This is a genomic window from Microthrixaceae bacterium, from assembly GCA_016702505.1.
GTDB lineage: Bacteria > Actinomycetota > Acidimicrobiia > Acidimicrobiales > Iamiaceae > Aquihabitans.
In genome coordinates this window covers 519045-575021 of record JADJDU010000001.1, presented here as the reverse complement: position 1 = coordinate 575021, position 55977 = coordinate 519045, and the positions used below count along the sequence as shown (strand labels likewise).

The window sequence follows — 55977 nt, the reverse complement described above, 5'->3', positions numbered from 1 at the left end:
GCCCCCTGCTGGTCTCGCCCGGGCGGTGTTACCTTCCGCCCGACCTGCGCGTCTGGGGTGTCACCGCCCAGCTGTATGCGGCTCGCCGATCGACGAGTTGGGGGATCGGTGATCTGGGCGACCTGGCCGTGTTGGTGGAGTGGGCCCAAAGTCGAGGTGCGGGACTGGTGGGACTGAATCCGCTGCACGCTCCCACCCCGTCGCCATCCCCACCCAACAGCCCGTACTCCCCGAGCACGCGCCGCTGGCTGGACCCGATGCTGATCGATCTGGACACGGTCCCCGGGTTCGCAGATCTGGCAGACGCCGGGCGATGGCGGTCCGAGGGAGTGGCCCTGAACCACCAGACCGATAGCCGGGGCTGGTTGACCATCGACCGATCAGCGGTGTGGGCGGTGAAGCGTGGCGCTCTCGAGGCAGTTTGGGCCGCGACCAAGGACCGGCCCAGCATCGAGTTCCACCAGTTCTGCCGCCGGGGCGGCGCGCCGTTGGAGAGGTGGGGAGCCTTCTGCACCATTGCTGACGGACTGGGCCAACCGGACTGGTCACGGTGGCCGGCCGAGCTGCAACGACCTCAGACCGATGCGGTTCGGCGAGTGGTCGATGCCGAGTCGGACCGGGTCAGGTTCTGGTGCTGGCTGCAATGGCTGGCCGATCAGCAACTGTCGTTAGCTGGCACGTGCCTAGACCAGAAGCTGACCATGACCGACCTGGCCGTGGGTTTCGCGCCTGACGGTTTCGACGCCTGGGAATGGCAGGACCTGATCGCGCCTGGGGTCCGCATCGGCGCCCCGCCTGACCCGTTGGGCCGAGACGGCCAGGACTGGGGGCTGCCGCCGTTCATTCCGCGGCGCCTCGACGGAGTCGGGTACCAGCCTTTCGCCGAAACCCTGCGCACCGTGCTGCGCCACGCCCGAGGTCTGCGCGTCGATCACGTGATGGGCTTGTTCCGCCTGTACTGGATCCCGCCAGGTATGGAGCCTTCCCGCGGTGCATACGTCCACTTCGTCGACCAGGACCTGTTGCACGTGCTGGCCATCGAGAGCACCCGGGCCGCGGCCATTGTGGTGGGTGAGGATCTCGGAACGGTGGAGCCCGGTGTCCGAGACGTGTTGGGGCAGGCGGGGGTGCTGTCGACCCGTCTGCTGTGGTTCGAGGACCAGCCGCCGTCCACTTGGCCAGCTCAGTCCATGGCCGCTGTCACCACCCACGACCTGCCGACCATCGCCGGGGTGTGGAGCGGAGCGGACCTCCGAGACCTCGACGCCGCCGCAGTCACGATTCCCCCCGATGGTGACCACGAACTGCGACACCGACTAAGGGTGGCCGCTTCGTCGCCTGACGACGCCGCCACCGACCAGATCGTGGTGGCTGCCCAAGCCGCGGTGGCGGCATCTCCGGCCATGGTGGCAACCGTGGCCCTGGACGACCTCGCTGGTGCCGTCCATCGTCCGAACGTGCCCGGCACCATCGACCAGCACCCGAACTGGCGGATCCCGCTGCCGGTACCGCTGGATTCGCTCGGCGAGTCCACCCTGGCGAACTCGGTCGGAGACGCCATGTCGGCCACCCGGGCCCGCCCGGTCTCCTAGGGTGAGGCCATGGCTGATGCTCCCTCGGCTGGCGATCGTGCGCCAGCGTTCCACCTGGCTGACCACACCGACACCAAGGTGCGCCTGTCCGCTTTCAAGGGCCAAAAGGTGCTCGTGTACTTCTACCCGAAGGCCGACACCCCGGGATGCACCACCCAGTCATGTGCGCTCCGAGACATCAGCGGAGACATCGGAGACACGGTGATCTTGGGCATCAGCCCCGATGCCCCGGCCAAACTGGCCAAATTCCGCGACAAGTACGACCTGGGCTTCACCCTGCTGTCCGATCCCGACCATGTCACCGCCGAGTCCTACGGGGTTTGGGGTGAGAAGTCGATGTACGGCAAGAAGTACTTCGGCATCATCCGCTCGGCGTTCCTGATCGACGAGACCGGCAAGATCAGCCATGCCTGGCCCAAGATCAGCCCCAAGGACACCCCCAAGAACCTGTTGAAGGCCCTGGCCGGAGACTGATCGGTCCCCGGACTGGCCTGAAGGTCCTAGCGAATAGGACCAATCATCGTCGCTGCGAGGTCGATCAGACCGAGGCTTCGCCTCGGTTGACCATGGTCGAGATGTGACCTCTCGGCCGGGGGCTCTAGACTGGCTCCTCGCACCACCCGCCCGGGTGGCGGAATGGCAGACGCGGTGGACTCAAAATCCACTGTCCGAAAGGGCGTGCGGGTTCAAGTCCCGCCCCGGGCACTTACAGATCAAGGCCGGCCAGTGGCAACTCCACCCCACCATCCCCACCGACCTGACCGATCCTCACCCCGCCCACCGGCGATGGGAGAGGACGCGAAGTGAGCGGATCGGCCGGTACCGGCTACGTGGTGGCTCCTGATTCCGGCCACGGCCCCGGCATCTTGGTGTTGCACTCGTGGTGGGGCCTCACCCCCTACTTCCGCACCGTGTGTGACCGCCTAGCCGATGCCGGTTTCGTAGCCCTGGCTCCCGACCTCCACGGCGGCGATCAGACCGCTGCCACCCCAGATGAGGCCGAGGCGCTGCTGGCCGCCACCGACCCCAACCAGACCGCGGGCCTGGTGGTGTCGTCGCTGACCGCTCTGGCCCGCATGCCCGCCACCTCAGATGGGCCCGTCGGCGTGCTCGGCTTTTCGATGGGGGCGTCGTGGGCGCTGTGGGCGGCGACGCGCTTCGCCGACCAGGTCGGTGCTGTGAGCATCTACTACGGCAGCCAGGACATCGACTTCGAGCCGATGCGCGCCCCGGTGCAGGGACATTTCGCCGAACACGACGAGTTCACCTCCGAGGACGATGTCAACTACCTAGAGGCGCAGCTACGCCTGGTCGGGCGCAGTGTCGACTTCCACCGCTACGCCGGTACCGGCCACTGGTTCGCCGAGGCCGACCGACCGCCAGCCCACGATCCCGTGGCCGCCGAGCTGGCCTGGGCCAGAACCGTCGACTTCTTCCAGACCCACCTGCATTGAGCTCCGGCGTCGGCTAGGTCCACGCGGTCGCGAGGTCTGACGTTTCGAGGTTGGTCGCCGGCCACTACCGTCGACACGTCATGAACATCCACGTGAATCGCCATCTGTTCGGCCGGATCGGGTCGGGTCGGGTCGCCCGACACCTTGTGGGCCGCGTCCCCATGGTCCTGATGGTCGGCGGCCTGACGTTGACGGCCTTCACTGGCTGCACCGCTGATGACGCCACGAACGACGCCGACGCCGGTCCCGAGGTGACGGCCCAGATCGGCGATGCCGCCACGGCGGTGCCGACCACCGGTGGCCCAACCACCACCGCGTCGACCCCGACCACCCCACCTACCGGTGACACGGTCCCCGGCCCGGCTGGCACGCCCGAACCACAACAGGCCGCCGACGCTCTGTATGCGGCATGGAAGGCCGGAGATCGGGTGGCGGCCGGAACCGTGGCCGAGCCGATCGCCGTTGATGGCGTCTTCGCCGCTGCCCCTGGCGACTACCAGCTCTACAACAAGTGCAACACCGGCGAGTTCGGCCAGTCGTCGTGTCTGTTCCGAGGCGACCCCGGCACCATCCAGTTCAACATGAAGCAGATCGACGGCTCCTGGGTGGTCACCGGAGCCATCTTCAGCCCCACCTGATCTAAGGGTCCTAGCGGATAGGTCCGATCGTCGTCGCTACCAGGTTGACCAGACCGAGGCTTCGCCTCGGTTTAGCCATGCCGTGCTTATGGGTCGGCTCGCCTATCGGCTCACCTCCTAGGCCTGGATCCGCCGAAAGGCAGAGCCTTCCGGCGGAGTTGGGTTGCCGGCCTGACAGGCCGACGTCTTCGCTGCTACGACCGGCAAAGCCGATCTCCGCAGGTCGGGGGCTCCGCCACAAAGGGCTCTGCCCCCCGAACCCCCGCTCTTGTCCCCCCGCTCCAGATCATCAGACAACCGAACAGATGGTGGCCGCTGAGAAAGCCGAATTCGCCTGGGTGACCAGGGAGAATCGAGCACAAGCCAAGTCTGATCGGTCAGGTGTCGTCGAGGGCCCGACGGAGGTCTGAGATGAAGCGGTGCGCTTCATCGGCACCACCGCCGTCGAGCAGGCGCCTCACCAGGGCCGTTCCCACGATCACACCGTCGCTGACCTCGGCCACCTCCACGGCCTGCTCGGGGGTGGACACCCCGAAACCCATCAGGACCGGCTTGTCGGTGGCCGCCTTCAGGCGTCCGGCCAGCCGAGCGGCCTGTTCCCCCAGAGAAGCCCGTTCACCGGTCACACCCATGAGGTTCACCCCGTAGACGTAACCGCGGGAACGGTCACATACGGCCTGCAACCGGTCGTCTGGGGTGATCGGACCGGCCAACAACACGGTCTCGATCCCGGCCTCGTCGGCCGCGGCCCGCCACGGACCCTGCTCCTCCATGGGAACGTCGGGAAGGATCATCCCGCTGAACCCGGCTTCGGCCATCTCTCCGGCGAAGCGTTCGTCTCCCATGTGGAACACGAGGTTGTAGTAGGTCATGGCCAGGACCGGTACCCCTGCATCGATGCCTCTGAGACCGCTGAACACGGTCTCGGGGGTGGTCCCCTCGGCCAGCGCCCGTTCCGATGCAGCCTGGATGGTCGGGCCGTCCATCACCGGGTCGGAGAACGGGATACCGATCTCCACGGTGTCGGCCCCGGCGTCAGCCACGGCCCGTACCACCTCTGTCCAGTTGCCCAGGCCGCCGGTGAGGTAGGGAACCAACAACTTGGCACCAGCTTCTCGTCGGGCTCGCAGGTGCACTTCGAGGGGGCCGGGGTCCAGCTCGGCCACAGGGGGAAGGTCGAGGGTCACAGCTTGTCCTCCAAGATGTCCATCATCTGGGCCACGTCCTTGTCGCCCCGGCCCGACAGGTTCACCAGCACCGTGCGTCCGGCCAGTGCCGGGGCTTCTCGGATCACCCAGGCCAGGGCGTGGGCCGGTTCCAGAGCGGGGATGATCCCCTCGGTACGGCTCAACACCTGGAAGGCGTTGATCACTTCGTCGTCGGTCACCGGGTGGTAGGTGGCCCGACCGGTGTCGGCCAGGTGGGCGTGTTCGGGGCCCACTCCCGGATAGTCGAGGCCGGCGGAGATCGAGTGTGCTTCTTCGACCTGACCCCACTCGTCTTGCATCAGGAACGACGCCATCCCGTGTACCACGCCGGGCACGCCCGCCCCGACCGCGGCACCTCCGGCCGGTTCGACCCCGACCAGCTCGGCGGTGGTGTCGGCGAATCCCGAGAAGATCCCCGCGGCGTTGGATCCCCCGCCGACACAGGCCACCACCACGTCGGGGTCAGATCCTCCCAGCAGGGTCCGGGACTGTTCGCGGGCCTCAGCACCCAACACGCGGTGAAGCTCACGCACCATCCACGGGTACGGATGCGGGCCCATGACCGAGCCGAGGCAGTAGTGGCTGGTCTCCACCGTGGCCACCCAGTCACGCATGGCTTCGTTGACCGCGTCCTTGAGGGTGCGGCTACCCGAGGAAGCTGGTTTCACCTCGGCGCCGAGCAGGCGCATCCTGAACACGTTGAGCTTCTGGCGTTCCATGTCCACCTCGCCCATGTAGACGGTGCACTCGAACCCCATCAGGGCGGCGGCGGTGGCGGTGGCAACGCCGTGTTGGCCGGCGCCGGTCTCAGCTACCAGGCGCTTCTTGCCCATCCGTTTGGTGAGCAGCGCCTGGCCCAGCACGTTGTTGATCTTGTGGGACCCGGTGTGGTTCAGGTCTTCCCGCTTGAGCAGGACCCGTACACCGAGCTCGGCCGACAGGCGATGGCACTCGGTGAGCGGTGACGGTCGACCGGCGTAGTCGGTCAGCAGCCCGTCGAGCTCGGATCGAAACTCGGGGTCGGCCCACGCGTCACGAAAGGCCGCGTCCAGCTCGATGCATGCTGGCATGAGCGTCTCGGGCACGAAACGCCCGCCGAAACGACCGAACCGGCCGCCGGCATCGGGTTCTCCCATGATCGAGTCCGGGAACGGGCTGGTCACGTTTTGGGGTTCCGGGAACGAATGTCCCGGCTCGGGTTGGTTCGGTTCGGACATGAGGACCTTCCTCGACGACGTTGGGCTGGATCAGGGGATGGCCCACAGCGAGCCGACCAGACGGGCACGCCCCGGTCAAGCCGAGGTGTGAGACGAACCGGTCCGCCGCTAACGGTGACGGTCCGACGTCGGGTCGGGTCCTGTGGACGCGACACGAAGCGACCCGGCCGGGGCCGGGTCAGGCCGTGCGCCGCCCGTGGCCAGCCACCTGTGCGAACCAGCGGAGCCGGGGGTGACGCGACGTGTCACGTCGGCTGGGGCTCACATCGCCTCCCAGCCCAGGTCTTCGGCGTCGATGAACTCGCCTTGGACCCCGCCGGGCATCCCCCCGGCATTGGTTCCGTGGCCATCGCGAACGACTCGGGCGCCGTGGTCGCCATGGTCGTCGTTCATCCAGTCGTAAGGCATGGGGGGAAGGTCGGCGTCCAGATCTTCGGGCAGGTCGGCCCCCGCCGCTTTGGCCCGCTCCACGAAGGCCATGACCCTGCGGGCATCTTTGACCCCGGGCCCACCGTGTTCGGCCTCTACGCCGGTGGACACATCTACCCCCCACGGCCGGACGGTGGCGATGGCCTCGGCCACGTTGTCGGGGGTAAGACCACCGGCCAACAACAGCCGCTGGCTCGGGTGTTCCCGACGGTGCCGGGCGGCCAGGTTCCAGTCGAAGGTCTGACCCGATCCGGGTTCGACGGCATCGAGCAGAACCGCGGTGGCCCCGAAGCGATCGGCGCGGGCACGGGCTGAATCGTTGGCCCCGAACGCCTTGATCACCCACGGGACCCGCTCGGCCACGAAGGCCACGTCTTCGGTGGATTCGTGGCCGTGAAGCTGAGCGGCCTTGAGACCCGAGGAGTTGACGATGTCGACCACCCGGGCCGGTGCCTCGTCTCGGAAGACGCCGACGGTGAGCACCTCGGGCGGTAGGCGCCGGGCGATGTCACGGGCCAGGGCGGGTGCGACCTGGCGGCGGGACGGCGCGAACACGAAGCCCACCGCGTCGGCCCCCATGGCCAGGGCCAGCAGAGCGTCATCCTCTCGGGTGATGCCGCAGATCTTCACGAACACGCGAGCAACGATAGGTCGCGTCGGTGGTCAGACCCGTGCCCATTCCCGACTCAACCGCCAAAGGACCCGAGCGGATAGGTCCACTCGTTCGGCTGTGTGACGAGCTGAAGCAGCACTACCGGGCGAGGGTAGGGGGGCAGAGCCATTTGTGGCGGAGCCCCCGACCGGCGGATCCAGGATTAGGAGGTGCGCCTATAGGCGGACCGACCCATAAGCACGGCATGGTTAAACCGAGGCGAAGCCTCGGTCTGGTCAACCTGGTAGCGACGACGACCGGACCTATCCGCTAGGACACTTAGCGGAGTCCTGATCCCGACAGGGATCGTGAACCTCGCTGGTCGTTGGCCATCTGGGCGTGGCCCCAGGTGAGGAAGCGGTAGCCGATCTGCAACCACAGCAACACCATGCCCCCCACCTGGAGCACGGCGGCGGCGGTCTGCTGGTCGGTGATGGCGTCGAAGCCTTCGATCACCCGGGGGGCCAACTCGTAGGTGGCGTAGATCGGGTAGTCGGCCCAGGTCATGAAGAACCCGGGCAGCACCGGCACGATGGACTGGGCGATCAGGTAGCCGAGCGCCGCCGGCCCGGTGAGTCGCTTCACGCCTGGGTGTGGGCACTGCACCGGCATCCACAGCGCGAATCCGGCCAGCGTCCACACCAGGTCCATCAGAAACGAGCTGAACGGGCTGGCCAACAGCGGGTCGACCACCGCGGGGGTGTTGACCACGATGAGGGTGAGGGCCGCGAACGGGACGGCGAAGCGTGGTCGGGCCGTCCAGCGCAGCACGGTCAGGGCCTTCCCCCAGCCGACGGCGGCGATGGCCAGCGCCGGGGGTATGGCGAACAGGAGCAAGGGCGCCACCACCATGACCATGAGTATCTGGCGGGCCATCTGGGCGGTGGCCAGGTACCCCGCACCCAGGCTGGCCAACGGCCAGTCGATGACCAGCCACATCCCGATGCTCCCGAGCACCAGTGACACCGACCGGCCCCTCGGGGTGCCGGCCACCAGCGTGTGGACCTCTCGGTCGTGGGCGGCCGCAGCCGACTTCCACTGCTCGGGGGTGGTGTGCGCCCACGGTTGGTGACGACCCCGGGTCGACCACCACCCGGCCACACCGACGACACCGGCCAGGATGACTAGGGCGCCGAGGTAGGGCGTCTGCCACGACCAGGTCCACGCCTCGCCAGATGAGGCGCACCACCAGTTCACGAGAGGGCGCCTTTCGTAGGACGGGTTCCTTCGCTCACTTCCACGTCCCCTCGTCTAGGCGGGGCAGGTCGTTGGCCCACACCTCCATACGGGTTCCCTGTTCGGCGCTGACCCCGGTCGGGTAGATGCGGTGGGCCAGGTTGTCGCGGGAGAACACGGTGGCGGTGGCGGGATGGCCCACCATGTAGGACCCGTCGGGCCCGGGTTCTTCCAGCACCACCGGCGGCATGTGCAGTTCGGTGATCAGCCTGTCGATCTCGACGGGATCTCCGGTGAGACCGACGAAGGTGGGATCGATGCGGTCGAGGTATTTGCGCATCGCTTCGGGTGTGTCACGGGCGACGTCGACGCCCACGAAGAGGACCTGGGGGCGACTACCCGGCCCCGCACCGATGGCTTCACGGGCTCGGGCGATGGTCTGGAGGAACACCGGGCAGATGTCGGGGCAGTTCGTGTATCCGAAGAACAACACCGTGAGCTGACCGTCGGTTGCCTCGATGAAGGGAAAGGGCTTTCCGTCGAGGTCGGCCAGGGTCACGTCGGGTTTGGTGAAAGGGGGTTCCAGCAGGGTGCCGCCGAACCCACGGTTGGGATCTTTTCGATCCGGTGTGCTCTGGCGGCCCAGATCCGAGCAGCCGACCAGGGCCAGGCCCGTCAGCCCCACCCCCATCTCGAGCAGGTGACGTCTGGTCATGTCGGTGCCCATCAGCGATCCTCGGTGTGGTTGTGGCCGTCTCCGGTTCCTGGCGTGGTCCCCGGCTCCACCACCTCGGCAGCCACGGTGACCTTCGCCGCCGTCTCGAAGGTGAGGACCAGGGTCACGGAGTCTCCGGCCTCCAAGTCCCGGCGCAAGCCGGTGATCATCACGTGCAGCCCGGTGCCGGAGAAGTCCAGGGTCGAGTCTGCTGGGATCTCCAGGCTCGCCACGTCATCCATGGTCGCTCGCCCGTGCTCGTCGGTCTTGGAGCGGTGCACACCGGCGCTGGCGGCATCGGGACTGGACACGGCGATCAGATGGTCGGGGTGGGCCTGGTGGTTGTCGATGACCAGGCGCGCCGCCGCGGTGGTCGGGTTGGCAGGCACCTCGATCCAGGCCTCGACGCTGACCGGTGAAGACGCCGTCCGATCCGCAGTGGTGTTCACATCGTCGCCACAACCCGACAACGACACCCCGGCCACGACCAGGACTATGGCCACCAGGGCCGGGCGGAACAGGGCGAGGGAGACAGGCATGGGACGGCACGGATGCTCCGTCCAGTGTGGCCCGCCGGACCCGTGCCGGAGTAGTCGGCGCGGGCCGCTCAGCCCGCTGGTCACCGAGATGGTCCGGGTCGGTCAGCCCGCGGCCCGGAGGGCCGCCACCCCACCTCGTGGGTCACCAGAGGTGACCAGCGACTCACCGACCAGCACGGCGTGGTAGCCGGCCTCGGCCAGGCGAGCGGCGTCGTCGGGGCCGCGGACACCGGACTCGGCCACCCGGACCACACCAGCAGGCATGAGCGGAGCCATCCTCACGGCCCTGTCGGTGTCGACCTGGAAGGTCACCAGGTCGCGCTGGTTGACGCCGATGACCGTGGCCCCTACCTCTAGGGCCCTTTCCAGTTCGGGCTCGTCGTGGACCTCGACCAAGACGTCCAAGCCCAGCTCAACTGCCAGAGCGTGGAACGCGGCCAGTTCGGTCTGGCTGAGCGCCGCCACTATCAACAGAACGCAGTCAGCCCCCATCAGTCGGGCGTCGGCCACGTCGTTCTCACACACGGTGAAGTCCTTGCGCAACACCGGCAACGGCACCGCAGCTCGGGCCGCGGCCAGGTCTTCTGGTGATCCGCCGAACCAGTCGACGTCGGTCAGCACCGACAGCGCCGACGCCCCGCCGGCGAGGTACTGACCGGCCAGGATGGCCGGGTCCAGGTCTGGGGCCAACGGTCCCTTCGAGGGGGAACGGCGTTTGACCTCGGCGATGACGCCAAGCCCGTCGGTGTCGGCCAGAGCCCGGCCGAACCCCCGGGTGGGGGCTAGGTCACTGACCCTGGAGGTCAGGCTGTCGAGCGTTCGGGCATCTGCGGCGGCGGCAGCTCGGTGGGCGTCGATGATGCGATCGAGGTAGGTGGTCATGGCCCGCCGAACCTACCCGTCGGGTCACGTTCCGGTGAAGGGGGTGCGCCGAGCCGTGGCGCTGGGGGCGTCGGCGGCTCCACGGTTCCGGCCGTTTCGGGTCATGGTCACCAACGGCATGACCATGAACAGCACCGAGGAGACCACGACCCCGACGACAGCAACGGCCAGCATCGGTCGTGACTGCACCGCAAGCCCCACGAACCCACACACCATCGCCGCCCCGAACAGCGCCACCGGCACCAACCGGGCGGGGTGGGGGGTCGGGTCGACGGCGTCGGTGTCGGGAACGATCCGGTCTCGCTCGGCAGCCCAGCCGGCGTGATCATCCATCCACCCATCGTCACCGGTCCGTGGGGTCCACCCCTTGCCCGCGGGCACGGTCACCTCAGGACGGACCCGTTGGCGTTCAGATGCCGGCCCTGCGCTGGTGACCCTGGAACCGCCAGCGAGGGTCTCGTCGTAGTGCCGACGACGATCGACGTGGCTCAAGACGTCCCACGCTTCGGTCACTGCCTTCATTCGCCGGACGTGGAGGTCACGTTCGACGGGAGGGTCATCGGCGTGGAAATCGGGGTGGTGTTCGCGTGCCAACGCCAGATATGCAGCCCGGATCTCCGATGGCCGGGCATCGGGGGTCACCCCGAGGGCCTCGTAGTGGTTCACCGTGGCCGATGGTAGGTCGCAAACGACCGCCTTGCGCTCACGTCAAGGCGGCGAGCGAACCGGCTGTGATCGGGGGCGGGCCTGGTCAGTTTGTGGACGTGGTCGGCGGCGGCAAAAGCCGGGCCGGGTGGCCACCGACCTCGGCCGGTTCACCTGCGTCACCGGCGATGTGGGCCCTTGCCACCCAGGCCAACGCCACCGAGCCTTGAGCGCCTTCCAGGTCTGTTTCGATTCCGTCGAAGGCGTCGGCACTGGAGGTCACCGCTCCGACCTCGGCGCCTTCGACCATGACGGGGGTCCCCGGGGCCGGGGCCGGGCCCTGAACCACCAGGCGGTGCAGGAGGCGGGGCACGTTGCCTCCTCGGCTGTCGACTCGGGCCACCAGCTCCTGGCCGGTGTAGCAACCCTTGGTGAAGCTGACCGAGCTGTCGATCACCCACTGGCCAGCCGCGGCCGGGATGGTGTCGGGGTCCAGTTCGGCACCCCAACGAGGCACACCCGCCGAGATCCGCAAGGCGTCGAGCTGGTCTGGGTTCGCCTCTACGAAGCCTTCGGCGCGCAGGCGGGCGACCACGTCGTCGAGGTCGGTGTCGGCTCCCACCACGTCGGCCCCGTCCATGCCGGGCCAGCCCGCATCACGGCCACAGTGTGCACCCACCGCGGCGTTGGAACCAGAGCCTCTCACCGCCACCACATCCACGCCGGGTCGAACCTCTATCTCGGCCTTGGTCCGCAGGAGGAATCGACGCAGCCGTGCCTCCCAGGCCGGGCCGGCTCCGGCGTCGACCAGGACCTCGAAGTGGTCGGGCGCCCGCCGTGTGACCCTCCCCCACCCTTCGACCTTGCCCTGCGGGGCCAGCACGAAGGTGGAAGCCGACTGGCCCACGGCCAGCGCAGCCACATCCTGGCTGAGCTGACCTTGGAGGTAGGCGGCGGCATCGGGACCTTCGACCACCACCACGTCTCGCTGGACGCGGGCGAACACGGAGACGGCTAGGACGAGGTCTGGTTCTGACATGGTTCCAGTGTGGCGGTCGGGATCAGCGATCGGCCGTGGCCCGGCGTGCCGCTGTCATCCTGCGTGCGGCAGGCACCGCGGCCAGCAACGCCCTGGCCTTGTTGCGGGTCTCGAGCTCTTCGTGGGCGGGGATCGAGTCGACCACCACCCCAGCACCGGCCTGAACGCTGGCCCTACCGTCGGGCAGGCAGACCATGGTGCGGATGGCGATTGCGGTGTCGATGTTCCCCGAGAAGTCGAGGTAGCCCAGCACCCCGGCGTAGGGGCCTCGTTTGGTCGGCTCGAAGTCGTCGATGATCTCCATGGCCCGTACCTTCGGCGCACCCGAGACCGTGCCCGCCGGCAGTGTGGCCCGCAACACGTCGATCGGGGTACGGCCCTCGGCCAAGGCGCCGCGCACCTCCGAGGTGAGGTGCATGACGTGGCTGTAACGCTCCAGGGTCATCATCTCGGTGACCCGCTCGGTGCCGAAGGTGACCACGCGGCCGACGTCGTTGCGGGCCAGGTCCACCAGCATCACGTGCTCGGCCACCTCCTTGGGGTGTTCGCGAAGCTCGGCTCCGAGACGACGGTCCTCTTCTTCGGTGCTGCCCCGGTAGCGGGTTCCCGCGATCGGCCGGGAGATGACCTCGCCGTCGAGGAGCTGAACCATCGGTTCGGGCGACGAACCCACCAGCGTCACCTCTGCGGCCCGGAACAAGTACATGTAGGGGCTCGGGTTGATCTGGCGCAGCACCCGGTAGACGTCGAAGGGGTCAGCGTCGAGCTTGAAGTCGAACCGCTGGGACAGCACGACCTGGAAGATGTCTCCGGCCAGGATGTGCTCCTTGGAGGCGGCGACAGCGGCCTCATAGGCCCCGCTGGCCAGGTTGGAGGTGACCTCGGGCAGCGGATCGGACGGGTCCGGCGGGGCGACCAGCGGCTCATCGAGCGGGGATGCACCGTCGGTGGCCAGCCGGGCCAACCGTGCGACGGCGGCGTCGTAGCGGGCGTCGAGTTCGGCATCAGATAGCCCGGGGGTGACGAAGGAGTTGGCCAGAAGCGTGACCTGTTGGCGCCAGTGGTCGAAAGCGGCGAGCTCGCCGATCACGTACTGGACGGCGTCGGGGAGGTCCTGGTCGTCGGTGGGTACGTCGGGGAGGTTCTCGACCTCCCGCACCACGTCGTAGCCGAGGTAGCCGACCAGACCGCCGTGGAGCGGGGGCAGGCGGTCGTGTTCGGGGGACCGGAACTGTTCGAGGAGCGCCTCGACGGTGGCGAGGATCCCGTGGTCCAGCGGAACTGCGCCGAGGGCGGCTCCCACCGTCTGGGCGGTGTCGGCATCCACGTCGCCCAACGTGGCCGTGACCTCGAGACCGCGCGACACCAGGGTGGCGGCAGGGCGGCGGCCCACGAAGGACCAGCGGCTCCAGCGCTCACCATGTTCGACCGACTCCAGGACGAAACCGGGCTCTCCGCTGCGGGTGAGGCGGGCGAAGGCCGCGACCGGGGTGATGAAGTCGGCGAGCAGCTCGGTCCAAACCGGCACGACGGTGTGGGTGCGGGCCAGCGTACGGAACTCCTCACGGCTGGGGTGAACCATGGCCTCGGGCAGAGACGGTGCCACCTCCATCGGGTTCAACCGCCGAAGGCCCGGTAGAAGCAGGACTTCTCACCGGTGTGGCAGGCGCCCTTACCTTCTTGTTCGACCACGAACAGCAACGTGTCGCCGTCGCAGTCATAGAAGGCGGAGCGGATGAACTGCCGGTCTCCCGACGTGTCGCCCTTGCGCCATTCCTCCTGGCGAGACCGGCTCCAAAACACCGTGCGCCCCTCTTCGAGCGATCGACGCAGCGTGGTCTCGTTCATCCACGCCATCATGAGCACGTCACCGGTGCCCTGCTCTTGGACGATGGCCGGCACCAGCCCGTCACGGTCGTACTTGACGGTGGCGAGATCTTCGTCTCGGATGGCGATCGGGGTCACGTCGGGCATGGCTTTGATCGTAGGTGCGGGCCCCAGCGGAGCCGAACCCGGTTCGGTCGCCGAAGCGAGCGGCCGCCTCAGAGGTAGAGGCCGGTAGAGCCCTCTTCGAGGCGCTTGGCGGCCACCGCGTGGATGTCTCGCTCGCGCAAGATGATGTAGTCGCTGCCCCGCACCTCGACCTCGTAGCGGTCCTCGGGGTTGAACAGGACCTGGTCCCCGACCTCCATGGACCGGACGTTGGGCCCGATGGCCACGACCTCACCCCACGCCAGTCGCCGACCGAGTTGTGCGGTGGCGGGGATCAGGATGCCTCCGGTCGACCGGCGTTCGCCGTCGGTCTCGAGGTTGACCAGGATCCGGTCGCTCATCATCTTCACCGGCAGCTTGTCGGCACGCGAAGACGCGAACGTCCGGGGGGTCGTGGTGTTCGAACCCTCCTCTGGGCCCGAGGTCGAGCCCGCCTCTGGGCCGGCAGTCATATCGGTTTGGTGTTCGGTGGACGCGTCGTTGGAGTCAGTCATCTCGATCAGCCCGGTTGGGCGAAGTTCTTGGTGGGACCTCGACGGTAACGGGACCGGCGCTCGATGTGCGGATCGGTCGGTGCCGCCGCGAGATACCCCGCCGCGTCGAAAGGGGTGTTGATCGGTCAGGCGTGCGCGGGACGGACGGCGATGCCGGCCGCGGCCATGACCGCTTTGGCTTCGGCCACGGTGTGCTCACCGAAGTGGAAGATCGATGCAGCCAGCACGGCATCGGCGCCGCCCTCCACCACCCCGTGGACCAGGTGGTCCAGGGTGCCGACGCCGCCGCTGGCGATCACCGGGATGCCAACTGCGTCGGCCACCGTTCGGGTCAGTTCCAGGTCGAAGCCGTCCCGGGTGCCGTCACGGTCCATCGAGGTGAGCAGGATCTCTCCCGCTCCGAGGCGCTCGGCTTCCACCGCCCACTCGATGGCGTCGAGGGGGGTCGGGTTTCGTCCGCCGTGGGTGAACACGCCCCAACCCGACTGGGAATCCGACGGCTGGCGACGCCGGGCGTCTATGGCCACGACCGCGCACTGGCTGCCGAACTCGTCGGCCACGTCGCTGATGGTCTCGGGCCGGTTTATGGCGGCGGTGTTGAGCGAAACCTTGTCGGCTCCGGCCCGCAACATCCGTCGGGCATCGTCGACGGTACGGATCCCGCCACCAACGGTCAGAGGAATGAACACCTCCTCGGCGGTGCGAGCCACCACGTCGACCATGGTGTCCCGGTCGTCGGAACTGGCGGTGATGTCGAGGAACACGACCTCATCGGCACCCTCGGCGTCGTAGCGGGCCGCCAACTCCACCGGATCGCCAGCGTCACGGAGGTCGACGAAGTTCACGCCCTTGACCACTCGGCCGGCGGTGACATCGAGACAAGGGATCACTCGGGCCGAACGCATCGTCCCGACCGTACCGTCAGGTCCTGTCGCCACCCAACCGCGATCCCCGAGGCCGAACGGCGTCAGCCGCACTTCCAGGTGCCACCCTCAATGCCCCGGCTCGACCTCACCGACCTCTGGATCGGCACCTTCGCCCTCGACGGCCGGGACATCGGCTGGATTGATCAACCCCAGGCGGATCAACTCGCTGGCCGGGCCCTCCTCGACCGGAGCGTCCTTGGGGACCGCCTTGTTGGTGGTGGCCCGGACCACAGGCGCGGGCCCTTCGTCGGGTGAACGAACTCGACCGTCGGGGTCGACCAGGCCGAGACGAACCAGCTCGCTGGCGCTGGCATCGTCGTCGCCGTCTCCCCCACTCCCACCTCCGCTCCCACCCGGGGCCGTGTCTCGGCCCGATCCGTCGGGTCCGTCGACCAGTCGGCCAGAAGGCCAGGTGGACACGGTGGCTGCCGCCACCACGACCAGGGCGGCGATCACCAGAGCGGTGTTGCGCCGGGTCGACTTGGCCTCGTCACAGCCCTCGTCGTAGTTCCGGCGGATCTCCTCTCCCTCGGGGCCGGGGATCGCGTCGAGGATTGCGCCACATGTGATGGGGGTGGGTCCTCCGCTGGTGTAGGGGACGAAGATCACCCACCAGGCCAGGGCACCGATCACCAAGATCCCACCGAAGGTGACGCCCACGATCCGGCGCGCCAGGCGGGTGGAGAGCATCGCCTCGAGCTGCTCACCCAACCGCTGCTCCCGGTCCAGCTCCTCAGCACCATCTGTGTCGGAGCCGGGGTCTGGCTTCGAGCTCTTGTTTCGATCGGTGGCCATGTCCTCAGTCTGGCCGCGTTGGGCGAAGTCGGGGCGGCTTCAGCATCGGTCGTCGCCCGAGTCGAGCCTGGATCCGCCGACCGAACTTGGGCCGTGTTCGATCGTCCATGGTCATCCCGGCGAGTTCGGCTCTCTGTGCGGCCACCAGAGGTGTCCGCCCTCGAGAAGCGCTGGATCACGCCGACGCAGCGGGATTCGAGGGCAGAGCCCTTTGTGGCGGAGCCCACGAGCGCAGGTTCCGGTTGGTATGTCCGACCGGACGACCGGGCCCTCGACAACTACTCTCAAGGGGCACGCAATCACCGTCCGCGTTCAGACGTTGGATCGCGCAGGAGCGTCGAGCTCAGAGGAAGACGAGCACAAATGCGATCTGATCAGGAGCGGGCGATGTCGAAGAACGGGGTCAGAACCACCGACACGGCCGTCGCCGACACCCATGGGTACCGCTCGTCGCGACTACCGAGCACCATGGCTGTGATCCGACGCCGGACACGTCGGCTCGGCCTCGTCGCCACCGCAGCGATAGTCCTCTGGTTTGCCACCGCCTGTGAGCCTGCCCCTCCGACGGCGACCTTCACCGTGAACGTGGCAGCCGGGATCGCCGGTGACGACGTCAACCCTGGCGACGGGGTCTGTGAGACCGCTCCCGGCAACGCCCAATGCACCCTCGACGCCGCCGTGCAAGAAGGAAACGCCCTCGGCCAAGCCGACATCAACGTTCCCTCGACCGCAGTCCAGGGTCAGGGCCACGTCCTGACCGAAACCATCACCGGCAACCTACGGTTCCTGAGCGTCTGGGAGTACCAGGTCCGCGACTTCGAGGTCCGAGCCGCAGATCTTCGTATCGCCCCCGGAGGCAGCCTCCACGTGGAACAAGCCGACCTCCACGTCACTCGAACTGCCACCATCGAAGGCCAGCTCTCCATGAACCGCGGTTGGCTGGTCGGTTGGGTCGATGTTCGCCCCGGTGGCGTGCTGAACCTCCTGAGCAGCATCGGCGGAGCTTGGGCCTCCGATATCCCGCCGCCGCCCACCAACGCATGGATCACCAACCGCGGCACGGTGATCATGCGCTTCAGCGAGATCAACCGTTCCTCCAGCTACAACCGACCCCACGAGGCGGCGGGGCTTCACACCCTTGACGGTGGGACTTCGATCCTCGGTGCCACCGATCTCCACCAGTACTCGCTCGTCTCACCGAACTGCCTCGGGGATCCGATCGTCAGCCAGGGCTACAACAACCTGGCCGGCTGCGGGTTGAGCGGGGTCGGCGACGACACCGGCACGACGATCGCCGACATACCCGTCGGCACCCTCGGTTGTGGGACCGAGGTGACCACCGACTACTTCGGGAACCCGAGGCCGATGGACACGGTGCGAAACGGTCAACCGGTGCGAGGCTGCACCCGAGGGATCATCGAGTATTCGGGTTGACTCGACCAGTCGCTCTTGGGCCGCTACGCGTATGCAGCCGGGCTGCTTCGGTGGTCGATCACCGAAGCGACATACGCGCCTGACGGGCGCGGCCCGCCCCGAGGGTCGCTACTCGCTCTGGGCGGCGGCTAGGGCGTCATCGATGGTCAGGGAACCGTCGTAGAGGGCCTTGCCCACGATGGCTCCCAGCAGAGGCTTGGAGTCGGCACCCATGGCGGCCAGCATCCGAAGGTGTTGCGCCGACCCCACTCCACCTGACGCGATGACGTCGGTCTCGATGGTGTCGAGCAGCTCTGAGTAGAGATCGATGTCGGGTCCGGTTCCGGCGCCGTCTACGTTGATCTGGGTGACGATGAAGGCAGCAAAACCGCCAGCATCGAACTGGGCCGTTACCTCCGAGAGTTGACGCCCGGAGCCTTCCATCCACCCGCGCACCGCCACCTCTCGTCCTCGTACGTCGAGTCCGAGCGCGACCTTGCCCGGATGGCGTTCAGCCAAGCCCATGGCCCAGTCCGGTTCATCGAGGGCCGCGGTGCCCACCACCACCCGGGCCACGCCGGCTGCGAAGAGCTCCTCGGCCGAGGCGTCGTCTCGCACTCCCCCGCCGGTCTGCACCGGTACCCCCACCGACGCCGCCACCGAGGCGATCACCGGGCGGTTCACCGGTTCACCGGTCCGGGCCGCGTCGAGGTCGACCACATGGATCCAGGCCGCCCCGGCATCGGCGAAGAGGCGGGCCTGAGCCACCGGGTCATCGCCGTACACCGTCTCTTGGTCGAAGTCACCTTGGTACAGACGGACGCACTGGCCGCCACGCAGATCGATCGCCGGGTACAGGTCCATCCCTGGATCATCGCACCCGGGCCGATCGCCCTCCCACCCGAGCACTAGCCGCCACGCCCATTTGGGCGACACGATGCAACGCAAATCGCCCTGACCGGTTCGAGACAAAGAACTTGTACCGTCAACGAAATGACGGCTGCCACCTTTCTCGGACACGGATCTCCGATGAACGCCATCGAGACCAACCGCTACACCGATGCCTGGCAGACCTTCGGGCTGGGCGGCCCTCGGCCATCGGCCATCGTTTGCGTGTCCGCCCACTGGTACATCGGCGCCACCGCCGTAACGGCCATGGCCGAGCCCCGCACCATCCACGACTTCTACGGATTCCCCGACGATCTGTTTGCGGTCAGATATCCCGCCCCCGGCGACCCGACCTTGGCCGCCGATCTGGTAGGCGAGCTCTCCGAAGTCGTCAAACCCGATGGGGTCGTGTCCGACACCGAAGACTGGGGTCTCGACCACGGCACCTGGTCTGTGCTGGTCCACGCCTTCCCCGAGGCCGACATCCCGGTGGTCCAGGTTTCGATCGATGCCCGGCGATCCTTCGACCAGCACCTGGCCCTGGGGGCGGCGCTGGCCCCCTTCCGTCGACGAGGGGTGATGGTGGTCGGCAGCGGCAACGTGGTGCACAACCTGCGCCGGATCGACTGGGGCCAGCCCGAATCCGCCTACGACTGGACCCGACGGTTCGACGACGCCACCCGAGAGGTGATGGCCACCGACCCGGCGCGGGCTCCGTCGCTGCGAGAACACCCAGATTTCGCGCTGGCCCACCCCAGCCCCGATCACTTCATCCCGCTGCTGTACGTGGCCGGTTTGGCTACGGCCGCCAACCAGACGGCACACGTCCTGGTAGACGGTTTCGCCTACGGCTCGCTATCGATGACCAGCTACACGCTCGGCCCGACCGGCCCCGCCCCTGCCCTCTGACCCGAACCCCGACCTTCGGGTCAGTCAGCGTGCTCGGCGCACGAGGTCACGAAGTTCTCCAGTAGGCGCAGCCCGTTGGCGGCTGACTTCTCGGGGTGGAACTGGGTGGCCCACAACCGGCCTCGTTGGATGGCGGCGGTCACTTCGGTGCCGTAGGTGCAGGTGGCGGCGATGTCGGCGGGGTCGTCGGGCCGGGCCCAGAACGAGTGCACGAAGTAGACCCACGGGTCATCGGGCAGGCCGTCGGCCATGGGGCTGGGATGGGCCCAGCGCAACACGTTCCACTGCATCTGGGGTCGCTTGACCCCTTCGGGCAAGAGCTCCACCCGACCGGGCACCACACCAAGACCGGGCACCTCGGGCGTCTCGTCTGAGCCGTCGAACAGCATCTGGAGCCCCACGCACACCCCAAGGAAGGGCCGGCCCGAACCGGCGGCGGCATCGGTGGCCCCGTCGTGGGCCAGCGCGTCGAGGCCGGCTTGACCCAAGGCCTCGACGCAGCGGCCGAAGGCACCCACACCTGGCAGCACCACGCCAGCGGCATCGGCGATCAGGCCCGGGTCTGCGGTCAGGCGGGCATCGGCTCCGACGTGTTCGAGCGCCTTCTGGGCCGAGCGGAGGTTGCCGATCCCGTAGTCGAGCACCGCGATCAGCGGTCGACCGTCGGCCGTTCCCTCGCGGTCAGTCACCGCCGGCCCCCGACAGGGTGCCCTTGGTCGAGGGGATGGCGGTGCCCTCCACGCGCACCGCGTCACGGAGGCAGCGCGCCACTCCCTTGAAGGTCGCCTCCACCACGTGGTGGGTGTTGGTCCCGGCCTTGCGGGTGACGTGAAGGGTGATGCCCGCCGAGGTGGCGAAGCTCTGCCAGAAGTGCTCGGCCATCTCCGGGTTGAACGGCGGATCACCGAGCGGCAGCACCTCGCCGAAGGGAACGTCATAGGAGACCCACGGCCGACCGGACAGATCCACGGCCACCTCGATCAGGGCCTCATCAAGGGGGAACAGGCCCGACGCGAAACGCCGGACGCCGGCCTTGTCGCCCAACGCCTCCCGGAACGTCTCACCGAGCAGGATGCCGACGTCTTCGACCGTGTGATGACCATCCACCTCGATGTCACCGGTTGCATCGATGGCCAGATCGAAGCCGCCGTGGCGTCCGATCTGGTCGAGCATGTGATCGAAGAACGGAAGGCCGGTCGAGGCGGAGACCGACCCGGTCGGACCGTCGATGTCCAGGCTGATACTGATCGACGTCTCCCGGGTGGTGCGCTGCCGGGAAGCGGCCCGACCCGGGCTTTTCGATTCGGTCATGTGAGGATCTCCCCTAGGGCATCGAGGAAGCGGTCATCCTCGTCGGTGGTGCCGATGGTGACTCGCAGGCAGCCCTCCAGGCGGGGCCACGACGAACAGTTGCGGACCAGGATCGAACGTTCCACCAGTTGAGCCCAGACGTCTGCTCCGTCCAGGGTCCGCGGTCGGAACAACACGAAGTTGGCGCCCGACGGCCACACGTCGCACGGCAGCTCGCGAAGTGCCGCCTCCAGTCGGCCCCGTTCCTCGGTCAGCTGAGCCACCCGCTCCTCCATCTCGGAGCGGAAACGAACCGCGATGATGCCGGCCGCCTGCTTCAACGCGTCGAGGTGGTAGGGCAGGACCACCTTCTCCAGCTCGGAGACCACCCAGCTCGGACCGACCAGATAGCCGAGACGGGCTCCCGCCATGGACCATGTCTTGGAGAAGGTCTGGGTGACCACCAGCGGGGTGGCCTCGTCGACCAGTTCCAACGCCGACCAAGGGGCGAACTGACCGTAAGCCTCGTCGACCACCAACAGACCCTGTACCAGGCCGAGGACCTCGGTGACGGTGTCTCGGGTCTCGACCATCCCGGTCGGGTTGTTGGGCGAGCAGAGGTAGGTGATGGCGGGCTCGGCTGCACTCACGACCCGCCGAACCTCGGCCATGTCAAGCGAGAAGTCTGCAGCCCGCTCCCCTTCGGCGACGGTGGTGCCGGTCATGTGAGCGATGTGGGAGTGCAACGCGTAGGTGGGTTCGAACACGGCCACGGTCCGGCCCGGACCCCCATAGGTCAGCGACAGGGTCTGGAGCACCTCGTTGGAGCCGTTGGCCACGAACACCTGCTCGGGACCGACCCCATGGAGTTCACCGATGCGGGTCCGCAGTTCGGTGGCGGCCCGGTCGGGGTAGCGGTGCCATTGGACCCGGCCAACCTCGGCAGCCAGGGCGTCGACGAAAGCCGCGGGCGGAGCGACCGGTGACTCGTTGGTGTTGAGGCGGACGTCGACGTCGAGTTGCGGCGAGTGGTAGCCCTCCATGAGGGCGACGCTGTCTCGGGGGCGGATCGGTGCCATCGGTTCAGGCCTCTCGGGGGAACGCGACCCGACGCGTGACGCTGTCGGCGTGGGCAGCCAGCCCCTCGGCTCGGGCAATGGCGGCCACCGTCGGTGCAGCGCGATCCAGTGCCTCGCGGTCGAGTGTGATCACGTGCACGTCCTTCACGAAGTCCGACACGGTCAGGGCCGACCCGAAGCGTGCGGTTCCGTCGGTGGGTAGGACGTGGCTGGGACCGGCTAGGTAGTCACCAACCGATGCCGGAGACCACGGCCCGCAGAACACGGCTCCAGCGTGGCGGACCAGCGGCACCAACGCCTCCGGATCAGCGGTGATGAGCTCCAAGTGTTCGGGGGCGATGGTGTTGGACACGGCCACCGCTTGTTCTGGCGAGTCGCACAGCACCGCGTATCCACCTTCGGCGAAGGTCGAGGTGATGTCTTCCCGGCGAGGTGCCACCGCTACCTGGGCCTCTATCTCGGCAGAGATGGCATCGAGCGCGGCTTCGTCCCAGCTGATCAGCCAGGCCAGACCACCGGGGCCGTGTTCGGCTTGGAGGATCACATCTACCGCAGCCAACTCTGCGGGAGCAGTGCCATCGGCGATGACGACCACCTCGGACGGGCCCGGGAAGGACGACGGCACGCCGACCAGCCCGGCCACTTCCCGTTTGGCGATGGCCACGTACACGTTGCCGGGACCGACGATCACGTCGACCGGGCGTACTGTCTCGGTTCCATACGCCATGGCCCCGATGGCTTGAGCCCCTCCCACCGCGTACACCTCGTCCACTCCGGCGATGGCGGCGGCGGCCAGGGTCACCTGGGGGACGTGGCCGGTGCGGTCCGGGGGGACGCACAGCACAACCTCGGGCACTCCGGCCACCTTGGCCGGGATGGCGGTCATCAGCACGGTGCTGGGATAGATGGCTCGCCCGCCAGGCACGTAGCAACCGGCGCGGTCCACGGGAACCTTGCGGCCTTGCACCACGATCCCGTTCCGTTCGTAGGTGTGGTCGGGAACCACCTGGGTGCGGTGGAAGTCGGCGATACCGGCCGCGGCCTCCTCGAGGGCTCGGCGCAGGTCGGGTTCGATGGCGTCGAGCGCCGCCTTGATCGAATCGGGCGGCACGACAAGCGCAGGTCGCACGCCATCGAAACGTTCGGTCAGATCGGCCACGGCGGCGTCACCGCCGGATTGGACCTGAGCCAGGATCTCCTTGACCGCGCCGACCGGCCCTTCGGTGGCCTGGGCCGGGCGCGGCAGGCGACCTCGCAGGTCGGTCCCGGCACCACGGAGGTCGAGTCGGTTCAGCACGAACGCTGAGGCTACCGGCCCTTCCCGAGCACCCCGAAGCCGGTTCGGACTGAACCCGACTGAAACCACAAGGAGGAGGGCCTCAGGTGCCGCGCTGGGCCACGACTAGTCCAATCCAGGCTCGGACCGAGTGCCCCGCCCGGGTCAGGTTCCGACAGGGCTCTGTCTCGTGCCGGGGCCTAGGGTCGTCCGGTATCGTCGACGATTCGGCGGGCACGGTCGACGGCCCTACTCGCCATGGCCAGCGACCTCTCCGCCTCGTATAGGGCCACGGCGGCCTCGGCGTTGAGGCCGCCGTCCAATTCGCTGGCCAACTCTCCCGCCCGACGGGACAGCTCGTCTACGCCTGCGGCCAACGATGACAGGCGGGCGGACTCGAGCGGCATAACGATCTGTCTACCCGACCGAACACCCCGCGCCGGAGTTACATCGCCGGAAAAACAGCGCCGGCGCCCCGAAGGGCGCCGAGCGCAGCGACACCAGGCGGCGGATCCCGATGTCGCGTCCAACCAGGTGGCGGGTACCTGGCTTCGGCCCCACTATACGCACACGCCGTGCAAAAACGCACGTCGGCATGGCCAGATTCTCGTCGGTTCAAACATGACTTGTGTCACGTCGGGTTACGAGCCGCTCCGACGGAGCTACAGAAGGCGGAACGCGGTGAGCAGGGCACCGACAAGTGTGAGGGTCGCCGCCAGGTTGAGTCTCAGCTCACGCTGCAGATCGGTCCGCAGATCGCCAATGTCGATCTTCATTTCGGTCCGAAGGTCACCAATGTCGTTCTTCAATTCCGTGCGCACACCACCAATCTCCGCCTTCAACTCAGCACGCACGTTGCTGAGATTGGCGGTCAGATCGGCTCGAACACCCTCGATCTCCGCCTTCAGATCGGTTCGAACACCCTCGATCTCCGCCTTCAGATCGGTTCGAACACCCTCGATCTCCGCCTTCAGATCGGTTCGAACACCCTCGATCTCCGACGTCAGATCGGTTCGGAGTTGATCGATCTGGTGGACGACATCGCTCTTGAGGGCGATGCACTCGGCGCGGACGAAGTCGCGGGTTGCGGGGGTTTCCAAGTCGTTGGCGGGAAACTGGGACAACAAGGCTTCGGTCACCTCCTCCCCGAGGATCGGAGCGAAGTTCTGGTAGATGATGTTCCGCTGGCTGGCGGTGAGGGCCATAGATGCTCCTTCATCGATGTCTGGGGCCTGTGCCAGGCCCGCATTCACCGGGGAAGGTGTGCTTGATAACCCTATATCCCTCCACTGACGAGGTGGAGGGTGCTGGCCTTCAGGACAGCCATTCCTTGACGGTGGCTACCACCGAGGTCTGGGTCTGGCCGGCTCCGGGGATGGGGATCACGTTGAGGTGTGTGACCCCGGCTTCGTCGAAGGCCGCGACCCGTTCCTTGACGTAGCTCTCGGGGCCTACCAGTGAGATCGCTTCGAGGAACTCGTGGGGCACCTTGGCGGCGGCTTCGGCCTTCTTGCCTTCGAGGTAGAGGTCTTGGATCTCGGCGGCTTCGGCTTCGTAGCCGTAACGGCACATGAGGTCGTTGTAGAAGTTGCGACCCTTGGCTCCCATTCCCCCGACGTAGAGGGCGACCATGGGGCGGGCGAACTCGAGCACTCCCTTCACGTCGTCGCCGATGGCGAGCATGCCGCCGGCGGTGATCATGAGCGGGTCGAGGCCGGGGTTTCGGTTGGCGGCTCCGGCGTCGAGGTCAGCGCCCCATACGTCTCGGGCCTTGGCCGGGTCGAAGAAGATGGGCATCCAACCGTCGGCCACCTCGGCGGTCATCTGGACGTTCTTGGGGCCGAGCGAGGCCACCCAGATCGGGATGCGGGGCCGGACGGGGTGGGCGATGATCTTGAGCGGCTTGCCCAGACCGGTGCCTTCCCCTTCGGGCAGGGGCATGTTGTAGTAGCGGCCGGAGTGAACGAGGCGGTCCTCACGGGCCCACACCTGGCGGCACACGTCGATGATCTCTCGGGTGCGGCCAAGGGGGGCGTCGTATTTGACGCCGTGCCATCCCTCGATCACCTGGGGGCCTGACGCCCCGAGGCCGAGGTGGCAGCGTCCGTCCGACAGGGCGTCGACACCTGCCGCGGTCATGGCCAATAGCGTTGGGGTGCGGGTGTAGATGGGCAAGATGCCCGACGCGATCTGCACGGTGGAGGTCTTCGCCGCCACGTAACCCATGAGGCTGGGCCCGTCGAACCCGTAGGCCTCGGCCACCCACACCAGGTCGAGCCCGGCCTGTTCCAGTTCAGCGACGGTGTCGGCCGCCTCCTTGAATCCGCCGCTGTAGCTGAGCTGCATGCTGATCTGCACGGATGCGCCTCGACTTTCACCCCTGAAATCCCGACCAACTTGACCGGCTGGTCAAGACCCTAGCCAGCGTGGCGCCCGGGTACCACCAACCCGACGCGCGCCGATTTCGAGCGTTGTGCTCATCTAATGCGATCAGCCAGCCTCGACCCCGCCACAGATACGGCCATGCACGCGTCTGCCCGGAGTCCCGGTTGCCCGTGATGGCGACGAACGGATCTGGCGGGTCGCTCGGGTTCAGGCGGCGAGACGGATGCGGGCGGCGGAGGATCGGTCGAGCAACTTCTGGGGGACGAGGGTGCCACTCGGGGTGGTCTTGCCCCCCGCAGAACCGCTGTCTCCCCCACCGTCGTCGCTGGCGCCGTCAGACGATCCGGCACCGACGCCGGCCCCGGCGCTGAACACGTCCTCGCCGGCGAGGTGGCGTTGCCATTCATCGGCGGTGGCCAGCTCTGATCGGTCGATGGAACCGAGGTACACGCCGTTGTCGAACTTGACCCAGTAGCGCACCCAGGCGAACCCGTTGACCAGGATCACCTTGCCCGGCGTTCCCTCGGGGATGTCTCGCAAGTCGTTGCGGGCCACCACCTTGTCTCGCTTGCGGAGCTGACCGGGAGGGAGTTCGGGCTTGGCCATGGCCCACCATGGTGTCTCACATCACGCCAAGGGTGCCAACTGAGGCCATCAAGCCCATCGTGTTGACGTGGCGGCCGGAATTGCCTCGTGGATGACACCAAGTTCCTCGACCATGCCCGCTACCTAAGCGTCATCGCCAGCCCTAGACCTGTCCTCGACCTACCCGACGGTGGCAGGTAGGCCGATCAGCAATCAACCAGCGCGGCCAGGGCATCGCAGAGGTCGTGGCGTCTGGTGGGCCCGAGCGATCCGAGGCGCATAACAGGGAAGCGGCCATGACCGCTGCCGCGATCTCGCACTCAGAGGCTGGTTGCGACCGTGCCGAGGAGACTCACCATGGCCACGATCAGCACGAACAGAAGCTGGCGTTGGGCGGCCTGACGATCCCGACGGATCTCGTCGCGGAACTCGGCGAAGGACCGGTTCATCTCGTCTCCGAACTCACCGAAGGCGATGTGGAACTCGGCACGCAGGTTGCCCTCCAGAGCCTGAAGCTGAAGGGCCACGTCGGTACGCGTCGACACGTCAGCCCAACCAACAGGAGGAAGATGCTCCATCAACGTCGTCGCCTCCTGCGCACCCAGCGCCGCTTCCAAACGGACATACAGATCATGACGACCCTGCTCGGTGATAGCCACAACAAGAACCTCGAATCAACAAAAGCGAACCCGACCGGGCCCGACCAAGACCGAGGCACCACAACACAAGTGGCTGACGTCAACCGCCACCCTACCCAGCCACCCCGACAGTCCCGGCGGGCACCCCTGGCAGACGAGATGAAGTCATACCGGTTATACTCAGGTCATGAAGACCGCCATCTCCATCCCCGATGCGATTTTCGAGGACGGTGAACGCCTCGCTGGACGCCTGGGTTGGAGCCGCTCCCAGCTCTACGCCGAGGCCATGAAGGCCTTCTTGATCGACCACGCAGACGAGCACGATGCCGTGACCGTGGCGCTCGACACCCTCTATGGCGACGCGGCCGCCAGCTTGGCGTCCAATCCGGGTAAGGACCTGATCGACAGCGGCCAGTGGGACTGGTGAAGCGCTCCCAGGTGTGGTGGGTCGACTTCGGTGAACCGATCGGCTCAGAGCCGGGCTATCGCCGTCCGGCGTTGGTCGTGTCGTCGGACCGTTTCAACCGGTCACGGATCTCTACGGTCATCGTGGCCCCGATCACCAGCAACCTTCGCCTGGCTGACGCGCCCGGCAACGTCACGGTCCAAGCCGATGAGGCCGGCCTGGACAAGATGTCGGTGGTCAACGTGAGCCAGATACTGGTCATCGACCGATACCGCCTGCAAAGCACAGTCGGCTCCCTCACACCACAGACGATGCGGGAAGTGGACGCAGGCCTACGCCTAGTCCTGTCCCTCTGAACCACCCCAGCTCCTGCGGAGCCTCAACGCTGCCAGTTCACTGGATCTGATCGTCTCGTTCCAACGCTTCACCCAGGCGTTCGATCGCCGCGACCAGTGGTGGTAGGTCATGTTCGATGGTTGCGGCCACGATCACGTGATCGGTGTCGAAGTAGCGGTGGGCAAGGTGGTCTCGCATACCTGCGATGTCTTGCCACGCCACAGCGGGCTCACCGCTGAGCACCTCTGGAGATATCGCTTTGACCGCTTCGCCGATCTCGATCAGGCGGATCCTCACCGCGTCAAACACGAGACCGTCGCTCAATGAGCCTCGATCCAGGTGTTCGCCGATAGCTCGGGCCGCGGCGGCAATATCGGCGAGCCGCTGAGCATCGTCTCTCATAGCGCAATGGCCTCGGATAGCACTCTGGCGGCGAGCGCAGGTTTGAGCGATCTGGCGGGAACCACATCCACCTCGCGGTTGAGCAGTTCTTCGAGTTCTCGTTCGAGACCGATCAGACCCACCAGACCTACGTTGTCGGCAAGGTCGACGAGGAGGTCGACGTCGCTGTGGTCGTGGTCCTCCCCGCGAGCCACGCTGCCAAAGACCCGAACGTTGCTAGCGCCGCGGCCTGCGGCGAGGGACAGAATCTGGTCTCGTTTGGATCCGAGCTGACGGCCCGTCGGCGTATCGGGCAGGCTGCGCACTTCGACCAGCTCGATTGAGAGCTCGAGCCCGGCCGCGTGAACCAGTCTGGTCAAGGTGGCAAGTCCAGGTTCGCGGCGCCCGGTCTCGTACGCGCTGATGACGGGCTGCACTACCCCGGCCCTACGGGCAAGGTCCGATTGAGTCAGGCCCGCTGCGTGTCGGGCCTGACGCAGGACTTGGGCAGCGGTGGCCTGCATGACCGCCAATATAGCGGATCGTCTATTTCCTGCCCCTTCTTACCGATCTCCCCGGACCGTCGACGAGTGGCATCGCCTTCCAGCGGTCTCTTTGGCGTCGCTGCCCGACCGAGAGCGAAACCTGTCCGGTCGTAGCGATATCGGGCTCGTCCAATATGTCGAGGAGATCACCTCGGGTGGATTCCCGGGAATGCGCCACATGGAGCCCAGGGCTCCCCTCCGGCTACTCGACGGCTACCTGGAACGCATCGTCGACCACGATCTTGTCGCCGCTGGTTTCGCAGTGCGCCGACCCGCAACGCTGCTGGCGTGGCTTCGCCTACCGCCGCTCCGACGGGATCGGCGTGGTCCCCTTGGCATTGTTCGGCACGTAAGTGCCGAGGATCGGTCAGTTGCCAGGCCGGTAGACGGTGAGCCCGGCTGCGTGGGCGGCGTTGGCTCGCTCCATGCCCCGGTTTCGAGCCCGTGGTCTCAAAGGCTGGTGGCCACCGTGCCCAACAAGCTGAGGAAGGCAACCACCAGCACGAACAGCAACTGGCGCTGCGCGACCTGACGATCCCGACGGATCTCGTCGCGGAAGTCGGTGAAGGACCGATGCATCTCCTCCCGGAACTCCGACGAGGTCCGGTTCATCTCGTCTCGGAACTCGGCGAAGGACCGGTGGATCTCGTCTCGGAACTCGCCGAGGGCGATGTGGAGGTCGGCCCGCAGGTTTCCCTCCAGAGCCTGAAGCTGAAGGGCCACGTCGGTACGCGTCGACACATCGGCCCAACCGACAGGAGGAAGATGCTCCATCAACGTCGTCGCCTTCTGCGCACCCAGCGCTGCTTCCAAACGGATATACAGATCATGACGACTCTGCTCGGTGATAGCCACAACAAGAACCTCGAATCAACAAAAGCGAACCCGACCGGGCCCGACCAAGACCGAGGCACCACAACACAAGTGGCTGACGTCAACCGCCACCCTACCCAGCCACCCCGACAGTCCCGGCGGGCACCCCTGGCAGACGAGATGAAGTCATACCGGTTATACTCAGGTCATGAAGACCGCCATCTCCATCCCCGATGCGATTTTCGAGGACGGTGAACGCCTCGCTGGACGCCTGGGTTGGAGCCGCTCCCAGCTCTACGCCGGCTGACCAGGCTGACCAGGCTGACCAGGCTGACCAGGGCCCCGATGAGCATGAACAGATGCTGACGTTGACACGCCAACCGTCGAGCTCCGACAAGATCACCCGCCTGGGCCAACAATCTGCATGGTAGAAGCCGTTGAAATTGTACGCTGGGGAGGTGAGCAACGACACCCCGGCTGGGCGGTTGCGGGCGGCCCTTGAGCTGGCCGAGACGGGGGTGGAGATGAAACGCCAGAACCTTCGGCGGGCCTACCCGACCGAAACTGCCGAGGAGATCGACGATCGGCTCAGGGCATGGTTGGGGGATCGGCCGTTGGATGCTCCAGGACGGGTCGTCCGCCTCTCACCATGACCGAACTGTTGGGTGCACTGGATCGCACTGGAGCGATCCTGCGACAAGGCGGTTGGAACTTCTGCCTTGTTGGCGGCCTGGCGGTCTCGGCTCGGACCGAGCCACGCTTCACGCGAGACGTGGATCTGGCGGTTGTGGTCGAAAGCGATGATGCCGCACAGGCCTTGGTTTGTTCGTTGTTGGCGTTGGGATTCACGATCAACGCGGTCGTCGAAAACGATGCCACCGATCGAATGGCAACGGTGCGGATGACGGCCGACGACGGCTGGCACATCGACCTGCTCTTCGCGTCGTCTGGGATCGAGGCCGAGATCGTGGCTGGGGCCACCGATCTGGAGGTTGTCGCCGGGCTGGTTGTGCCGGTGGCGTCGGTTGGGCATCTCATCGCATTGAAGCTGTTGTCAAAGAACGACGCGACCCGCCCCAACGACACCGCAGACCTCCGAGCTTTGTCATTGATCGCTGACCCCGACGATCTACTAGTGGCCCACCAATCGGTCTCGCTCATCGTCGAGCGCGGGTACCACCGAGGTAGAGACCTGATTGCCGACTTGGATCTGGCCTTGCGGTTTGTGGCAGGCAGCTAGCGTTCACGCCGATAGAAACGTGACACCGCCGAGGTCGCCCTGGCCGACTGAGTCCTGACGACCGACTCACGACGACCAACTCCCTTCACGAATAGCACAATAGGTGCTACTTTGTTTTCTGTGGAGACGATCGGGGTTCGTGAACTTCGCCAGAATGCCAGCCGCTATCTCGAGCTGGTCAAGGACGGCGAGACCATCGAGGTCACCGAGCGCGGCACTTTGGTGGCCTTGTTGGTTCCACCCAGCCCTGCCCGCCTCGCCCGCGACCGTCTGTTGGCCGACGGTCGTCTCCGGTCGGCCACCGGGCCTCGAACGTTTCCGATCCGTCGCAAGATCGCGCGCGGCTCACCCGACGGTGCCACCGTGTTGGAAGACCTGCGCCGCGACAGCCGGTGATCTACCTCGACTCGTCGGCGCTCCTCAAGTTGGTGTTCGACGAATCCGAGAGCGAAGCCCTGGAGACATGGCTGGCCGAGCGGCCTGACTCGCCGCTGGTGTCGAGCGAGATCTCTCGTATCGAGGTAAAGCGTGCGGTGATGCTAATCGATCCAGGGGCAGCACACGAGGCCCGGGCGTTGTTGGCCGGTCTCGACTTGGTGCCGCTTGCCTCAGATCTGGTGGATGCGGCCTGCGACATCGGCGAATCACACCTGCGAAGCCTCGATGCCATCCATCTCGCCACGGCGTGGTCTTTGCGCCAGGTGCCCGCAACGCTGGTTGCCTACGACACCCGCCTGCTGAACTCGGCCGCTGAACAAGGCCTCCAGATAGCCAGCCCGGGCCAAACCTGACCGGCGCGGCCAGCTCTAGGCCGCGGAGACGTCATCGGGTGGGGGTATCGATGGCCGGTAGGTAGCGGCGAAGATGCTCCATCCACGTCGTCGCCTCCTGCGCACCCAGCGCTGCTTCCAAACGCTCCCACCCTACCCAGCGACCCCGACAAGCAGACCGGTGGCGGAGCAGAGCGCTGCGCGTTTGGCATCATGCTGTCACACGTTGTGATGCTATGATGCGCCCGTGAGGACCACGGTGACGCTGGACGCCGACACTCGGCGGTTGGTGGAGCGGTTCATGGCTGAGCGGAGCCTGTCTTTCAAGCAGGCGCTCAACGAGGCGATCCGTCGCGGATTGGCCGATGGCACCGCAGTGGAGTCGCCGACTCGTCCGAGGTCGATGGGGACGCCTCGGGTAGAGCTCACCAAGGCGCTGTCCCTGGCGGCTGCCCTCGAGGATGACGTGGTCGCTCAACAGCTCACCGACGGCCGCTGATGGTCATCGTCGACGCCAATGTGTTGTTGTACGCCGTCAACGAGGACACCATCCACCACCGCGCCGCTCGAACATGGCTGGATGACGCCCTGGCCGGCAACAGTGGCGTGGGCTTTGCCTGGCTGGTGCTGGTCGCCTTCATGAGGGTGTCGACCAACACCCGCATCATGCCGACTCCCCTATCGGTCGACGAAGCGATCGAGCAGGTCGAGGCGTGGTTGGCGTGCCCGGCCGCTACGGCGGCGGCCGAGCCGCTCAGCCGAGCACAGCGTTGCATCTCGTCGACCACCAGCACCTCTCCCCTGATCCGGCGGGAAACGAGCTCAGCGCGCCGACGGAACACCATGTTCACGGCTCCATGCACCTCTACAAGTTCCCGACCGACCAAATCGCTCACCAGGTCGAGCCCCGCGTCTATGGCCTCATCATCGGCAGGAACGTCGAGCCACGGGAATGTGTCCCAAATAGCGCTGGCGGCAGGATTCAAGGTCACCAACTCGCGCGACGAAGGATCGAAAAGCACCCTCGAGTCGCCAAGCGACACCTCGACCAAGCCTGACCTTGGGGCCACCGTCATCGTCGCAGGCCAGTCTGGATCGACCGGACCCAGACTGGCGGAGGTAGCACCCTCGTCGGATGATTCGGTGTGCCGGGCCGGCGAACACTCTGAAGGAGTCCGAATCGGTCGGCATTCCTTCACGAGCCAAGGGGTCCCGGGAATCCTCGGTGGGCTGGCAACAAGGTCTCGGATCACCGGAACCGCGTCGCATGCCTCTCCGTAGACGAGGCGCACGACCGGAACGGAGGTGGCCAGCCACGCGAACGAGTCCAGCGCCAGCGCGGGGTCTCTCGCCAGGTCCAGGTTGTTGACAGCCAGTAACTCGAGGGCCTCGTGGGCGTCGGTCACCAAGTCCCAGCTTGGTATCGCACCGTCCACGCGCTCGGGCAGAACGATCAGAACGGGACGTCCTGCTACCAGATGACGAGACCCCAGGTCGGCGGCAGTCACCAACACAGTATGGGCAGACCCATTCAATCGATCGGAGATCGGTCGTGGCAGGTGAGCTCCACCACCAGGTTTGACAGACACCGGGCGCGTAAACCCTGCCACCAAGGCCTGAGCCGGGTGCGCCGAGATCTGCTCATCGGTGAGCAACGACAACCCCGATGCCGCAAGGTTCGCCACCAGGGTCGACTTCCCAGCACCAGACCTGCCTAGTACGAGCACCGCCGAGCCCGCTTCGTCACAAAGGGCCCCGCCGTGAAGATGTGACCACGACGGGTTGCCATCCAGCCATAGGCGGGTGATCAAGCTCAATACCCGGTCTGCAACCGCATCACGGCGAGCTGAGGCGGCGAGACGACCAATCGACGCTGGTGCGCCGGCAGCTCGAGGTTCAACGGTGACGTCGATCTGTATCCGTGATTCCGAACCCGTGGCGGCACCGTCGCCGGCACTCAATCTCACTCGGAATGTGGCACCGTCGATCGCCGGCTCAAGCATGCCCCTGCTGGCCTCGGTGGCGATGACCTCATCAGCAGCCTCGGGTCCCAGCCCGAGAAGCGGTGCGAGCGCGGCACCTTCACCGGTGCCTTCGTCGACAACCCACAGCTCTAGGCGCGACAAAACGAGCCCAGCGGGGCCATCTTGCGGTGAACTCGGGCGTGACAACCCTCCGACCCCCAAGATCACCGATCGATGTACATGCGCAACTGTGGTCATGGACCGATCACGATGGGGAGCAACCCATCACCATGGGCCCGCTCGAATTCGCCGACGCGAAGGAGTCAGTCGGTGCAGTACACGGTGACGGTAGCCACCGGGTTCAGGTTGGACGGGCAGTTCGTGGTCCCGGAACAATCGAGGTTGAACACCACGGTGTCGCCGGTGAAGTTCAATGTGTCGCTGGTGCCGATCGAAGAACCTGACCAGGTTCCACCGTTGGCTCGGCAGTTCCCCTCTTCCAAGGTGACCAGGCAATCACCGCTGCCCGCGTAGTTGGTCATCTCCACGGTGGCCGTGCCGCCGCCGAATGGATCGCCCGTGACATCCACCTGGAAGGAGTGGATGAAGGTCTGGTTGCTGACCGTGGCCGGGCCACACACCGCCGGATTGCCAGTAAAGGACCCCCAGCAGTACGCCCGTCCCTGTCCACAGGTGCCATCTCCAACAGAACCGATGGTGATGGTGGATAGGCCGCTTGCTGCCGCCGCGTAGTCGGGCAGCACGCGGAAGCCGCTGACCTTGGGCGCGCTGAGAGCAGCAGCCGCAGCCGCGCCACCCAGAGCAGCCTTCATGGCGTCACGGCGGTCGATCGACTTCTTGTCCAAAGTCGCATCGTCAAAGTTGCTGTCCAAGGGGGTCCCTCCACAAATAGCTGCCAGCGGCAACGTAGCACACCGGGAAGGCGGCCCTGAATCACCGATGTCCAGGTCGGATGCAATGGCGGTGGAACTGTAAGCGCACCTGCTCCGATCCTGCCCGAGTTTGAGGCGACCCCCACCAGGTGATCCCCGGGGCTAGCCTCAACGCGGTGACCGGCCACCGCCCAACGATCACCATCGAGGCAAATGAAGTCTGGGCGTTCAGGGTGGTCACGTCGGCGAATCCCCTCTCGCCGATGAAATCTCACCTGATTACGGAGAACGTCGGACGTGAACCAGTACCCCATGAAGACCGTGTACCGCGGCACGACCATCCGCAACTGTCGGGTACTAGCCGACGGCACCGGTACCACGGTGTGGCACTGGGACAGGGACCAAGACGCTGCGGTCGTTCTCATCCAGGTAGGCGATCAGCCTCGACGATTGGGTGCCACGCAGAGCTGGAAGGTCGGAGACCTGGTGTTCGAACCCCAACGGGGCTGCGGCTGCCAACACCCGATGTACACCTTCGTCCCGCCCGCCTACGTCACCTCCCAGCAGAGTGGGGGCGACGACGCTGGCCTCCTAGAGGGTCGGGGCTGAGGACGATGACCCTCACCCCTGCCCGACTTGTCCTCGGGGCTGCGGCCACCGCCCGGCTGGCTCGTCTGGTCACCCGAGACACCATCTTCGACACGCCCCGGCTGCGCTACGTGCAGGCCATGGACCGAACCGGCCACCCCAAGCTGGCCGAGCTGGCGGTGTGCCCGTGGTGCATCTCCATGTGGATCGGTGCCGTGGTCGCCGTGGCCGCCGACCGTGACACCCCCGGATTCGACGTGGCCGCGGCCGCCCTGGCCTTCTCCCTGGCCGCGGGGGTTATCAACGAACTGGGCACCGAGGCCGACTGAGCGACCCTGTCGGCTCAGACCAGGCTGGTCGCCAGCGCCACGTGCCGACTCGCATTTCCAACTGGTAGGCCCACCGGGCTGGATGGCTCAGAGTTGGTTGGTGGTCAGGGCTTGGGCCAGTGCGGCTGAGTCGTTGTGGCGGATGGCCAGCACTGGGACCTGATCAGCCAACTGGCACAACGTTTCCCAGCCGGTCTGGCCGGCGGTGTAGAGGTTGAGGGTGGCACCCAACAGCGCCTCTAGGGCAACGCGAGGGGTCAGGTGCTCTACCTGGCGGGGGTGGGGACCGCTGGAACCGGCGCCGTCTTGGCCATCCTGGGCCGAAAGGTCGGAATCGATGCCATCTGCTTGCCCGGGTGCGTCAGGGTCATCGGGGTCCGCTGACCCCAAGTCAGGGTCGTAGGTGGGGAGGATTATGCGGGTGATGGGGCCGGCGTCACCGGTCACATTCACTGTTTCGTGGCGAATCTCAGAGATCGCCACGAACGGGTTGTCGGGGTCGCCGACCACGCCTACCACCTGGCGGCTCGGCTCATCGAGGGCAGGCGAACGTGGGAAGCCGACGGCTTGGAGCGAACCCAGGCGCACACCGGTGAGCTCGTCTCCCAGGTAGTCGGCACCGGCTTGCACCAATGCCACGGTCAGGGTGGACTTGCCGGCCTCGGGCAAACCGGCGACGACGGTGATGGTTCCGTCGGAGTGACGGACGGCGCCGGCGTGCAGCACCAAGAAGCTGGCGGCGCGGGGAGCGAAGTCGTTGATGACACCGGGAAGCTGAACCAGGAAGCCGTGCCGATCAGGGAAGTCCCAGTCTTCGGCGGCCTGCAACAGCACACCACCATCGTCGGTGGGCTCGACGTCGAACACCATGGTCGGCTCGCCGTCACAGGGGTCGACCCCCAGGTAGGCGTCAATGTCGGCCAACAGGGATGCATCGGTGCTGCGGAACACCAAGCGGTGATCGAGCAGGGCCTGGGGTGGGCTCAGGCTGGTGCCGGGCCGGTCCCGGGCCAGGCGGCGACTACCGGACTCGGCATCTGCATCGTCGGTGCTGGCGGCGCGAGCGGTTGCGGATGAGGCGGTCGTGCCCGGGGGTGGGCCGACCAGGAACCCGGCCTCTACCAGGCTGTCCACCGCAGCGGTGACAGCCTGAGCCGCTTGGGCCTCGTCGATGCCAGCGGCTTCGGCTACCTCCGACGCCAGCCGATCCACCGGGTCGCCACCCGAGCTCAAGATCAGTCCAGCCAGGGCCGACACCACCGTCACCCGGTCGAACTGGCGGTCATAGACCGCCCAACCGTCGGCCAGCGGAGCGGCCAGGGCCGTGCCCGAACGCGCCGGCACGGTGGCGCCAGAGGCGCTCACCGGCCGGTCAGTTCTGTACAGGTGGGGCGAAGCCCGGCATCAGCGTGCCGGTGAACCCGGCTCAGGGGTAGAGGCACCGCTCGGTGGTGTCTGGGTTGCCCAAGGCATCCAGGTACAGCCGGACCCAGCCGGTGGAGCCGCCCGAACCCGGACCCCAGTTACCGTTACCGGCAGCCAGCATCGAACCGGCTCCGCCGGTGGCACCACCGTTGTAGGTGATCGTGGTACCGACGACACCGCTCGCGCTGGTGGAGCCGCTGCCGCCGCCACCCCCGAACCCGAACGAGCACCCTGGGTCAGCGTTGGCGAGACCCGGTCTCCACCGCTGCCACCGCCACCGCCGACGTTGCCACCACCGCCGCCACCGCCACCACCACCAGCGGCGGTGCCGGGGTTGATCAAACCGGTGCGGGTGACATTGGATGCGCCGTAACCACCGGCGCCACCGACGCCGAGAACCTGGGAGGCACCGGCCGAAGACGACGCACCGGCGCTCATGCCACCGGTTCCGCCGTTCTGGCCGCCAAGGCCTCCATAGCCACGGGTCTGGGTGTCACCAGCGGTCCCGCCCACGCCGTTACCGCCGTTGTGATCGCTGTTGGCGCTGCGGGCGCCGCCCGAGTCTCCGTCGGCCGTGGCCGGGGGCACCGAGGTGCCCTGGTTGGCGCCACCTTGGGCCTGGGCGCCGCCGCCACCACCACCACCACCACCGGCGATAACCGTGATACCGGTTCCGGTGAGCGCCGATGCGCCACCACCGCCGCCGCCGCCGCCACCACCGTCGCCGTTGACGTTGCCGGGGCCGTTACGACCGCCGGCACCACCGACGCGGTAGCCGGTGCCGCCGGCACCGCCAAGGGAACCCGAGGTGGCGTTGCCGTTCCACGCCGTGGGCTGGGGGGCGCCAGCGCCGCCGGTACCCACCGCGATGGTGACGGTGTAGCTGGCAATCATGGAAGCCACGTTGCCGGTGATCTGGGCACCGGTGCCGCCGTTGCCGGCCGGCCCACGCTGGTAGTAGCCCTGGGAGCCACCGCCACCGCCACCGCCGGCGACGTCGAAGAACAGCGCCCGGCCCGCAGGCACGGTGACCTGACCGGCCACGGGGTTGTTGCAGAGCAGACCCGAGCCGGTGCCCTGGGCGCCGGCGGGGCTTACGAAGGTGTCCAGCACGATCGGGGCGCCGACCACACCGGCGGCCAAGCCCAGCTTGGCCAGGGCGTTACGCCGGCTGATTGACTCAGGGGCGTCGGTTGTCGGTTCGGTGGATTCTGCGTCCATGGGTTCGAGCAGGTCCTTTGAGTCGTAGCCGACTACGTCCGACGAGACCTCCAGCCACCATCGCACGCCCGCGTCGCCGAGGCGGCGGCAGCAGGAGGGGCCACCTGGATCGGCCACGCCACCCTCGATGGCGACGTGGTCGACCATGGGCTTGCACCCGAGGTGGAGCGGGACCTGACCGGCCTGGTCGGTTCGGCCCGGTCCGAGGTGCTGCGCCAATCGCTCACCGACATTGCCGTTCGGCGCACCAACCGGGCCGACCTGTTCCGCCTCGGTTCCCAACCCCTGGACAACCGGAGCCGCACCAACTGGCTGGCCCGACTGTTCGTGGCCCCCTACGACTCCACCGCCACGTCGGGCCTCGGGCCCGCCGACCAGATCTCTGCTGGCCCGGCCCCGACCCCGGCCAGCCCGGAGCCGACCACAAGGCAGACCCGCGCCACGACCAGGGCCAACAAGCCCACCGGGGCTCGGCCGTCGTCATCGGAACGAACCGGCCCACCCCGCGATCAGCCCAGCCCACTCGACTTCGGGGAGAACCAGACCACGTCGGTGCGCCGACTGTTGGCCGACGTCGCCCCCAAGCAACGTCAACAGCTCCTCCGCCAGGCGATGCGGACAGGGCTGTGCCACCCGGTACTGGGTGGCACAGCGGGAGCGGACCGACCCCCGAACCCCGACGCAACCCAGGCCGCGGTTCGACTGACCGACCACATCAACGCGACCCACCCGGCCGAACACCGTTGGGTCGCGTCACCGGGCCTCGGCTCGGCGCTGCCGGCTCACGTCACCGCCACCGCCGACGAGAGCACCCGTCGAGCCTGGGGGCTGGCGTGATGCCCGGGACCGGCCAGCGCCGAGAGGTAGGCAACTCGTGACCCCACATTGGACCTGGGACAACGGCCGAACTGGAGTCGGCTCCACCCGCCTGGCCGGCTGGTCGGACGGTTACACCACCGACACCACCTACCAGGACCTCGTCAACACCGACATGTGCCCGGTGTGGTTCTCGATGATCTCGGTGCTCAACGGCCAGCCCCCCTTGGCTGTGGACGGATCGATGGTGTGGCTGGACGTGGCCTGCGGAACCGGGCTGGGCACCGTGGCGGTAGCGGCCGCCAACCCCAACATCGAGGTTTGGGGCGTGGACTACAACCCCACCCACATCGAACGGGCCCGGCGCCTGGCCCGCGCCGCCGAACTACCCAACTGCCACTTCGTGGAAGCTAGCTTCGAAGACCTGGCCACCCAACGCCACCTGGGCCCGTTCGAGATCGACGTCGCCGTGGTGAACGGCGTGTACTCGTGGGTAAGCGCTGCCAACCAGCGCCACATCGTCGATGCCATCGGCGCACGCCTCCGGGCTGGCGGACTGGCCTACGTCATGTATGAGACCGCGCCGGGGTGGTCGTCGATGAACCCCCTGGCCGAGGCGCTACGCCTGTGGGTCGACGCCGACGGACGGGCCGGTCACCTCGCCTTCCACGACGCTGCCGCCGCGGTGGGGGCGGTGCTCGACAGCGGGGCCCGCTTCGCTCCGTTGGGTCGACGCGAGGAGCGAAGCCGAGCCGGTTGGGCCGACGCGCACGGCCACTACGCCGCCCATGAGTACCTGGGCTCCAACTTCGCGCCCCTCCACGCCCACGACGTCTTCGCCACCCTCTCCACCGCCAAGTGCTCGCTGGTCGGCAGCCTCGCCCCCCTCGACCACCACCACTACTTCTCCACCCCACCCGAGGTGGCAGACCTGGTGGAAGGGGCCACCGATCCGGTGCTGGCCGCCCTGGTACGAGACCTGGCCACCGAACGGGCGCTGCGTCGAGACCTGTTCCGTCGCGGCAAGGCCCACCCCACCCGCTTCGAACAGGACGACTGGCTGCACCGCATCACCATCGCCGGCACCGGCGACACCCTGCGCGAGGAGCCGCTCGAACTGGAAGCCATGAAGGTCAACCTCGACCCCCAGTTCCACGCCCCGCTGATCCAGGCGCTCATCGAGACCGATCTGAACGTCGCCACCGTCATGGCCATCCACCCCGAATGGGCCTTCACCGACGCGGTGACGGCCATGGCCCTGCTGGTGGCCGGCGGCTACGCCGTCCCGGTCCGCCCAGGACCTCCCAGCCCCGAAGCGACGGCAGCATGCCAGCGACTCAACGAGGTTCTGGCCTACGAACGCCAGGTGGGCCGAGATCACAACTGCCTGGCCTCCCCCGCCGCTGGAGCCATGGTGGCCCTCGACCTGGTCGAGACCCTGGCCTTGGACGCCATCTGGAGGGGCACCACCGATGACGTGTCAGCCCTGGCCGACCAGGTTCAGGCCAGCTTCAGCGCCCAGGGCCTTTTCGTCAGAGAGAAGAACGAACTGATCAAAGACCCGGCTGCGGCCAGGGAGATCATCGAACGTCGGGTAACCAACCTGTTGAGCCGCCAACCCGCGCTGGCCCGCCTCGGCATCGTCTGACACCAGTATCCCCACAGCCGCCCTGCTCCTCGGGCAGGCATCATCGGGTAGGTGTCCTCGATGGCTCCACACCGCTGAGACGAGCCACCCCAGACCCGGTAGGCCGTTGTCTCCGCCGGGGAACGACGGTACTTTTCAACCCATGGCTCTCGTTGTGCCCGCTCCTTTGAAGATGACGGCCGACGAGTTCTTTGCGCTCCCGGGGGAGCTGCCACATGCGCAGTTGATCAACGGAGAGCTCGTCGTGAACAGCCCCGCCGCCCGCCACCAACGCATCATCTTGTGGCTCTCCTACCTCCTCCTCAGGTTCACCGAAGCACATGACGGGGTGGGCGAGCTCGGCATGGAGATCGACACCCCGATCGACCAGTGGAACGTCTACAAGCCCGACCTGTGGTGGGTTCCCGAGACCCGCCGTCTGGCCGGAACCGACAACCGCTTCGACGATCCCCCGCCGTTGGTTGTCGAGGTCCGATCGCCGTCCACCTGGCGCTACGACATCGGCACGAAACTGCGCAACTACGAGGCCTCAGGAGTCGCCGAGGTGTGGCTGATCGACACCGCCGCCGATGTGGTCCTCGTCTACCGCCGAGCCACCACCGACAGCGCCCACTTCGACATCGAACTGGAGCTCACCGCCTCCGAAACGCTCTCCACCCCGCTGATCCCAGGGTGGGATATCGACCTGGCTGGCCTGTTCGCCCGCTGACCCGCTAACAGTCGACAGCCAGGTGCATCGCGGCTCAGATCTCGTGCATGCGATCAGTCTCGAGAACTGTGATCTGTTCTACGCATAGCGCCGGCCGGATCACTTGAATGCTGTCGAGAGCCACCACGCAAGAAAGCGGCATGCCGTCATTGGTGTCGAGGTCGACCTCGGTTGGAATGCCTCGACGGGTACGGGTACATGGTGCGGCGATCCACCACACCTCGCCACGGTTCACCACGGCTCCAACCCCGCCTGTCGCTCTTCGGCATCCATCCGCTGCAGGGTCTCTGCTGCGGCGACGTCGCCATGATCGACCAAGGAGCCCCACTCGTCGGGTGTGGCGGCGGGGCTGCGCCTGTAGCCCTCGACGATTAGCCGGTCCACCAACGTAGATCGCCCCTCCGAGAGGTACGCCGCTATTGCGTCTCGGGCAAGGGCCGACCTCGAAACACCGCGTGCTGCCGCTTCTCGGTCCAGGTCGGCAAGCAAGTCAGTGTTCAGTTGGACCATGGTCTGGGTCCGGGCCATAGGGCAATCAAAAGCGATGGGCTGCTCCATGCCGCTCGGGCCCCGAGGATCCCAGGGGTCAGAGGCGGCGGGTCTCAGACCAGGCCTTGCCCTGCTCGACGTCGATCTCGTGGGGTAGGCCCAGGACGCGTTCGGCCAGGATGTTGCGCTGAACCTCGCCGGTCCCCCCGCCCACCGTCAACGCCGGGGCAAACAGGTAGCCGTGGTTCCATAGGTCGACCGTGGAACCGAGGGGCCCGGCCCCCAGTCCGCCATCTCCCGTCGCTGGGATTGGATCGGCGGTCAACATCCCGGCGGGGCCGGCCAGGTCCTTGGCCAGGCCCATGATCGTCTGGCCGTGTCCGTCGGCCATCACCTTTCGGATCGACGCCTCCGGGCCGGGTTGTTCACCGCGGATCCGAGCCGAAACCGTGCGCAGGCGGATGAGACGCAGGATCTCCTCGGTGGTGTGGAGGCGAGCCAGACGCTGGCGTAGCTCGGGGTCGTTGGTGCCGCCCCGGGCCCGCACCAGGTCCAACAGGTCGCCGCCGGTGGGGCCCAGGCCCCACAGGGCACCGCCCGACGACAGCGACACCCGCTCATTACCCAACGTCACCTTGGCCAGGCCCCAACCCTTGTTGACCTCGCCGATCACGTTGGCGGCAGGCAGCCGGACATCGGTGAGGAAAACCTCGTTGAAGGTGTGGTCCCCCGTCATCTCGATGATGGGACGGATCTCCACCCCCGGCGCATCCATCGGGCACACGAAGTACGTGATCCCGGCGTGCTTGGGGGCATCGGGATCGGTGCGGGCAATGAGAATGCCGAACTTGGAGAACTGGGCCAGCGACGTCCAGATCTTCTGGCCGTTGATCACCCACTCGTCGCCGTCTCGCACCGCTCGGGTGGCCAGGTTGGCCAGGTCCGACCCGGCTTCGGGTTCGCTGAACAGCTGGCACCAGATCTCCTCTCCCGACAGGATCGGCCCCAGGTAGCGGGCCTTCTGGTCTGGGGTACCGGCGTGGACGATGGTGGGTCCGGCCCAGCCGATGCCGATCTGGTTGGACGGGCGTTTCACCCGGGCCCGCTTCAACTCGTCGTCGATGATGATCTGGTGGATGGGGTCGGCGTCGAGCCCCCACGGCCGGGGCCAGTGGGGGGCCACATAACCGGCTTCGGCAAGCTCGGTCCCCGTCGGCGACGGGTGGACCGCCAGCCAGTCCCGTACCTCGACACGGCGGGAATCGTCTTCACCCGGAAGCTCGAAATCCATACCGCCAACCCTAGAACAAAAACTTGACCGTTCGGTCTAGTTTTGGCGATCCCGCATTCCGGCGGGGCCCCCGCGGTCACCGCGAACTGCTCGTATATATCCAGGCAAACACAGGTATACTCAGGGTCGATGACGAAACACCTTGTCGACATCGACGACGACACCCTGAGCGCCGCTCGGGCCGAACTCGGAACGCGCACGCTCAAAGACACGGTCAACGCATCGCTGCGTCTGGCCGCCGCAGGCCGAAACCGTGAGGTCTCCGAGGCCCTCGACTCACTGGCCAACGCCTGCTTCGCCGATCGAGAAGACGCGTGGCGATAACCCACCTAGTGGACACCAGCGTCATAAAGCGCATGTCGAACCATGCGGTGCGCAATCACGTAGAGCCCCTGGCCCGGGCGGGTCGTCTCGCCCGAGCCGAGATCTCCGATCTAGAGATCGGTTACTCGGCCCGTAACGCCGCGGAATGGGACCAGCTCTGCGGCGCCCTCGACGCCTTCGTCCGGATCGAGACCACAACCGCACACGTCGCTCGCTCCAAGCAGGTGCAACGCCTGCTGGCGGCGCGGAGCCAGCGAGGCCGCAAGATCCCAGACCTGCTCATCGCCGCGGCCGCCGAGATGCACCGCCTGACCGTGCTCCACTACGACCACGATTTCGACCAGATATCAGCGGTGACCGGCCAACCGTGCCTTTGGGTGGTTCCCGCTGGATCCATCGACTGAACAGATGGGCGAGGACGGCGACACACGTGCACTTCCGGTGGTGCGCGGCGACCTGGTGACCGCCCCGATGGGCGGCCACGTCCTGGTCCACAATCCGGCCACCGGCAACATCCACGCCATCAACGCCGCCGCCGGCATCGTGCTCGAAGCCTGCCGCCAACGGGTCGACCGCGCCGACCTGATCGCCGCCATCTCACAGGCGGGCGGGCCTACGGCCCCCCAGGTCCAGGCCGACCTAGACACCGCCCTGGCCATGTTCCACCGGTGCGGGATGCTCGCTTCCCAGCCAGTCGCGTCCCAGCCAGTTGCACCCCAGGCAGATGCACCCCAGACCGCGGCATCCCAGACCGCGGCATCCCAGACCGCGGCATCCCAGACCGCGGCATCCCAGACCGCGGCATCTGCACCAGAGCCATTGGCACCTGGGGATGGGCCCACTGAGTCGGACACCTCACCACCTCGCAGTCCCTCACCTGGCCGGCCCACCATCGTCGAGGCATCCGGGCACGCCCATTCGGGGCTCCATTCGATCCAGGTCGAGGTCTTGAACCAGATGGTCGAGATCCGCTGCGACGACGCCTCGATCCTCGCCCGGGCATCGTCGATATTGGCCGACCTGGCCCCCACCGACCGCAACCTGCCTCAGTCCGGTTACGAGCCCGAGGTCGGGACCACGGCCGGGAACGGGGTCGACACGCCATCCCCGGTCAGGACTTGGGTGATGGAGGTCGACCAAGAATCGGGCCGGTCCGGGACCGTCCGGATCAGCGGGCCGCCATGGGGCGCGCGAACCTGGGCCGGGGTCGATGCCTTTCTCGACGAGCTGCCCACCGTGCTCAACGTGGTCACCCCATTCGCCGCCGACATGTTGGTGCTCCACGCCGGAGCGCTTCGCCACCCCGACGGCGGGGTCGTCGTGGTGGCCGGAGACTCCGGCGCCGGCAAGTCCACGCTCACCGCCGCCCTGGTCCAAGCCGGATGGGGCTACATCACCGATGAGGCGGTCGGAATCCGACCCGGTGACCTGAGCGTGGTCGCCTTTCACAAGCCGCTGGCCCTCGCCCCCGAGGCCCGCCGCCTCCTCGGCCTGGGCCCGGGTGGAGCTCACACGCCACCGCGGGAGCTGAACCTCCAGGGCGCCCTCAACCCGACAAGCGCCGGCGACGTGGTGCGGGCGGTGATCCTGCCCTGCCGGTGCCCCGAACCGACACCCCGGCTCACACCGATCGACCATCCCGTCGACGCCGTCCTGGCCATCGCCCCTCACAGTCTCAACCTCAAAACCGACGGCCCTACCGCGTTGGGCGTGCTGGGTCAGTTGGCCACCGAGGTCAGCGTCGCCCGCTTCGACCATCCCGGCATCGAAGCAGGAGCCGCCTCAGCTCTGGCCGCCCTGATCGACTGATCCCGGGTCCGCCTGTTACAGCTCGCTAGACAGCCGAACACCATCGGTGGCCGCCCAACGAGCCCGACACGTCTGGGTGACCCAGGAGAATCGAGCAGGACCCAAGTTCGATCGGTGGGTCAACCTCCGAGCCCGTTTTTTGTGACCAGTGGCACCTCAAGGCGGGCCCGACGTCCCTACGGCAGGATCGAAAATGGGCAATCCGGATCACAGACCGAAATGCGCGCTGTGTTTTGCTTTCCCGAGGCATGTGGAAGATGTTTCCACGGCGGAGGGAGATAACAGTGAGTCAGGACCAGTTCGAGCAGCACAACGCCACCCCCGGTACCGATCAGGACCGGCGCAAGCTGTTGGCCCAGATCGGGGTCGGCGGAGCGATCGTGTGGGCCGCCCCCGCCCTGTCGGGCACTGCACTCGCCCAGGGAACGCCCAGCGGATGCACGCCCCTGACTGTGGACTGGAACACGTTCACCAATGGCTCCTCGTTCACCTCCACCACCGTCGGCGGCGTCACCGTGGGCGTCACCACCACCTACTTCGGCGGTAGCTCGGCCAGCTCATCGGGCGGTGGCAACCTCACCATCCAGGCCGCTCCCCACGGTGGAATCAACGGAAAGTCGCTGCGGATCAACCAGAACGCGGTGACAAACGGCGGCTCAACGGTCACCATCACCTTCTCTCAAGCCGTCCAGAACCTGACGTTCACCGTCACCGACATCGACAACTCCTCTGGAAACTGGAGCGATCGGATCACCCCGACCACCACCGGCTGGGGTTACACCATCCCCCCCACCAGCACGATCATCGGGGTCGGTGGCACCGGTAACGGCACGGGCGGCACCACCACCGACGGCAACGGCGGCGACAACACCGGCACCGGCGCCTTCCGCAACAGCCAGAACAACATCAACCTCAACGACAACAGCGACGACGGCAACCTCGTCCTCACCCACGCCGGCCCTGTCACCAGCTTCGCCTGGCAGTTCTGGTGCGGTGGTCAACAGGGCTCCAACCAGCGCATCAACCTCTCCAACATCGACTTCATGACCTGCGCCTGAGCTTCGTCTCCCCCCGTTTCACCAAGATGCCGCCGGCCCCCAGCTGGCGGCATCTTGCGTTTTGGCCGCGAGTGCCGAGACCGGCCGTCTTTGCAGGCGTTGGGAGTCACCTGCACTTCCACCGGAAGGCTCTGCCATTCCGGCGGATCGAGGCTGGTCAGCGGCCCTTGCCTTCGCCGCCGAGGGTGGAGCGGATGGTGCGGAACATGATCCGCAGGTCGAACCAGATGCTCTGGCGACGTAGGTAGAAGAACTCGTACTGGAGTTTCTCGAGGGCATCGCGTTCGTCGGCGGCGTAGCCGTACTTGACCTGGGCCCAACCGGTCAGGCCCGGTCGCACCAGGTGGCGCATGTCGTAGAACGGGAGCTGCTGGTTCAACTGCTCCACGTAGTGAGGTTGTTCGGGCCGGGGACCGACCATGGACAGTTCGCCCCGCAAGATGTTGATCACCTGGGGTAGCTCGTCGATGTGGGTGATCCGCATGAACTTGCCGAACGGGGTGATGCGAGGGTCATCGGCTGCCGTCCACTCCCCCGCCCCCCCTTTGGTCTTGGACGGAGACATGGTTCGGAACTTGAGGATCTGGAACGTCTCACCACCTCGCCCCACCCGGTCCTGGCGGAACAGCAACGGCCCCCGGTTGGCCACCAGGTTTCCCAGGATCACCAGCGGAACCACAAGCACCAGAGGAACCAGACTCACCGAGGCCAGGGCCACATCGATGATGCGCTTGGTCCTGGCGTACTGGACGTGGTGCACCTCGCTGATGTCGAAGAACAGCGACTCCCGCTGGAGCTCGCCCAACGGGAGCTTGCCCAGCCACTCCTCGTAGAACTCGAGCAGGGTACGAACCCGGATGCCGCGCTCGTGAAGCTCGGCGGCTTGGGCGATCACCGACTCGTCCATCTGAGCGCCACGGTCGATCACCAACACCGTGGCCTGTTCGTGGTCCACCAGATCAACCAGCAGGCGATGCCCCGAGCGGGTACTGGTCGCGGCACCATCGGCCAGGTGGGCCACCAACGTCGATGCCCGTTCGGGGGCCAAGGTGAGGTCGCTGCGAAGCTGAGCCGCCTCTTCGTCGCCGCCAACGAACACCAACCGGTCGCGGGCTTCGGCTCGGCTGCGACCCGAGTTGGCCAGGGCACTGGCCGCCACCTGCACCGGGACTGCCACCGCCGCCGACACGAAGATCACGAAGCGACCCACCAGGGGCTGCCCGGCGATGAGCGCCAGCACCGACATGATCCCGGCGGCCGCCACCGAAACACCAAGCGCCACCGTGAGCGATTTGCCCCGTTCGACGGTCACCTCGGGCAGCCCCATGCCATAGGCCGCCACAGCCAAGATCAGGGCATAGAGAATCCCGAACACGAAGTACCACGAAGGGAACACGTTGTAGGTGGGCGAGGCGACCCAGGTTGCGTGCGCCTTCTGCACGGCAACGACGACGACCATCGGGAACACGAAGGTGAGGAACCGGGCCAACGCCTGCACGACCGACCAGCCTACGCCACCGACGATGACCCGATCGCGCGGTTAGCGCGCACCACCGCGCGCTACGTATTCCGAGATGCTTTCCCGATGATGGTTGCTTCGTCTCGTGCTTTTCGACTCAAAGCCGGTGCTGCTCGGGACCGGGAGGCGGAAGAGGTGAGCCACCGTGCCCAACGTCATCCTTCGAGGTGGGGCCGACTCGAACACACCCAGCGTTCTGCAACACTTCAGCGGTGACCACCGACACCCCACCCACGCCCGAACCCCCCAATGCTGCCCTCGCTGGCCCGGTGGTGCTGGTGGCAGGGGCCCGACCCAACTTCATGAAGGTGGGTCCGCTCCAAGCCGAACTCGACCGCCGACAGATCCACAACGTGTTGGTCCACACCGGCCAGCACTACGACCCGGCCATGAGCGATGTGTTCTTCGAGGAGCTGGGCATCCGGCGACCCGACCACCACCTCGAGGTCGGATCGGGCAGCCACGCCGCCCAGACCGCCCGGATCATGGAGGCGTTCGAACCGGTGGTGATCGCCGAGCAACCGAGCTGGGTCGTGGTCCCCGGCGACGTCAACTCCACCCTGGCCGCCAGCCTGGTAGCGGCCAAGCTCGGAGTTCGGGTCGCCCACCTCGAAGCCGGTCTGCGAAGCCGGGACTGGGCCATGCCCGAAGAGGTCAACCGGGTGGTCACCGACCGGGTCAGCGACCTGCTCCTGGCCCCCTCCTTCGACGCCGTCGACAACCTGGCCGCCGAAGGCTATCCCGCAACCGCCGTGGCCCTGGTGGGCAACATCATGGCCGACACGCTGCTGGCCAACCTGGAACGGGCCCGAGCCCGGCCGATCCTGGTCGAGAACGCCCTCACCCCCGGCGGCTACGGGCTGATCACCCTCCACCGCCCCTCCAACGTGGACGACCCCGACATCTTGGCCGCCCTCCTGTCCGTGCTCGGTGAGATCGCCGAACGACTACCGCTCATCTGGCCCGTCCACCCCCGCGTCAACTCGGCGCTGGCCCGCATCGACGTGCCGGCCGGGATAACCCGGATCGAACCGGTGAGCTACCTGGACTCCATCGCCCTCCAAGCCGACGCCCGCGTCGTGCTCACCGACTCCGGCGGCGTGCAAGAGGAGACGACGGTGCTGGGCGTGCCGTGCGTGACCCTGCGCACCACCACCGAACGGCCCATCACCATCAGCCACGGAACCAACCAACTGGTGGGTACCGACCCCCACGAGATCCGCCTGGCCGTGCACCGCGCCCTGTCCGGCGAGATCGCAGGCACCCGCCCCGACCTGTGGGACGGCGAAACCGCCCGCCGTTGCGTCGACGCCATGCTCACCTACACCGCCGCGGGCACCGCCCACCACTAGGAGATAGCCCGGCAAGGCCGATCTCCGCAGGTCTGGGGCTCCGCCACGAGGGGCTCTGCCCCCCGAACCCCCGCCCTGACCACGGCGGCGATCAGCCCGACAACGACCTCGGTGCGGTCAGGCGGGAGACGAGGCTGAACACCGGTGGCGCCAGACGCAACAGCACCAACATCGCCGACCACCCACGATCACCGCCCACTACCCCGCTGAGGGCCTGACCCATGGTCGTCTGGTGCATGACGTTCCGACGAACGTCGGCGAAACATCCGTCGCGCCGTCGGGCCGCCGCCACTGCGGCCGCCGCCAGCACGCGGGGCGCGAACCACCGCTCCCAACACCGCCCCTGATCGCCCACCACACCAGACGCCGAGATCAACCGGTATACCTCGGCCACATGTCCACCTTCGGGTGAGGTGTAGGCCACCAGGTCGCCGGTCTGGCTGAGGGTGTCAGCCCCCACCACGTAGTCGAGCAACACGGACCGAACCCTTCGTGCCCGAGGGTGGACCTGAAGGACGCGGATCAACGTTGGGACGTCTTCTCCCAACCACGCCAGGACGAAGTCATCGGTACTCAATCCCTCACGTGGAAAGACCTTGTTCCACATGAACGGGCTCATCTCGGCTCGCAGGATCGCCGCCACCGACTCCCCTGGGACTCGGAGCAGATCGGCATCCATGCCTGCCTCCACCCGGGTCCGGCCACCGACCACGACCCCGTAGTCGAAAACCACCACCGTGTTGGCCGGTTCAGTGTCCACCGCCGACACAACCGCGTCGAGGGCACCGGCGCGCAACACATCGTCGACGTCCAGGCACATGACATGGGCGCCGACCCCGGCCTGAAAGCCGGCACGCCGGGCCGCACCCAAGCCCTGGTTCTGCTCCAAGGTCACCACCTGCACGCGCCACCGGGAGGTTGCGGCGAACGTACCGATGATCGCCGCGGTCTCATCGGTGCTGCCGTCGTCGACCAGCACCAGTTCCATGTCGGGCCGGAACTGAGCCTCTATGCCCTCGAAGAACGGACCCAGGTGCCGGGCCCCGTTGTACACGGGAACGATGATGCTGACCCGTGGCCCATCCCGATCCCCACCATCGGGACGCGGCTCTCCCGCCTCGTCGAGCGATCCTCCACCAGCGTCGTCCCCCATCACCGGGGCCGACGGTAACAGCCCGTACGGGTCTCGATGAACGTGGTGGGCGGTGGCCTCAGGGCTTGGCGGCACGGATGGTGGCCTCGCTGACCTCCAACAACTCCTGCATCGGAATCGGGGCCGGACCACCGGACCGAACAGCACCTATGAACGCTGCCATCCCGGCTCCGTGTCCCTTGTCTTGGGATCGGAGACGCAACGTCCGCACACCAGGCCACCCATAGGCCCGCATGGTCCGGAAGTTGTCGTTGACCAGCACCCGTCCGCCGCTGAACACCTCTACCCGTTCCTTGGGGAACTTCTTGGAACCGTTGGCGAAGTAGTTGATCGTGGCCACGGAGCCATCTTCGAACCCCAACACGATCGCCGCGGTGTCAGCGGGGGTGGTCGGCCCGGCCTGCCCCATGAAGGTCGACTTCACGGATTCGATCGGCGAACCGGCCAGGAACCGGGCCAGGTCGATGAAGTGGCAGGCCTCACCGATGATCCGGCCGCCGCCGGTCACTTGGTCCTGGGTCCAGTGGTCGGCGGGGATCTGACCCGCGTTCATGGTGAGGGTGAGGGCCTTCGGCCCGCTCTGGGTAGCCAACAACTCGGCCATGCGCTGGGTGATCGGAGCGAAACGCCGGTTGAATCCGACCATCAACAAGGGCATGGGCCCGGCGGCATCGGCAAGCTCCTGCACCGTCGACCGAACAACCTCCAGATCGTCGGCGGTGACGGCCAGAGGCTTCTCGACGAACACGTGCTGACCCGCTCTCAACGCCCGTTCCACATAGCGAGCGTGAGAGTCATGGCGAGTGGCGACCACCACCGTGTCGATGTCGGCCGAACCGAACACGTCCTCGACGTCGGTGCTGGCCTGGCGGGCGCCGAACTTGGCCGCCGCCAAGCTGGCCGAAGCTCCGCCGCTGGACACGATGGTGTGGATGGCTCCCCCCGCTTCGCGCACCGCGGGCAACAGCACCTGCGTAGCGAAGTTGCCGGCCCCCAGGACACCGACCTGGCCCCGGCCAGCGGCGGTGGTCGACGAAGACCCGATGCTCACCCGACTGGTCAGCAGACCACCGCCGGCGGCATCGCTCACCTCCACCGGCGGGTAGGTGAGCACGATGCCCAACGCCGCAGGATCACCGATCAGCGTGTCATAGGCGGCGGGAGCCTCGTCGAAGGGGAAGTCATGCGTCACCAGCGACGCCACATCTACCCGGCCCTGGTCGATCAGGTCGAGCACCGCGCCCATGTTGCGCGACGCAGTCCAACGCACCAGGCCGAACGGGTAGTCGTTGCCACCGTCCTCGTAGGAGGCGTCGTAGCGCCCCGGCCCGTAGCTGGCCGACACCTGGAAGGTCAGCTCCTTCTCGTAGAAGTCGGCCCGCTGGAGCTCCAGTCCGGTAACACCCACCAGGATGATGCGGCCTCGCTGACGACACATCTGGGCGGCCTGGTGCATCGGGTCGTTTGAGGTGGTCGACGCGCAGATGATCACGCCGTCCATCCCCCGTCCAGCCGACAGATCGGTAGCCGCAGCCAACACGTCGTGGGACGAGTCGACCGTGACGGCACCGAAGGACTCGGCCCGCTTGCGGCGCTCACCGTTGGGATCGATCCCCAACACCCGACAGCCCTGAGCGGCGAGGAGTTGGACCGTGATCAACCCGACCAGTCCGAGACCCACCACAGCGAAGCGCTCCCCGACCGTGGGCTGAGCCAAGCGAAGACCCTGAAGGGCGATGCTGCCTATGGTGGCAAAGGCACCGTCGGCAGGGCTGACCCCGTCTGGCACCGCGGTGGTCAGGTTGACCGGGATCGATGCCAGCTCGGCGTGACCACCAGCGGTGGCCACCAGATCCCCCACCGACACCCCGACCACGTCTCGGCCGACCTCTACCACCACGCCCGAACTGGAGTATCCCAGCGGGAGAGGTTGGGCCAGCTTGGAGCGAACCGCGTTCACCGTGGTGGCGATGCCGTCGGTCCGGGCCTTGTCCACCACCTCGGCCACCCGGTGAGGTTGGCTGCGGGCCTTGCCGATCAAGCTGGCCCGACCGAAGTCCACCAACATCCGTTCGGTGCCCGCCGACACCACCGAGGTGTGGGTGGCGATCACCAATCCGTTTCGACCCGCGGTCGGAGCCGGGGACTCGACGAGGCGGGTGGCACCATCGGCCAGATCCTGGAGAACAACGCGGGGCATGAACGCTCCTAGACGAGGGACGACCGAACATTGTACGGGTCGGGACGTCGTGTAGTTTGCGGCGCCGACCCGCGGCGCACCGCCCTGGGACATCCTGCTCACCGCTCCGCGAACCACATGGCCGACCTCCTCACCCCCCAGACAATCGCGGTGGCGGTGTTGGCCGGCGCCGCGTTGGCCCTGTCGTTCCGAGACATCACCAAGTTCGCGTTCGCCTGGGCTTTCACGTTCCCTATCGACGTGATCAACGGGGTGCCCGGCTGGGTGTTCGACGGATTGCGCTACGGAGGCGCAGCCTGGGTGGTCCTACGGGTAGGGGCAGATCTGCCCCAAACACGTCGACCGATCCTGAGGAACATGGCCATCCTCCTCGCCGTGCTCGCCACCATCAGAGGCTCCATGGCCATCGTCAACCACGACCAACCCAACGTGCGGGTCGGGCTCATGATGGCGTCGGGGACCGCGCTCGGGTACCTGGTGGCCCTTAGGACCAAAGTCCACCCCCCCATCATCACCGGCTACCTCGCCGGCGTTACCTTCAGCGCCTCGGTCTCGGTCTTGCAGTCACTCCATTGGACGGTCATCGCCCCAGCGAACATCTACGGCAGCCGCTACCCCGGATTGTCCACCTACACCGCGGTGTTCAGCTGGCATGCGGCCACCGCCCTGATAGTGGCCGCCTACCTGGTTGCAAGCAGGGTCCGGTACCGAGATCGCACCTTCTGGTTCGCCCTGATCGTGGCGCCCACATGCCTGTTGGGCCTTGTCACCAACGGAGCGCAAGGGGGCATGCTCGGGGTGGCCGCTGCCACCCTTGCCGTCGCGTGGACACAACGACGCGTGGCCAGTGGCAAACATGTCGCCACGGTGGCAGCCGGCGCCCTTGCCGCGGCCATCGTGGTGATGGGAGCGGTGGCAGTCGCGGGTGTCGACATCCCCAGCATCAGCGATTACGACCGAAGCTTCACCAACGAACGCAGTCGGATCGACTCCTGGCAGCAAGGCATCGAGGCGCTGATCGACCACCCCCTGACGGGGACCTCCAGCCACGACTACCTGTTCGGACGAGGGAACCGGATCATGCCCCACCTGTTACCCCTCGAATCGGCGGCCGTGGCCGGAATCGCCGGACTGGTCGCCGCGTCGGCGGTGGTCGGGTACCTGGCATGGCTGATCCTGAAGGGACCCGTCGACCGGCGTAGCCACACCATCGCCGCCTACGGCGTGCTGGTTTCGCTACTGGTCAACACGCTCACCGAACCTCAGGGCCCGTTCATGGGCGTCGGTCGGGCAGTCCCGTTGTTCCTCATCATCCTGTACGCGTGCGTCGGGACCGTCGCTTCGGGCGAGACCACCGAGGCAGGTCAAGCACCTCAACCCGGACAACTTCCGAACCGAGCAAGCTGAGGACTCCCAACCGATCCTTCGCCGCGGCCGGATCCGTCAGCACCCGTCGGACACATCCTGTGGGTCTTGGGGGCCGGCGGCCGATCCCCCAGAGGCAACAGGCTGGTCGATGCCGACCGTAGTGGCGGGGTGTGAGCCGTTGTCGTAGGAAGCCAGCGCCCGCAGGAACGCCTTCCAGAACCAGATCACGTTCCACCACACCGACAGGGCCAAGCCGATGGCCAGCCCCCGTCCACCGTCCAGCAGCGCCCCACCCACCGGAAGGACGATGGCGGCCGGGGTGGTGATGACCCGGGTCCGCAGCAGGGCATCGGCCGCAGCGATCGAGCGCAGTCCGGCGAGCGCGCCCGCCACCACACCACCGGCCATGGCCGCGACACCGATCGGCACCATCACCGAATGGGCTCCACCCCAGGTCTCACCCAAGATCTTGGACCCAAGGCTGGCCGGAAGGAATTCGAAGGTGACCGTCACCACCGCTGCCATCACCGTGAAGACACCGGCCGCGGCCATGCACATGGTCACCAGCCGCTTCGGCGAACTGGCCGCTATCCGCCGACCCTCGGGCACCAACACCATGGTGCTCCCCAACAGCACCACGTTCACGGGACCGAACAAGGTCAACGCCCCGCGGATGGCCCCAACCGCGGCCACACCGGCCACACCGGCCAACACGTAGGAGGCGATCAGGCTCGCCCCCTGGCCGCTCACCATGTCGGCCAGATACCTCACGCTCAGATCCTTGTTGGCCTTCACCCAACCCAGCCCACCGCCAAAGGCGGGAACGATGCGATCCACCCACATGTGCAGGACCCCGCCCAGGATCCCCACCACTCCCCAGGCCACCACCAAACGGGCGGGACCGAGCAGGTCGAGCCGCATCAGGGTGAACAGGACAGCCACCTGGGACACCAACCAGAAGCCGTCGTTGATCACCGCGGATCGGGGACGACCATGTGCGAACGACACGTAGCGCATGGTGTCCTGGGCCAGCAGGCCGGGCGTGAGCACCCCCAGTGCGATCAGCGAACCACGAACGGTCTTGTCCAACATCAGCCCCGAACCGACGTAGGCCGCGCCCAGGATGACGCCGATCCACACCGCCGATCCCACTGCGGCAGCACCGCGCCGGCGCCGACCGTCTTCGGAATCACCGGGACGGACCAGGATCGCCTCCGAACACAATGCCCTGACGATCAAAAGGTTCATGGTGTAGGCCACGATCGCCAGCGAGAACGCACCGAAGGCGTTGGGGTCCAGGTAGCGAGCTGCCATGACGGTGGTGACGAAGTTGGAGGTGCTGGACAGCACCTGGTCCACCACGCCAACACCGACCCGACGGACGAACCCCAACCGCGACGGCACGAACGACTACCTACCCGCCACGCTGGTGTGCGTTGCCGCGGCCACCGAGCGGACTGCGCCGACCGTCTGTTCCGCGGCCCGCGGCCAACTGAAACGCCGCGACCGTTCCCGCCCACGAGCCGAACGATCCTCGGACTCGGCCACAGCGGTCACCAGAGCGCGCCCCAACGAACCGGCATCGCCCTCGGTGTAGGTCACGGCCACATCTCCACAGATCTCGCGCACCAGTGCGCCTTCTGGGGCCACCACCACCGCACCACATCGCATTGCTTCGACCAGCGGATGACAGAAGGACTCGAACGTGGTCCCCACCACCACCACGTCGGCCGACCGGTACGCCGATTCCAGGTCCTCGCCGTAGGCCGGGCCCCGAAGCACCGACTCCCCTAGGAGCTCCACCGACAGGTCTTCCAACATCGAGGCGTAGGCAGGATCCGTACGGTTGCCGTAGATACTTAGCTTCCAACCCACATCGGCCAGCATGCGGGCCTCGGCCACTCCCCCGATGACGTTCTCGAAGCCCTTGTTCTCGAGCAGGTTGCCCACGGTGACCACCACGGGAGCACCCGACTCCTCTCTGGTCGGGCGTTCGAACTCGGCCAACTGGCAGCCGTGATGAACCACTGTGCCAACCGCTCGAGGACGGACGTGGCGAGCGATGTTGTGCGACACCGCCAGCACGGCCGACGCTCGCGCTGCCGACAACCACGCCGCCCGTCGCAGCAAGAACGCAGGTACTCGACCGCCGATCGGACCACCGTCGCCCAACGGCACCCAGGCGTACATGTTCCGGGCCAGGACCACGGTGGGCACCCCGAGCGAGGGGGCTACCTCGCGAGGGATGAAAGCGGCCCGAACTCCCATCTCCCTGGCGACCTGGGCCAGGATCCGACCCCGGCCCAGTCGGGCCTTCCAGGTACCCGGCGCCGGAAAGGTGCGGGCGGAAACGACCACACCGGCGGCCTGCATCTCTTCGACGAGGTCCGTGTTGACCTCGGCCCACCGCGAATCGATCACCACCACTATCTGGTCCTTGTGGGGAATGTCGCCGTCGATCAACCCACGGCAGA

At 67.0% G+C, this 55977-nt stretch carries 63 protein-coding genes, 1 tRNA gene and 1 pseudogene (2 of these 65 running past the window's edge); 27 read left to right on the top strand and 38 right to left on the bottom strand.

From position 1 onward, the window contains the following. From malQ to IPG97_02665, 5 genes are all read left to right on the top strand, one after another. Positions 1–1592 carry the 3' portion of a 4-alpha-glucanotransferase gene (gene malQ, locus IPG97_02685; GenBank protein MBK6855486.1) on the top strand. 349 nt of this gene lie to the left of the window's left edge, so 1592 of the gene's 1941 nt are visible here — the last part of the coding sequence; its start codon lies off the left edge, out of view; its stop codon occupies positions 1590–1592. A gap of 9 nt (positions 1593–1601) precedes the next feature. After that, positions 1602–2066 (top strand): thioredoxin-dependent thiol peroxidase, encoded by a 465-nt coding sequence (gene bcp / locus IPG97_02680; protein ID MBK6855485.1) that lies wholly within the window; start codon positions 1602–1604, stop codon positions 2064–2066. A 148-nt stretch (positions 2067–2214) separates the two neighbouring features. Further along, a tRNA-Leu gene (locus tag IPG97_02675) sits at positions 2215–2297 on the top strand. A gap of 98 nt (positions 2298–2395) precedes the next feature. Continuing rightward, the gene (locus IPG97_02670) at positions 2396–3046 is read left to right on the top strand and encodes a dienelactone hydrolase family protein (protein ID MBK6855484.1); all 651 of its coding nucleotides are present in this window, start codon (positions 2396–2398) and stop codon (positions 3044–3046) included. Between the two features lie 80 nt (positions 3047–3126). After that, positions 3127–3684, top strand: coding sequence for a hypothetical protein (locus IPG97_02665; protein MBK6855483.1), 558 nt, complete (start codon positions 3127–3129; stop codon positions 3682–3684). A gap of 377 nt (positions 3685–4061) precedes the next feature. Here the strand turns inward: IPG97_02665 and IPG97_02660 are convergent, their stop codons facing one another. From IPG97_02660 to IPG97_02595, 14 genes are all read right to left on the bottom strand, one after another. Next, positions 4062–4841 carry a tryptophan synthase subunit alpha gene (locus IPG97_02660; protein MBK6855482.1) on the bottom strand — a complete coding sequence of 260 codons (780 nt, stop codon included), beginning with the start codon at positions 4839–4841 and terminating at the stop codon, positions 4062–4064. Between the two features lie 26 nt (positions 4842–4867). Then, positions 4868–6028, bottom strand: a complete 1161-nt coding sequence (gene trpB, locus IPG97_02655; GenBank protein ID MBK6855481.1) for a tryptophan synthase subunit beta — start codon at positions 6026–6028, stop codon at positions 4868–4870. A 342-nt stretch (positions 6029–6370) separates the two neighbouring features. Next, positions 6371–7174: a phosphoribosylanthranilate isomerase gene (locus tag IPG97_02650; protein ID MBK6855480.1), complete on the bottom strand. Its 804-nt coding sequence runs from the start codon at positions 7172–7174 to the stop codon at positions 6371–6373. A gap of 295 nt (positions 7175–7469) precedes the next feature. Continuing rightward, a complete protein-coding gene (locus tag IPG97_02645; GenBank protein ID MBK6855479.1) occupies positions 7470–8387 on the bottom strand; it encodes a cytochrome c oxidase assembly protein in 918 nt (305 codons plus the stop codon). A gap of 34 nt (positions 8388–8421) precedes the next feature. Next, a complete protein-coding gene (locus tag IPG97_02640) occupies positions 8422–9093 on the bottom strand; it encodes an SCO family protein (GenBank protein ID MBK6855478.1) in 672 nt (223 codons plus the stop codon). After that, positions 9093–9620 carry a copper chaperone PCu(A)C gene (locus IPG97_02635; GenBank protein MBK6855477.1) on the bottom strand — a complete coding sequence of 176 codons (528 nt, stop codon included), beginning with the start codon at positions 9618–9620 and terminating at the stop codon, positions 9093–9095. Before IPG97_02635 ends, IPG97_02640 begins: the two co-directional genes overlap by 1 nt. Positions 9621–9722: 102 nt before the next feature. Beyond that, positions 9723–10502, bottom strand: a complete 780-nt coding sequence (trpC, locus tag IPG97_02630) for an indole-3-glycerol phosphate synthase TrpC (GenBank protein MBK6855476.1) — start codon at positions 10500–10502, stop codon at positions 9723–9725. Between the two features lie 24 nt (positions 10503–10526). Next, entirely contained in the window at positions 10527–11168 is a 642-nt protein-coding gene (locus IPG97_02625) for a J domain-containing protein (protein ID MBK6855475.1), read from the bottom strand. Between the two features lie 85 nt (positions 11169–11253). Then, positions 11254–12186 carry a folate-binding protein YgfZ gene (locus tag IPG97_02620; GenBank protein ID MBK6855474.1) on the bottom strand — a complete coding sequence of 311 codons (933 nt, stop codon included), beginning with the start codon at positions 12184–12186 and terminating at the stop codon, positions 11254–11256. A 22-nt stretch (positions 12187–12208) separates the two neighbouring features. Next, positions 12209–13768: a chorismate-binding protein gene (locus IPG97_02615; GenBank protein ID MBK6855473.1), complete on the bottom strand. Its 1560-nt coding sequence runs from the start codon at positions 13766–13768 to the stop codon at positions 12209–12211. Between the two features lie 35 nt (positions 13769–13803). After that, positions 13804–14160: a phosphoribosyl-AMP cyclohydrolase gene (gene hisI / locus IPG97_02610; protein MBK6855472.1), complete on the bottom strand. Its 357-nt coding sequence runs from the start codon at positions 14158–14160 to the stop codon at positions 13804–13806. 68 nt (positions 14161–14228) lie between these two features. Continuing rightward, entirely contained in the window at positions 14229–14630 is a 402-nt protein-coding gene (locus tag IPG97_02605; GenBank protein ID MBK6855471.1) for a co-chaperone GroES, read from the bottom strand. A 167-nt stretch (positions 14631–14797) separates the two neighbouring features. After that, the gene (hisF, locus tag IPG97_02600) at positions 14798–15577 is read right to left on the bottom strand and encodes an imidazole glycerol phosphate synthase subunit HisF (protein MBK6855470.1); all 780 of its coding nucleotides are present in this window, start codon (positions 15575–15577) and stop codon (positions 14798–14800) included. Positions 15578–15664: 87 nt separating this feature from the next. Continuing rightward, positions 15665–16393 carry a hypothetical protein gene (locus tag IPG97_02595; GenBank protein ID MBK6855469.1) on the bottom strand — a complete coding sequence of 243 codons (729 nt, stop codon included), beginning with the start codon at positions 16391–16393 and terminating at the stop codon, positions 15665–15667. A gap of 387 nt (positions 16394–16780) precedes the next feature. Between IPG97_02595 and IPG97_02590 the strand changes: the two genes are divergently transcribed. Beyond that, on the top strand, positions 16781–17827 hold the full coding sequence (locus tag IPG97_02590) for a hypothetical protein (protein ID MBK6855468.1): 1047 nt from the start codon (positions 16781–16783) through the stop codon (positions 17825–17827). A 108-nt stretch (positions 17828–17935) separates the two neighbouring features. Here the strand turns inward: IPG97_02590 and hisA are convergent, their stop codons facing one another. Continuing rightward, on the bottom strand, positions 17936–18670 hold the full coding sequence (gene hisA, locus IPG97_02585; GenBank protein ID MBK6855467.1) for a 1-(5-phosphoribosyl)-5-[(5-phosphoribosylamino)methylideneamino]imidazole-4-carboxamide isomerase: 735 nt from the start codon (positions 18668–18670) through the stop codon (positions 17936–17938). Between the two features lie 129 nt (positions 18671–18799). Between hisA and ygiD the strand changes: the two genes are divergently transcribed. Next, positions 18800–19603: a 4,5-DOPA dioxygenase extradiol gene (gene ygiD / locus IPG97_02580; GenBank protein MBK6855466.1), complete on the top strand. Its 804-nt coding sequence runs from the start codon at positions 18800–18802 to the stop codon at positions 19601–19603. A gap of 20 nt (positions 19604–19623) precedes the next feature. Here ygiD and hisH read toward each other — a convergent pair whose 3' ends face one another. The 9 genes from hisH to IPG97_02535 form a co-directional block, all read right to left on the bottom strand. Further along, entirely contained in the window at positions 19624–20256 is a 633-nt protein-coding gene (gene hisH, locus IPG97_02575; GenBank protein ID MBK6855465.1) for an imidazole glycerol phosphate synthase subunit HisH, read from the bottom strand. Positions 20257–20284: 28 nt separating this feature from the next. After that, the gene (gene hisB, locus IPG97_02570) at positions 20285–20914 is read right to left on the bottom strand and encodes an imidazoleglycerol-phosphate dehydratase HisB (protein MBK6855464.1); all 630 of its coding nucleotides are present in this window, start codon (positions 20912–20914) and stop codon (positions 20285–20287) included. Further along, positions 20911–21972 (bottom strand): histidinol-phosphate transaminase, encoded by a 1062-nt coding sequence (hisC, locus tag IPG97_02565; protein MBK6855463.1) that lies wholly within the window; start codon positions 21970–21972, stop codon positions 20911–20913. Before hisC ends, hisB begins: the two co-directional genes overlap by 4 nt. Positions 21973–21976: 4 nt before the next feature. Then, a complete protein-coding gene (gene hisD / locus IPG97_02560; protein MBK6855462.1) occupies positions 21977–23269 on the bottom strand; it encodes a histidinol dehydrogenase in 1293 nt (430 codons plus the stop codon). Between the two features lie 179 nt (positions 23270–23448). Then, the gene (locus IPG97_02555; protein ID MBK6855461.1) at positions 23449–23655 is read right to left on the bottom strand and encodes a hypothetical protein; all 207 of its coding nucleotides are present in this window, start codon (positions 23653–23655) and stop codon (positions 23449–23451) included. Between the two features lie 255 nt (positions 23656–23910). After that, entirely contained in the window at positions 23911–24453 is a 543-nt protein-coding gene (locus tag IPG97_02550) for an apolipoprotein A1/A4/E family protein (GenBank protein ID MBK6855460.1), read from the bottom strand. 109 nt (positions 24454–24562) lie between these two features. Beyond that, complete coding sequence (locus IPG97_02545; GenBank protein MBK6855459.1) at positions 24563–25606, bottom strand: LLM class F420-dependent oxidoreductase; 1044 nt, start codon at positions 25604–25606, stop codon at positions 24563–24565. Between the two features lie 234 nt (positions 25607–25840). Beyond that, positions 25841–26239 (bottom strand): hypothetical protein, encoded by a 399-nt coding sequence (locus IPG97_02540; GenBank protein ID MBK6855458.1) that lies wholly within the window; start codon positions 26237–26239, stop codon positions 25841–25843. 299 nt (positions 26240–26538) lie between these two features. Then, entirely contained in the window at positions 26539–26877 is a 339-nt protein-coding gene (locus IPG97_02535) for a hypothetical protein (protein MBK6855457.1), read from the bottom strand. 166 nt (positions 26878–27043) lie between these two features. Between IPG97_02535 and IPG97_02530 the strand changes: the two genes are divergently transcribed. Continuing rightward, on the top strand, positions 27044–27283 hold the full coding sequence (locus IPG97_02530) for a ChpI protein (protein MBK6855456.1): 240 nt from the start codon (positions 27044–27046) through the stop codon (positions 27281–27283). Next, complete coding sequence (locus IPG97_02525; GenBank protein ID MBK6855455.1) at positions 27280–27618, top strand: type II toxin-antitoxin system PemK/MazF family toxin; 339 nt, start codon at positions 27280–27282, stop codon at positions 27616–27618. Before IPG97_02530 ends, IPG97_02525 begins: the two co-directional genes overlap by 4 nt. 37 nt (positions 27619–27655) lie before the next feature. Here the strand turns inward: IPG97_02525 and IPG97_02520 are convergent, their stop codons facing one another. Next, entirely contained in the window at positions 27656–28000 is a 345-nt protein-coding gene (locus IPG97_02520) for a DUF86 domain-containing protein (protein MBK6855454.1), read from the bottom strand. After that, the gene (locus IPG97_02515) at positions 27997–28503 is read right to left on the bottom strand and encodes an XRE family transcriptional regulator (GenBank protein ID MBK6855453.1); all 507 of its coding nucleotides are present in this window, start codon (positions 28501–28503) and stop codon (positions 27997–27999) included. Before IPG97_02515 ends, IPG97_02520 begins: the two co-directional genes overlap by 4 nt. Positions 28504–28679: 176 nt before the next feature. Here IPG97_02515 and IPG97_02510 point away from each other — a divergent pair, with 176 nt between their 5' ends. Continuing rightward, positions 28680–28877 (top strand): hypothetical protein, encoded by a 198-nt coding sequence (locus IPG97_02510; GenBank protein MBK6855452.1) that lies wholly within the window; start codon positions 28680–28682, stop codon positions 28875–28877. 97 nt (positions 28878–28974) lie between these two features. On the opposite strand, the gene IPG97_02505 is transcribed toward IPG97_02510, so the two are convergent. Continuing rightward, positions 28975–29379 (bottom strand): hypothetical protein, encoded by a 405-nt coding sequence (locus IPG97_02505; protein ID MBK6855451.1) that lies wholly within the window; start codon positions 29377–29379, stop codon positions 28975–28977. Positions 29380–29795: 416 nt separating this feature from the next. Between IPG97_02505 and IPG97_02500 the strand changes: the two genes are divergently transcribed. From IPG97_02500 to IPG97_02475, 6 genes are all read left to right on the top strand, one after another. Continuing rightward, entirely contained in the window at positions 29796–29990 is a 195-nt protein-coding gene (locus tag IPG97_02500) for a hypothetical protein (protein ID MBK6855450.1), read from the top strand. Beyond that, positions 29987–30577 carry a nucleotidyl transferase AbiEii/AbiGii toxin family protein gene (locus tag IPG97_02495; protein MBK6855449.1) on the top strand — a complete coding sequence of 197 codons (591 nt, stop codon included), beginning with the start codon at positions 29987–29989 and terminating at the stop codon, positions 30575–30577. The genes IPG97_02500 and IPG97_02495 overlap by 4 nt, the downstream gene beginning before the upstream one ends. 120 nt (positions 30578–30697) lie before the next feature. Next, entirely contained in the window at positions 30698–30973 is a 276-nt protein-coding gene (locus IPG97_02490) for a type II toxin-antitoxin system prevent-host-death family antitoxin (protein ID MBK6855448.1), read from the top strand. Continuing rightward, positions 30970–31368, top strand: coding sequence for a type II toxin-antitoxin system VapC family toxin (locus tag IPG97_02485; protein MBK6855447.1), 399 nt, complete (start codon positions 30970–30972; stop codon positions 31366–31368). Before IPG97_02490 ends, IPG97_02485 begins: the two co-directional genes overlap by 4 nt. Before the next feature lie 226 nt (positions 31369–31594). After that, on the top strand, positions 31595–31846 hold the full coding sequence (locus IPG97_02480) for an antitoxin (GenBank protein ID MBK6855446.1): 252 nt from the start codon (positions 31595–31597) through the stop codon (positions 31844–31846). Further along, complete coding sequence (locus IPG97_02475) at positions 31846–32628, top strand: hypothetical protein (protein MBK6855445.1); 783 nt, start codon at positions 31846–31848, stop codon at positions 32626–32628. Before IPG97_02480 ends, IPG97_02475 begins: the two co-directional genes overlap by 1 nt. A 1006-nt stretch (positions 32629–33634) precedes the next feature. Here the strand turns inward: IPG97_02475 and IPG97_02470 are convergent. After that, positions 33635–34204 (bottom strand): hypothetical protein, encoded by a 570-nt coding sequence (locus tag IPG97_02470; GenBank protein MBK6855444.1) that lies wholly within the window; start codon positions 34202–34204, stop codon positions 33635–33637. A 297-nt stretch (positions 34205–34501) separates the two neighbouring features. On the opposite strand from IPG97_02470, the gene IPG97_02465 reads away from it, so the two are divergent. Both IPG97_02465 and IPG97_02460 read left to right on the top strand, forming a co-directional pair. After that, positions 34502–34813, top strand: a complete 312-nt coding sequence (locus IPG97_02465) for a hypothetical protein (GenBank protein ID MBK6855443.1) — start codon at positions 34502–34504, stop codon at positions 34811–34813. A 5-nt stretch (positions 34814–34818) separates the two neighbouring features. Then, positions 34819–35121 (top strand): hypothetical protein, encoded by a 303-nt coding sequence (locus IPG97_02460; protein MBK6855442.1) that lies wholly within the window; start codon positions 34819–34821, stop codon positions 35119–35121. An 87-nt stretch (positions 35122–35208) separates the two neighbouring features. Here IPG97_02460 and IPG97_02455 read toward each other — a convergent pair whose 3' ends face one another. Next, entirely contained in the window at positions 35209–36486 is a 1278-nt protein-coding gene (locus tag IPG97_02455) for a hypothetical protein (protein ID MBK6855441.1), read from the bottom strand. 39 nt (positions 36487–36525) lie between these two features. Continuing rightward, positions 36526–37914 (bottom strand): hypothetical protein, encoded by a 1389-nt coding sequence (locus IPG97_02450; GenBank protein ID MBK6855440.1) that lies wholly within the window; start codon positions 37912–37914, stop codon positions 36526–36528. On the opposite strand from IPG97_02450, the pseudogene IPG97_02445 reads away from it, so the two are divergent. The 3 genes and pseudogenes from IPG97_02445 (at position 37798) to IPG97_02435 (ending at position 40940) form a co-directional block, all read left to right on the top strand. After that, a pseudogene (locus tag IPG97_02445) lies at positions 37798–38604 on the top strand (hypothetical protein). The gene IPG97_02450 and the pseudogene IPG97_02445 overlap by 117 nt on opposite strands. Before the next feature lie 37 nt (positions 38605–38641). Beyond that, on the top strand, positions 38642–40231 hold the full coding sequence (locus IPG97_02440) for a methyltransferase regulatory domain-containing protein (protein ID MBK6855439.1): 1590 nt from the start codon (positions 38642–38644) through the stop codon (positions 40229–40231). 142 nt (positions 40232–40373) lie between these two features. Next, a complete protein-coding gene (locus IPG97_02435; GenBank protein MBK6855438.1) occupies positions 40374–40940 on the top strand; it encodes a Uma2 family endonuclease in 567 nt (188 codons plus the stop codon). 34 nt (positions 40941–40974) lie between these two features. Here IPG97_02435 and IPG97_02430 read toward each other — a convergent pair whose 3' ends face one another. From IPG97_02430 to IPG97_02420, 3 genes are read right to left on the bottom strand one after another with little or no spacing between them, the layout of a single operon-like run. Further along, positions 40975–41175 (bottom strand): hypothetical protein, encoded by a 201-nt coding sequence (locus IPG97_02430; protein MBK6855437.1) that lies wholly within the window; start codon positions 41173–41175, stop codon positions 40975–40977. After that, complete coding sequence (locus tag IPG97_02425; GenBank protein MBK6855436.1) at positions 41172–41468, bottom strand: ribbon-helix-helix protein, CopG family; 297 nt, start codon at positions 41466–41468, stop codon at positions 41172–41174. Before IPG97_02425 ends, IPG97_02430 begins: the two co-directional genes overlap by 4 nt. A 58-nt stretch (positions 41469–41526) precedes the next feature. Then, a complete protein-coding gene (locus IPG97_02420; GenBank protein MBK6855435.1) occupies positions 41527–42720 on the bottom strand; it encodes an acyl-CoA dehydrogenase family protein in 1194 nt (397 codons plus the stop codon). A gap of 129 nt (positions 42721–42849) precedes the next feature. Here IPG97_02420 and IPG97_02415 point away from each other — a divergent pair, with 129 nt between their 5' ends. The 4 genes from IPG97_02415 to IPG97_02400 all read left to right on the top strand — a co-directional run bounded on the left by IPG97_02415 (position 42850) and on the right by IPG97_02400 (position 45911). Beyond that, the gene (locus tag IPG97_02415) at positions 42850–43044 is read left to right on the top strand and encodes a hypothetical protein (GenBank protein ID MBK6855434.1); all 195 of its coding nucleotides are present in this window, start codon (positions 42850–42852) and stop codon (positions 43042–43044) included. After that, positions 43035–43448 carry a PIN domain nuclease gene (locus IPG97_02410; GenBank protein MBK6855433.1) on the top strand — a complete coding sequence of 138 codons (414 nt, stop codon included), beginning with the start codon at positions 43035–43037 and terminating at the stop codon, positions 43446–43448. Before IPG97_02415 ends, IPG97_02410 begins: the two co-directional genes overlap by 10 nt. A gap of 4 nt (positions 43449–43452) precedes the next feature. Then, the gene (locus IPG97_02405; GenBank protein MBK6855432.1) at positions 43453–44853 is read left to right on the top strand and encodes a hypothetical protein; all 1401 of its coding nucleotides are present in this window, start codon (positions 43453–43455) and stop codon (positions 44851–44853) included. Positions 44854–45137: 284 nt separating this feature from the next. Next, positions 45138–45911: a hypothetical protein gene (locus tag IPG97_02400; GenBank protein MBK6855431.1), complete on the top strand. Its 774-nt coding sequence runs from the start codon at positions 45138–45140 to the stop codon at positions 45909–45911. Between the two features lie 157 nt (positions 45912–46068). Here IPG97_02400 and IPG97_02395 read toward each other — a convergent pair whose 3' ends face one another. Further along, on the bottom strand, positions 46069–47409 hold the full coding sequence (locus IPG97_02395) for a sugar transferase (protein MBK6855430.1): 1341 nt from the start codon (positions 47407–47409) through the stop codon (positions 46069–46071). Between the two features lie 323 nt (positions 47410–47732). On the opposite strand from IPG97_02395, the gene wecB reads away from it, so the two are divergent. Continuing rightward, entirely contained in the window at positions 47733–48782 is a 1050-nt protein-coding gene (gene wecB / locus IPG97_02390) for a UDP-N-acetylglucosamine 2-epimerase (non-hydrolyzing) (GenBank protein ID MBK6855429.1), read from the top strand. A gap of 91 nt (positions 48783–48873) precedes the next feature. Here wecB and IPG97_02385 read toward each other — a convergent pair whose 3' ends face one another. Further along, positions 48874–49938 (bottom strand): glycosyltransferase family 2 protein, encoded by a 1065-nt coding sequence (locus IPG97_02385; GenBank protein ID MBK6855428.1) that lies wholly within the window; start codon positions 49936–49938, stop codon positions 48874–48876. A 55-nt stretch (positions 49939–49993) separates the two neighbouring features. Continuing rightward, positions 49994–52135: a bi-domain-containing oxidoreductase gene (locus IPG97_02380; protein MBK6855427.1), complete on the bottom strand. Its 2142-nt coding sequence runs from the start codon at positions 52133–52135 to the stop codon at positions 49994–49996. Positions 52136–52252: 117 nt separating this feature from the next. Here IPG97_02380 and IPG97_02375 point away from each other — a divergent pair, with 117 nt between their 5' ends. Next, complete coding sequence (locus IPG97_02375; GenBank protein ID MBK6855426.1) at positions 52253–53542, top strand: O-antigen ligase family protein; 1290 nt, start codon at positions 52253–52255, stop codon at positions 53540–53542. A 36-nt stretch (positions 53543–53578) separates the two neighbouring features. On the opposite strand, the gene IPG97_02370 is transcribed toward IPG97_02375, so the two are convergent. Both IPG97_02370 and IPG97_02365 read right to left on the bottom strand, forming a co-directional pair. Next, entirely contained in the window at positions 53579–54907 is a 1329-nt protein-coding gene (locus IPG97_02370) for a hypothetical protein (protein MBK6855425.1), read from the bottom strand. 6 nt (positions 54908–54913) lie between these two features. Further along, positions 54914–55977, bottom strand: the 3' portion of a protein-coding gene (locus tag IPG97_02365; GenBank protein ID MBK6855424.1) for a glycosyltransferase. 1339 nt of this gene lie beyond the right edge of the window; 1064 of the gene's 2403 nt are visible here — the last part of the coding sequence; its start codon lies off the right edge, out of view; the stop codon is at positions 54914–54916.

What these genes read in the sequence shown, in the direction of transcription:
- IPG97_02460 (MBK6855442.1), top strand. Translation starts at nt 34,819, where the DNA reads ATGACCCTCACCCCTGCCCGACTTGTCCTCGGGGCTGCGGCCACCGCC.
- hisA (MBK6855467.1), bottom strand. Translation starts at nt 18,670, where the DNA reads ATGGACCTGTACCCGGCGATCGATCTGCGTGGCGGCCAGTGCGTCCGT.
- IPG97_02450 (MBK6855440.1), bottom strand. Translation starts at nt 37,914, where the DNA reads ATGGTCGACCACGTCGCCATCGAGGGTGGCGTGGCCGATCCAGGTGGC.
- hisB (MBK6855464.1), bottom strand. Translation starts at nt 20,914, where the DNA reads ATGACCGAATCGAAAAGCCCGGGTCGGGCCGCTTCCCGGCAGCGCACC.
- IPG97_02515 (MBK6855453.1), bottom strand. Translation starts at nt 28,503, where the DNA reads ATGCAGGCCACCGCTGCCCAAGTCCTGCGTCAGGCCCGACACGCAGCG.
- wecB (MBK6855429.1), top strand. Translation starts at nt 47,733, where the DNA reads ATGAAGGTGGGTCCGCTCCAAGCCGAACTCGACCGCCGACAGATCCAC.
- IPG97_02530 (MBK6855456.1), top strand. Translation starts at nt 27,044, where the DNA reads ATGAAGACCGCCATCTCCATCCCCGATGCGATTTTCGAGGACGGTGAA.
- IPG97_02380 (MBK6855427.1), bottom strand. Translation starts at nt 52,135, where the DNA reads ATGCCCCGCGTTGTTCTCCAGGATCTGGCCGATGGTGCCACCCGCCTC.
- IPG97_02595 (MBK6855469.1), bottom strand. Translation starts at nt 16,393, where the DNA reads ATGGCCACCGATCGAAACAAGAGCTCGAAGCCAGACCCCGGCTCCGAC.
- IPG97_02405 (MBK6855432.1), top strand. Translation starts at nt 43,453, where the DNA reads ATGGGCGAGGACGGCGACACACGTGCACTTCCGGTGGTGCGCGGCGAC.
- IPG97_02640 (MBK6855478.1), bottom strand. Translation starts at nt 9,093, where the DNA reads ATGGGCACCGACATGACCAGACGTCACCTGCTCGAGATGGGGGTGGGG.
- IPG97_02420 (MBK6855435.1), bottom strand. Translation starts at nt 42,720, where the DNA reads ATGGATTTCGAGCTTCCGGGTGAAGACGATTCCCGCCGTGTCGAGGTA.
- hisI (MBK6855472.1), bottom strand. Translation starts at nt 14,160, where the DNA reads ATGCCCGACGTGACCCCGATCGCCATCCGAGACGAAGATCTCGCCACC.
- IPG97_02540 (MBK6855458.1), bottom strand. Translation starts at nt 26,239, where the DNA reads ATGGCCAAGCCCGAACTCCCTCCCGGTCAGCTCCGCAAGCGAGACAAG.
- IPG97_02665 (MBK6855483.1), top strand. Translation starts at nt 3,127, where the DNA reads ATGAACATCCACGTGAATCGCCATCTGTTCGGCCGGATCGGGTCGGGT.
- IPG97_02475 (MBK6855445.1), top strand. Translation starts at nt 31,846, where the DNA reads ATGGTCATCGTCGACGCCAATGTGTTGTTGTACGCCGTCAACGAGGAC.
- IPG97_02555 (MBK6855461.1), bottom strand. Translation starts at nt 23,655, where the DNA reads ATGCCGCTCGAGTCCGCCCGCCTGTCATCGTTGGCCGCAGGCGTAGAC.
- IPG97_02415 (MBK6855434.1), top strand. Translation starts at nt 42,850, where the DNA reads ATGACGAAACACCTTGTCGACATCGACGACGACACCCTGAGCGCCGCT.
- IPG97_02495 (MBK6855449.1), top strand. Translation starts at nt 29,987, where the DNA reads ATGACCGAACTGTTGGGTGCACTGGATCGCACTGGAGCGATCCTGCGA.
- IPG97_02435 (MBK6855438.1), top strand. Translation starts at nt 40,374, where the DNA reads ATGGCTCTCGTTGTGCCCGCTCCTTTGAAGATGACGGCCGACGAGTTC.
- IPG97_02635 (MBK6855477.1), bottom strand. Translation starts at nt 9,620, where the DNA reads ATGCCTGTCTCCCTCGCCCTGTTCCGCCCGGCCCTGGTGGCCATAGTC.
- ygiD (MBK6855466.1), top strand. Translation starts at nt 18,800, where the DNA reads ATGACGGCTGCCACCTTTCTCGGACACGGATCTCCGATGAACGCCATC.
- IPG97_02590 (MBK6855468.1), top strand. Translation starts at nt 16,781, where the DNA reads ATGTCGAAGAACGGGGTCAGAACCACCGACACGGCCGTCGCCGACACC.
- hisC (MBK6855463.1), bottom strand. Translation starts at nt 21,972, where the DNA reads ATGGCACCGATCCGCCCCCGAGACAGCGTCGCCCTCATGGAGGGCTAC.
- IPG97_02550 (MBK6855460.1), bottom strand. Translation starts at nt 24,453, where the DNA reads ATGGCCCTCACCGCCAGCCAGCGGAACATCATCTACCAGAACTTCGCT.
- IPG97_02620 (MBK6855474.1), bottom strand. Translation starts at nt 12,186, where the DNA reads ATGTCAGAACCAGACCTCGTCCTAGCCGTCTCCGTGTTCGCCCGCGTC.
- hisF (MBK6855470.1), bottom strand. Translation starts at nt 15,577, where the DNA reads ATGCGTTCGGCCCGAGTGATCCCTTGTCTCGATGTCACCGCCGGCCGA.
- trpB (MBK6855481.1), bottom strand. Translation starts at nt 6,028, where the DNA reads ATGGGAGAACCCGATGCCGGCGGCCGGTTCGGTCGTTTCGGCGGGCGT.
- IPG97_02520 (MBK6855454.1), bottom strand. Translation starts at nt 28,000, where the DNA reads ATGAGAGACGATGCTCAGCGGCTCGCCGATATTGCCGCCGCGGCCCGA.
- IPG97_02375 (MBK6855426.1), top strand. Translation starts at nt 52,253, where the DNA reads ATGGCCGACCTCCTCACCCCCCAGACAATCGCGGTGGCGGTGTTGGCC.
- trpC (MBK6855476.1), bottom strand. Translation starts at nt 10,502, where the DNA reads ATGACCACCTACCTCGATCGCATCATCGACGCCCACCGAGCTGCCGCC.
- bcp (MBK6855485.1), top strand. Translation starts at nt 1,602, where the DNA reads ATGGCTGATGCTCCCTCGGCTGGCGATCGTGCGCCAGCGTTCCACCTG.
- IPG97_02615 (MBK6855473.1), bottom strand. Translation starts at nt 13,768, where the DNA reads ATGGTTCACCCCAGCCGTGAGGAGTTCCGTACGCTGGCCCGCACCCAC.
- IPG97_02425 (MBK6855436.1), bottom strand. Translation starts at nt 41,468, where the DNA reads ATGGCCCGGACCCAGACCATGGTCCAACTGAACACTGACTTGCTTGCC.
- IPG97_02605 (MBK6855471.1), bottom strand. Translation starts at nt 14,630, where the DNA reads ATGACTGCCGGCCCAGAGGCGGGCTCGACCTCGGGCCCAGAGGAGGGT.